Source organism: Ekhidna sp. (assembly GCF_965227465.1).
GTDB lineage: Bacteria > Bacteroidota > Bacteroidia > Cytophagales > Cyclobacteriaceae > Ekhidna.
This window is the reverse complement of record NZ_OZ245746.1, coordinates 4170505-4228175: the sequence shown is the minus strand read 5'-3', so window position 1 is coordinate 4228175 and position 57671 is coordinate 4170505. Positions and strand designations below refer to the sequence as shown.

Annotated in this window: 48 protein-coding genes (2 of these 48 only partly in view); 12 read left to right on the top strand and 36 right to left on the bottom strand. The window is 39.8% G+C overall.

The genetic code is table 11. The annotated features are described in order from the left end of the window. Together gltB and ACO05G_RS18625 are read left to right on the top strand one after the other, a co-directional pair. Positions 1–921 carry the final stretch of a glutamate synthase large subunit gene (gene gltB, locus ACO05G_RS18630; protein ID WP_421765725.1) on the top strand. Its footprint begins 3519 nt before the window's first position, so 921 of the gene's 4440 nt are visible here — the last part of the coding sequence; its start codon lies beyond the left edge, outside the window; its stop codon occupies positions 919–921. Positions 922–931: 10 nt separating this feature from the next. After that, positions 932–2335 carry a glutamate synthase subunit beta gene (locus tag ACO05G_RS18625; protein ID WP_421764096.1) on the top strand — a complete coding sequence of 468 codons (1404 nt, stop codon included), beginning with the start codon at positions 932–934 and terminating at the stop codon, positions 2333–2335. Positions 2336–2354: 19 nt separating this feature from the next. Here ACO05G_RS18625 and ACO05G_RS18620 read toward each other — a convergent pair whose 3' ends face one another. The 6 genes from ACO05G_RS18620 to ACO05G_RS18595 all read right to left on the bottom strand — a co-directional run bounded on the left by ACO05G_RS18620 (position 2355) and on the right by ACO05G_RS18595 (position 14964). After that, the gene (locus ACO05G_RS18620; protein ID WP_348283431.1) at positions 2355–3683 is read right to left on the bottom strand and encodes an ammonium transporter; all 1329 of its coding nucleotides are present in this window, start codon (positions 3681–3683) and stop codon (positions 2355–2357) included. A 191-nt stretch (positions 3684–3874) separates the two neighbouring features. Beyond that, positions 3875–4621 carry a pseudouridine synthase gene (locus ACO05G_RS18615; protein WP_421764095.1) on the bottom strand — a complete coding sequence of 249 codons (747 nt, stop codon included), beginning with the start codon at positions 4619–4621 and terminating at the stop codon, positions 3875–3877. Positions 4622–4641: 20 nt separating this feature from the next. After that, positions 4642–5202: an SMC-Scp complex subunit ScpB gene (gene scpB, locus ACO05G_RS18610; RefSeq protein WP_421764094.1), complete on the bottom strand. Its 561-nt coding sequence runs from the start codon at positions 5200–5202 to the stop codon at positions 4642–4644. Continuing rightward, on the bottom strand, positions 5203–5580 hold the full coding sequence (locus ACO05G_RS18605) for a TraR/DksA family transcriptional regulator (protein ID WP_348283428.1): 378 nt from the start codon (positions 5578–5580) through the stop codon (positions 5203–5205). 101 nt (positions 5581–5681) lie between these two features. After that, positions 5682–12122, bottom strand: a complete 6441-nt coding sequence (locus ACO05G_RS18600; protein WP_421764093.1) for a lamin tail domain-containing protein — start codon at positions 12120–12122, stop codon at positions 5682–5684. Between the two features lie 49 nt (positions 12123–12171). Continuing rightward, positions 12172–14964, bottom strand: a complete 2793-nt coding sequence (locus tag ACO05G_RS18595) for a triple tyrosine motif-containing protein (RefSeq protein ID WP_421764092.1) — start codon at positions 14962–14964, stop codon at positions 12172–12174. Between the two features lie 202 nt (positions 14965–15166). On the opposite strand from ACO05G_RS18595, the gene ACO05G_RS18590 reads away from it, so the two are divergent. Beyond that, complete coding sequence (locus ACO05G_RS18590) at positions 15167–16159, top strand: aspartate-semialdehyde dehydrogenase (protein ID WP_421764091.1); 993 nt, start codon at positions 15167–15169, stop codon at positions 16157–16159. Beyond that, on the top strand, positions 16159–17349 hold the full coding sequence (locus tag ACO05G_RS18585; protein ID WP_421764090.1) for a THUMP-like domain-containing protein: 1191 nt from the start codon (positions 16159–16161) through the stop codon (positions 17347–17349). Before ACO05G_RS18590 ends, ACO05G_RS18585 begins: the two co-directional genes overlap by 1 nt. On the opposite strand, the gene ACO05G_RS18580 is transcribed toward ACO05G_RS18585, so the two are convergent. From ACO05G_RS18580 to ACO05G_RS18515, 14 genes are all read right to left on the bottom strand, one after another. Further along, entirely contained in the window at positions 17330–19141 is a 1812-nt protein-coding gene (locus ACO05G_RS18580; RefSeq protein WP_421764089.1) for an ATP-binding protein, read from the bottom strand. The genes ACO05G_RS18585 and ACO05G_RS18580 overlap by 20 nt on opposite strands. 45 nt (positions 19142–19186) lie before the next feature. Next, positions 19187–19840, bottom strand: a complete 654-nt coding sequence (locus ACO05G_RS18575) for a hypothetical protein (protein WP_348283422.1) — start codon at positions 19838–19840, stop codon at positions 19187–19189. A gap of 3 nt (positions 19841–19843) precedes the next feature. Beyond that, the gene (locus ACO05G_RS18570) at positions 19844–20353 is read right to left on the bottom strand and encodes a hypothetical protein (RefSeq protein ID WP_421764088.1); all 510 of its coding nucleotides are present in this window, start codon (positions 20351–20353) and stop codon (positions 19844–19846) included. Between the two features lie 24 nt (positions 20354–20377). Continuing rightward, the gene (locus ACO05G_RS18565) at positions 20378–21481 is read right to left on the bottom strand and encodes a hypothetical protein (RefSeq protein WP_421764087.1); all 1104 of its coding nucleotides are present in this window, start codon (positions 21479–21481) and stop codon (positions 20378–20380) included. After that, a complete protein-coding gene (locus ACO05G_RS18560; protein ID WP_421764086.1) occupies positions 21465–21944 on the bottom strand; it encodes a hypothetical protein in 480 nt (159 codons plus the stop codon). Before ACO05G_RS18560 ends, ACO05G_RS18565 begins: the two co-directional genes overlap by 17 nt. After that, a complete protein-coding gene (locus tag ACO05G_RS18555; protein ID WP_348283418.1) occupies positions 21934–22491 on the bottom strand; it encodes a sigma-70 family RNA polymerase sigma factor in 558 nt (185 codons plus the stop codon). The genes ACO05G_RS18560 and ACO05G_RS18555 overlap by 11 nt, the downstream gene beginning before the upstream one ends. Before the next feature lie 125 nt (positions 22492–22616). After that, positions 22617–23021 carry a hypothetical protein gene (locus tag ACO05G_RS18550; protein WP_421764085.1) on the bottom strand — a complete coding sequence of 135 codons (405 nt, stop codon included), beginning with the start codon at positions 23019–23021 and terminating at the stop codon, positions 22617–22619. A 3-nt stretch (positions 23022–23024) separates the two neighbouring features. Further along, positions 23025–24524: an o-succinylbenzoate--CoA ligase gene (gene menE / locus ACO05G_RS18545; protein WP_421764084.1), complete on the bottom strand. Its 1500-nt coding sequence runs from the start codon at positions 24522–24524 to the stop codon at positions 23025–23027. A gap of 5 nt (positions 24525–24529) precedes the next feature. Next, complete coding sequence (locus tag ACO05G_RS18540; protein WP_421764083.1) at positions 24530–25519, bottom strand: 3-oxoacyl-ACP synthase III family protein; 990 nt, start codon at positions 25517–25519, stop codon at positions 24530–24532. Position 25520: 1 nt separating this feature from the next. Then, positions 25521–26249: a beta-ketoacyl-ACP reductase gene (locus ACO05G_RS18535; protein ID WP_421764082.1), complete on the bottom strand. Its 729-nt coding sequence runs from the start codon at positions 26247–26249 to the stop codon at positions 25521–25523. A 64-nt stretch (positions 26250–26313) separates the two neighbouring features. Further along, a complete protein-coding gene (locus ACO05G_RS18530; protein ID WP_421764081.1) occupies positions 26314–28770 on the bottom strand; it encodes a TonB-dependent receptor in 2457 nt (818 codons plus the stop codon). 4 nt (positions 28771–28774) lie between these two features. Beyond that, the gene (locus ACO05G_RS18525; RefSeq protein ID WP_421764080.1) at positions 28775–29707 is read right to left on the bottom strand and encodes an alpha/beta fold hydrolase; all 933 of its coding nucleotides are present in this window, start codon (positions 29705–29707) and stop codon (positions 28775–28777) included. After that, positions 29704–31200: a sodium/pantothenate symporter gene (locus tag ACO05G_RS18520; RefSeq protein ID WP_421764079.1), complete on the bottom strand. Its 1497-nt coding sequence runs from the start codon at positions 31198–31200 to the stop codon at positions 29704–29706. The genes ACO05G_RS18525 and ACO05G_RS18520 overlap by 4 nt, the downstream gene beginning before the upstream one ends. A 187-nt stretch (positions 31201–31387) precedes the next feature. Next, positions 31388–32116, bottom strand: a complete 729-nt coding sequence (locus ACO05G_RS18515) for a LytR/AlgR family response regulator transcription factor (protein WP_421764078.1) — start codon at positions 32114–32116, stop codon at positions 31388–31390. Between the two features lie 71 nt (positions 32117–32187). On the opposite strand from ACO05G_RS18515, the gene ACO05G_RS18510 reads away from it, so the two are divergent. After that, positions 32188–34101, top strand: coding sequence for a 7TM diverse intracellular signaling domain-containing protein (locus ACO05G_RS18510; RefSeq protein WP_421764077.1), 1914 nt, complete (start codon positions 32188–32190; stop codon positions 34099–34101). Here the strand turns inward: ACO05G_RS18510 and ACO05G_RS18505 are convergent. Then, positions 34061–34696: a class I SAM-dependent methyltransferase gene (locus tag ACO05G_RS18505; RefSeq protein ID WP_421764076.1), complete on the bottom strand. Its 636-nt coding sequence runs from the start codon at positions 34694–34696 to the stop codon at positions 34061–34063. The two genes, ACO05G_RS18510 and ACO05G_RS18505, sit on opposite strands and share 41 nt — an antisense overlap. A gap of 89 nt (positions 34697–34785) precedes the next feature. Between ACO05G_RS18505 and ACO05G_RS18500 the strand changes: the two genes are divergently transcribed. The 4 genes from ACO05G_RS18500 to ACO05G_RS18485 all read left to right on the top strand — a co-directional run bounded on the left by ACO05G_RS18500 (position 34786) and on the right by ACO05G_RS18485 (position 38926). Beyond that, complete coding sequence (locus ACO05G_RS18500) at positions 34786–35181, top strand: hypothetical protein (RefSeq protein ID WP_421764075.1); 396 nt, start codon at positions 34786–34788, stop codon at positions 35179–35181. Next, on the top strand, positions 35178–37022 hold the full coding sequence (locus ACO05G_RS18495; RefSeq protein WP_421764074.1) for a tetratricopeptide repeat-containing sensor histidine kinase: 1845 nt from the start codon (positions 35178–35180) through the stop codon (positions 37020–37022). The genes ACO05G_RS18500 and ACO05G_RS18495 overlap by 4 nt, the downstream gene beginning before the upstream one ends. Further along, the gene (locus ACO05G_RS18490) at positions 37019–37651 is read left to right on the top strand and encodes a response regulator (protein WP_421764073.1); all 633 of its coding nucleotides are present in this window, start codon (positions 37019–37021) and stop codon (positions 37649–37651) included. The genes ACO05G_RS18495 and ACO05G_RS18490 overlap by 4 nt, the downstream gene beginning before the upstream one ends. A 141-nt stretch (positions 37652–37792) precedes the next feature. Continuing rightward, complete coding sequence (locus ACO05G_RS18485) at positions 37793–38926, top strand: hypothetical protein (RefSeq protein ID WP_421764072.1); 1134 nt, start codon at positions 37793–37795, stop codon at positions 38924–38926. Positions 38927–38981: 55 nt separating this feature from the next. On the opposite strand, the gene ACO05G_RS18480 is transcribed toward ACO05G_RS18485, so the two are convergent. From ACO05G_RS18480 to ACO05G_RS18435, 10 genes are all read right to left on the bottom strand, one after another. Further along, positions 38982–39770, bottom strand: coding sequence for a hypothetical protein (locus ACO05G_RS18480; RefSeq protein WP_421764071.1), 789 nt, complete (start codon positions 39768–39770; stop codon positions 38982–38984). A gap of 2 nt (positions 39771–39772) precedes the next feature. After that, positions 39773–40663 carry an ATP synthase F1 subunit gamma gene (atpG, locus tag ACO05G_RS18475; RefSeq protein WP_348283406.1) on the bottom strand — a complete coding sequence of 297 codons (891 nt, stop codon included), beginning with the start codon at positions 40661–40663 and terminating at the stop codon, positions 39773–39775. An 8-nt stretch (positions 40664–40671) separates the two neighbouring features. Beyond that, on the bottom strand, positions 40672–42252 hold the full coding sequence (gene atpA, locus ACO05G_RS18470; protein ID WP_348283405.1) for a F0F1 ATP synthase subunit alpha: 1581 nt from the start codon (positions 42250–42252) through the stop codon (positions 40672–40674). A gap of 43 nt (positions 42253–42295) precedes the next feature. Continuing rightward, on the bottom strand, positions 42296–42835 hold the full coding sequence (gene atpH / locus ACO05G_RS18465) for an ATP synthase F1 subunit delta (RefSeq protein ID WP_421764070.1): 540 nt from the start codon (positions 42833–42835) through the stop codon (positions 42296–42298). A gap of 1 nt (position 42836) precedes the next feature. Beyond that, positions 42837–43331 (bottom strand): F0F1 ATP synthase subunit B, encoded by a 495-nt coding sequence (gene atpF, locus ACO05G_RS18460; RefSeq protein WP_421764069.1) that lies wholly within the window; start codon positions 43329–43331, stop codon positions 42837–42839. Between the two features lie 87 nt (positions 43332–43418). Then, positions 43419–43625: an ATP synthase F0 subunit C gene (gene atpE, locus ACO05G_RS18455; RefSeq protein WP_348283402.1), complete on the bottom strand. Its 207-nt coding sequence runs from the start codon at positions 43623–43625 to the stop codon at positions 43419–43421. A gap of 38 nt (positions 43626–43663) precedes the next feature. Then, positions 43664–44722 carry a F0F1 ATP synthase subunit A gene (gene atpB, locus ACO05G_RS18450; RefSeq protein WP_421764068.1) on the bottom strand — a complete coding sequence of 353 codons (1059 nt, stop codon included), beginning with the start codon at positions 44720–44722 and terminating at the stop codon, positions 43664–43666. Between the two features lie 3 nt (positions 44723–44725). Then, positions 44726–45076 (bottom strand): hypothetical protein, encoded by a 351-nt coding sequence (locus ACO05G_RS18445; RefSeq protein ID WP_421764067.1) that lies wholly within the window; start codon positions 45074–45076, stop codon positions 44726–44728. 195 nt (positions 45077–45271) lie between these two features. Beyond that, entirely contained in the window at positions 45272–45688 is a 417-nt protein-coding gene (locus ACO05G_RS18440; RefSeq protein WP_348283399.1) for a polymer-forming cytoskeletal protein, read from the bottom strand. Between the two features lie 10 nt (positions 45689–45698). Beyond that, positions 45699–46565, bottom strand: coding sequence for a M23 family metallopeptidase (locus ACO05G_RS18435; RefSeq protein ID WP_348283398.1), 867 nt, complete (start codon positions 46563–46565; stop codon positions 45699–45701). A gap of 100 nt (positions 46566–46665) precedes the next feature. On the opposite strand from ACO05G_RS18435, the gene ACO05G_RS18430 reads away from it, so the two are divergent. From ACO05G_RS18430 to uvrC, 3 genes are read left to right on the top strand one after another with little or no spacing between them, the layout of a single operon-like run. Continuing rightward, positions 46666–49209 carry a tetratricopeptide repeat protein gene (locus ACO05G_RS18430; protein ID WP_421764066.1) on the top strand — a complete coding sequence of 848 codons (2544 nt, stop codon included), beginning with the start codon at positions 46666–46668 and terminating at the stop codon, positions 49207–49209. Beyond that, the gene (locus ACO05G_RS18425; protein ID WP_421764065.1) at positions 49209–51476 is read left to right on the top strand and encodes a penicillin-binding protein 1A; all 2268 of its coding nucleotides are present in this window, start codon (positions 49209–49211) and stop codon (positions 51474–51476) included. The genes ACO05G_RS18430 and ACO05G_RS18425 overlap by 1 nt, the downstream gene beginning before the upstream one ends. Further along, complete coding sequence (gene uvrC / locus ACO05G_RS18420) at positions 51477–53276, top strand: excinuclease ABC subunit UvrC (RefSeq protein WP_421764064.1); 1800 nt, start codon at positions 51477–51479, stop codon at positions 53274–53276. A gap of 31 nt (positions 53277–53307) precedes the next feature. Here uvrC and ACO05G_RS18415 read toward each other — a convergent pair whose 3' ends face one another. The 5 genes in view from ACO05G_RS18415 to ACO05G_RS18395 are tightly spaced (at most 43 nt apart) and all read right to left on the bottom strand, a layout consistent with a single transcriptional unit that may run on beyond the window. Further along, positions 53308–53895 carry an FISUMP domain-containing protein gene (locus tag ACO05G_RS18415; protein ID WP_421764063.1) on the bottom strand — a complete coding sequence of 196 codons (588 nt, stop codon included), beginning with the start codon at positions 53893–53895 and terminating at the stop codon, positions 53308–53310. A 33-nt stretch (positions 53896–53928) separates the two neighbouring features. Further along, entirely contained in the window at positions 53929–54789 is an 861-nt protein-coding gene (gene gldN, locus ACO05G_RS18410) for a gliding motility protein GldN (RefSeq protein ID WP_421764062.1), read from the bottom strand. A gap of 22 nt (positions 54790–54811) precedes the next feature. Further along, positions 54812–56443, bottom strand: a complete 1632-nt coding sequence (gene gldM, locus ACO05G_RS18405; protein WP_421764061.1) for a gliding motility protein GldM — start codon at positions 56441–56443, stop codon at positions 54812–54814. A gap of 20 nt (positions 56444–56463) precedes the next feature. After that, the gene (gene gldL / locus ACO05G_RS18400; RefSeq protein ID WP_348283391.1) at positions 56464–57276 is read right to left on the bottom strand and encodes a gliding motility protein GldL; all 813 of its coding nucleotides are present in this window, start codon (positions 57274–57276) and stop codon (positions 56464–56466) included. 43 nt (positions 57277–57319) lie between these two features. Then, positions 57320–57671 carry the final stretch of an SUMF1/EgtB/PvdO family nonheme iron enzyme gene (locus tag ACO05G_RS18395; RefSeq protein ID WP_348283390.1) on the bottom strand. 683 nt of this gene lie beyond the right edge of the window, so the window shows 352 of its 1035 coding nt (coding positions 684–1035); its start codon lies off the right edge, out of view; it ends in the stop codon at positions 57320–57322.

The following is a 57671-nucleotide window of genomic DNA, read 5'->3' as shown; positions in this document are numbered from 1 at the left end:
CAAAACAAAAACCTTGATGCACGAGGAATCGATATTTCACCAATATTACATTATGAAGAAGTAAATGATACACGGTATAATTCTAGAAAACAACAGCCTATCACGGATGATGTAATTGATCATCGTATATGGAGAGATGTGAAAGAGGAAGTAGAAAATGGAGAGGTTGCTTCTTATGATTACGAAATCAAAAACACTGACCGTTCAACTGGTGCTATCATTTCAAGCATTATTTCAAAATCACATGGAAAAGCTGGTCTGCCCGAGGATCAGATCAAGCTAAAGTTCAACGGATCAGCTGGCCAGAGTTTTGGAGCTTTCCTTGCAAAGGGTATAAAGTTTACCTTGGAAGGAGACGCCAATGATTATGTGGGCAAGGGTCTTTCAGGAGGTCGAATCATTATTCATCCTAAACGAAACGTAAAGTTCAGAGCCAGGCATAATACCATCATTGGAAATGTGGCACTGTACGGGGCAAGTAGCGGTGAAGCTTACATCAATGGAATAGCAGGTGAACGTTTTGCCGTAAGGAATTCCGGTGCAGTAGCAGTAGTCGAAGGACTTGGAGATCATGGTTGTGAATACATGACAGGAGGAACCGTGCTTGTATTAGGCAAGACAGGTAAAAACTTTGCAGCTGGCATGAGCGGAGGAATTGCCTATGTTTTAGACTCTGGTGGCACCCTAAAAGAAAACACCAATATGGAAATGGTCATTTTCGATGCAATCGATAGTGAAGATGTTAATCGTGTGCGAGCATTAATTATTAATCATTTGCGACATACCTCTAGCAGCGTTGCACAGGAAATTCTACTAGACTGGAATCGCTACATCAATCATTTGGTTAAGGTGATCCCTATGAAATACAAAAGCATTCTTGATGAGGCAAAGGCAGAGATGCCAATGACTCCAATCTATTAACAAGGAGAATATGGGAAAAGCAACAGGATTTTTAGAATACAATAGGGAGCTTCCTGAAAAAATGGATGTAGCTGAGCGGGTGCAAGAATACAAAGAGTTGTACCTTCCTTTCGCTGAAGAAAAAACCAATGAACAGGCTGCAAGGTGTATGGATTGTGGGGTTCCGTTCTGTCATTCAGGCTGCCCATTAGGAAACAAAATCCCGGACTTCAACGATGCAGTGTATCATCAGGATTGGGAAGAAGCTTACACCATCTTGAAGTCAACGAATAATTTTCCTGAATTTACCGGTAGAATTTGCCCTGCGCCCTGCGAAGGATCATGTGTACTTGGAATCAATCACCCACCAGTGGCGATTGAACATATTGAAAAAAGCATTGCCGAAAAAGGATTTGAACTGGGTCTGGAGAAACCCAGAATTCCAGGCGTAAGAACTGAACATAAAATTGCTGTGATTGGATCAGGCCCTGCCGGTCTGGCGGCCGCTGACCTACTAAACCAGGCAGGTCATCTGGTCACTGTTTTTGAGCGTGACTCAAAGCCAGGTGGGTTACTAAGGTTCGGAATACCTGATTTTAAGTTAGAAAAGTGGGTAGTAGAACGAAGAGTTGACTTGCTAACGGAAGAAGGTATTCTGTTTAAAACAGATACAGAGATTGGAGTAGATATTAAGGCCAATGAGTTAGACAAGCAATTTGATGCGATTGTCCTATGCGGCGGAAGCACAATCCCAAGGGATCTTAAAATAAAAGGAAGAAAGCTGGATGGAATTCATTTTGCCATGGACTTTCTATCACAACAAAACCGGGAAGTATCTAATCTTTCACAAATAGATAAGCAACGAATTTTTGCAACTGATAAAAATGTCATCGTAATCGGGGGAGGAGATACAGGTTCCGACTGTGTAGGTACCAGCAATCGTCAAGGAGCCAAGTCGATCACTCAGATTGAGATCATGGTCAAGCCTCCCCTAGAACGAGCAAAGTCTAACCCATGGCCGGAATGGCCAATGATCTTACGAACATCTACTTCACATGAAGAAGGATGTGAACGTGAATGGGCCTTGATGACCAAAGAATTCATTGGATCTAAGGGTAAACTCACGGGCTTGAAAGTGGTTGAAGTAGCTTTCAAGGAGGGTAAAATGGTTGAAAGAGAAGGCTCTGAGCATGTTCTTCCATGTGAGCTGGCTCTGATCGCTGCTGGGTTTTTACATCCGCAAAAAGAAGGATTACTCGAACAGTTAAAGATTGAGCAGGACGATCGAGGAAATGTGAACACAACAAACTTTAAGACCTCTTCAAAAAAGGTATTTGCAGCTGGTGATATGCGTAGAGGGCAGTCTTTGGTGGTTTGGGCGATTGCAGAGGGTAGAAAAGCAGCAGAGGCTGTTGATGCTTACCTCAAAGGCTAAACACCAACAGTTCCGCAGGTCAGGAGGCTAGGTCAGTTACAATTTCTTTTTCAATAGCCATATGTTGTTCGCCATGATAGCCAATATCCATTCCTTCTAGTTCAAGATCCTTGGTAATTCGACCACCCTTTGTAAATAAAGCCACTATTTTAAATACCAAGAACGTGCCTAAAGCTGAATACACTATGGTGGCAGCTACTGACTTTAGCTGAATCCAAAACTGATCAGGATTTCCATAAAACACCCCGGAAGAAGATGGATCAATTGCAGGGTTTGCCAATAGTCCGGTTAGTAATGCACCGGCAATTCCGACCATTCCATGCATTCCGAAAGCATCCAGTGTATCATCATGACCAAAATATTCCTTCAACTTCACAACACCTATATATCCTACTACACTACCAACTGCTCCGATAATCAATGCGCCAGGAACCCCGACAAATCCAGCTGCAGGGGTTATGCATACCAAGCCGGAAATTACACCTGATGCTACTCCGATAAGAGTCGGTTTCTTAATGATCAACAGCTCTATTAGAAGCCAGGTAAGTCCACCGACGCAAGCGGCAATGTTTGTTACAAGGACAGCATTAGCGGCTGACGCGTTGGCCCCATACGCACTCCCGCCGTTAAACCCAAACCAGCCAAACCATAAAAGTGCTGACCCCAAAATCATGAATTTAATGGATGATGGCTTGCGCTCTTCGTGGAGATTCATGCGCCTACCCACTAGAAGTGCTAAGATTAAACCGGAAACCCCAGCATTGATATGAATAACTGTGCCTCCTGCAAAGTCTAAGTCACCATGAAGAAACCCCTCGGAACCCCACACCCAATGACAAACAGGTGCATAAACAACCACAATCCACAAAATGGAAAACCACATCCAACTAGAAAAGCGGATGCGTTCGATTACTGAACCACTCACTATTGCTAAAGCAATTGAAGCAAATGTCCCTTGAAATGCAACATCTAGTAGTCTTGGAATATTGGCACCTGCCACCAAATCATTGACATTAATTCCTGAAAGAAATAAATAATCTAATCCACCAATAAAATCATTTCCAGAAGCAAATGATAAAGAGTACCCAATAACTACCCACACAATCGTACCTATTATGAATGCAACGTAGCTCATTCCAACTGTATTCAATACACTTTTACTTTGGGTTAGCCCTCCATAAAACAATGCAAGTCCTGCGGGAGTCATCAACATTACAAGGGCCGTTGACATTAACATCCAGGCCGTATTTCCAGTATCTATAGAAGCATCTTCTTGAGCAAAAGAGAGGATGGGAATAGCTATTAAGGTAAAAATTGAGGCAATTTTTCTTCCATTTGCATGTTTCATGATAATTATGGTTTAAAATCCAACCATAAATTTAATCATTTGCAATTTTTATAAATATATGCGCATGTTTTTTATAGGTAAATCGATAATAATTTACATATCATCTAATATTGAGAATTAAATTCAGGTGATTTTACAAAATAGCGAATTAAAGAAGAGTGTTATTGTAAAATTTACAATGATGAATCAGGTCATTTAATACCCTTCAATCCCATAACCTCCTTTGGGCTAAGGTGGCGATATTTTCCTCTCGGTAAATTTTTCTTAGTTAGCGATGCGAACATGACTCTGTCAAGCTTTTTAACAGTATAACCAAGGTGTTCAAAGATTCTTCTGACAATCCTATTGCGCCCAATGTGAATTTCTACTCCAAGGGTTTTATTATCCTCACCTAAAATAGCCATCTCATTAACAGTGGCTGGACCATCATCCAGTTTAACACCTTTGAGTATGGCTTCAAAATGCTCACTTTCAATAGGTTTCTCCAACTCCACCTGATAAATCTTTTTGACTTTATGTGATGGATGAGTGAGTTTTTTTGCCGTCTCTCCGTCATTGGTGAAAAGCAATAAGCCTGTGGTTTCCTTGTCTAATCGACCAACGGGATAAATTCGTTCATCACATGCCTTGTCAACCAATTCCATGACGGTGCGCTTTGCGTGAGGATCTTTGGTAGTTGTGACAAATCCTCTGGGTTTATTTAGCAACACATATTGATGTGTTTCAGACTTTAACTTCTGCCCTTTGTATTCAACGCTATCCGTCTTCTTTACCTTGTAGCCCATCTCGGTGATCACCTTACCGTTCACCTTTATTCTTCCTGCTGCGATTAAATTATCAGCTTCTCTTCGAGAACAAACTCCTGCATTTGCAACGAACCTGTTTAACCGTATCTCCGCAGGTTTTTGGATCTCCTTTTTGTTGGGTCTTTTCATCATTTAGTCAGTTTTAACTGACTTTATTCTTTCTCTTCTCCAATGGAATTTTCTTCCGTGGTAAAGTCTTTCGGTGTGGGGAGTTCTTTCAAATCATTTATTCCAAAATAATCCATGAACTTTTGGCTTGTACCATAGAGCAAAGGCCTACCAACTCCTTCGGATTTGCCTTTTATTTCAACTAGTTCTTTCTCTAGCAACTTTTGAATAGAATAATCACAGCTCACCCCTCTGATCTGTTCAGCCTCACTTTTGGTAATAGGCTGCTTATAAGCGATGATAGAGAGTGTTTCCAACGCTGAATTGGATAAACGTTTTTTTGATTGTTGTTTTAGTAAAATACCAATGCTTGCCTGATAGGCCGGCTTAGTCAAAAATTGATACCCACCTCCGGATTTAACCAGTTCCATCGCAAAATCATCCGACTGAAATTTAGTTTCGATCGTTACTAACCCCGACTGAATATCTGCAACGGGAACATCAGCGTCGAACATCTCCTTCAGACAGTCTTGAATTTCATCTTCAGCGATAGGTTTTGGTGAACAGAACACCAAAGCTTGTATGTGATTAGCCAGGTAATCCATTTAAGACTGCCTATTCAGCTTAGCATCAATGCTTTGTGTCGTATGCGGCACTGCCATCAGTCTCTCTTTTGAGATCAATTTGCCCGTATCCACACAAATACCATAAGTTCCGTTCTTGATTCGAACTAATGCATTTTCCAGATTATTGATGAATTTTTGCTGACGACCCGCAAGTTGACTCAGCTGTTCTTTCTCTGCTGTATCTGCACCATCCTCCAAGGTTTTTACAGATGAAAAGCTATCGCCGCTATCATCAGATTCACGAGTTAGTGAACCTTTTAGCGTATTTAATTCCTCCTTCGCCTTAGCTAATTTTTGAAGAATGAGCTCCTCGAATTCTTTAAGTTCTTCGTCAGAATATCTTGTTTTTTCGCTCATAGTAGGTGAGTTTATTAATCTTATAACGTAAAATCATGCGAAAATACTCAGCTTATAGCACAAAAAATAATGGGATTAATCCAAAATATTCTTTTTTTAGTCTAAAAATCACGTCCAACCACGACGCTTTCTTTAACTATTTCCGAGTTTCCACTATTATCATATATTTCAAATATGATTAAATAGTAACCCATTCGTGCAATCTGCCCATCATCTGTATCTCCATCCCATCGCAAAAATCCTGACGTTGACAAAAGTACTCCTTGTGCCAGATTCTTGATTAACCTTCCGTTCTGATCATAGATATTGACATTGGCAAATTGACCTGGATTTTCTAATTCATAATTTATGGTAGTAAAATCTCTGCCAGAACCTGCATTTCCGGGAATAAAGACCTCAGGGTTTGCTTTTACTTTCCCTTTGGGAGCTTTGCTAGCTAACGATTGAGAATTTGCATACCCAGGTGTTGCAAATCCTTCTATACTGGATGCTGATCTCCAATTATCTGCTGTATTCGGAATTTCAAATGAAACACGCTCCAGAGAAACTCCGTCCGCGCTCTCTAATAATCCATAGTGAAAATCTTCATTGTAATTAAAAGATTCTACTACCTCTGCATTTTCATTGAGTAATAACACAGCTCCTTCGCTATTAGGATACGATGGCATAGATATAACTTCAATAAAATTCTCAGATTCTCCCTTTGGATAATTGGCCAACAACTGATCTGAATTAGTTGTAAAAGCAAGGTATTGCCCGGGATTGATAATCAACTCTTCATCTGTAATGAGCTTGGGATTTGAGACCTCACCCTCATCTAATGTTGCTAGTTGCCAGTCTTTCAAACTGATGTAGTTGTCCGAATCATTAAATATTTCAACAAAATCATTTCCATTGGATCGAGGATTAAAAAGGATTTCACTAAGTTTTATTTCTTCAGCCTCAGCTCTAATTGGTAGGGTGAATTCAACGGCGGTTTCCGGTGAAGAATTACCTGAACAATCCTGAATCCCAGAGACAACTAATGTATAAATGGTATTTTCAATTAATAATTCTTCTAATGCGAGCGTTAGTCTATTTGGAAAGAATGGATCAAAGTATGTATCAGCTACTCCAATTGAAGAAATCTCAAAAACTCCGATATCTTCAGATATCGGATGTATTTTCTCATTGAATATAATTCTTACAGAATCTGAGTCAAAGGCAATCACTTCAATGATTTCCGGACTAAAATTATCAGGGAAGCTTTCTGAGATGGAATTCGGCATACCTGGGGTGCCGCCATTACTATTTTGTGAACTGCTCCAATTGTTCTCCTCTAAACATGGATTGTTCAGATCTTTCATTTCCAGGGTATACCCACCCTCAACCTTATCTAAATCATGCCAGTCCGGATCGTATTTCAGTGAGAAAATTAAATTACCAGAATTCGTTAATAACAATTGCTCCCCTGAATTATTCAATGAAGGAAAGCCGGAAATTCCTATAACGTTTCCTTCAAATTCTGAGGCCGCAGCAGTAGATGTCAAAACATAAAATTCGCCAGGGTTTAGCATTGTGAATGGTAATTCTACACTCTCTGAAGCATCTGACAAGAATACATTTTCCGTGGTAAGTATGGCTCCCGTTGCGTTATAAATCTCAATGAATTCCCTGGCTGGTAGTGATTGCTGGGGTTCAGGATCGAACATGATCTCAGTAATTATTACTTCATTAAAAGCTGGTGATCGCCCAGACCCGAAAAGAATAGTAGTCTCTTCAATAACATTTCCAGCACAATCCGAAATGCCTGAAATTGTCAATTCATAAATAACACCTGCTGCCGGTCCATTGCTAAATGAAATCGATACTGATTTAGGAAACTCCCCACTCGGCATGATTTCGCCTATTGAAAGCCCATTATCGACATTATAGGTTCCATTAACCAAACTCAGCGAATCCATAACTTCGGAAAAGGTGATAGATAGATTTGTGTTAAAACTATATGCCTGAATTTGTGGAGCTACCACATCTGGTGAATCATCAAAAACTGAATTTTGAGAGTCTGGAGTACCCCCAGATGAATCTACAGACGCTACGTAACTGTCTACTGATAGACATGGATCATTTGGGTTAATTAATTCCTTAGATACTCCAGAAATACTTCCTTCATAAAAAATTGAATGGATTTCTTGTCCAGTACTATCGGAAAGCATAATTCTATCTTCATCATTCGACAGACTTAAACTTGATGTACCAATCACATTGTCAAATCCACCAAATTGCTCAAGTTCAGAATCATCAACAACCAGGACATACTGGCTTGGAGGCAACACATAATTCATTAATGGCGATCCATCCAAAGTCCAGTTCAATAGACTTATATTTTTATCTGACCTATTATAAAGCTCTACAAATTCCGCTTCTGGCAGACCTATTGATGGAATAGGATCAGCCAAAAACTCATTGATCACTACATCTCCTGCTACAGCCACCTCCGTCTCTATGTATTCAAACTCGATCGTCCCATCAACTACCCCATTACCCGAGAGGTCTTCCACTCCATTCACCGTCAGCGTGCGAGTCTCCCCTGAGGGTAGCGCACTCACCGTCAGGTGTACCAATTGATTATCACTGGCATCTCGTGTAGCTGTGCTTACAGTGATCCCGCCATCTATGCTGTAATTAGCTGTCGTCTCTGCACTCGTCTCTTCCAGCAACTCATCGAAGCTTACATCCAGTTCCGTCGAAGAGATCACACTGATCGAACTAATGGCTGGTGGAGTTGTATCAGGCGTGTCATCAAAAATGGAGTTTTGCTCCCCAGGTGTGCCTCCGTTAGCGTCCGTGCTCAATCCATAGTTGTTCTCCGAGTAATCTGGTCCATTCGGGTTGATCAACTCGCTTGAGATGCCACTCGAGGAACTCGTATAGGCCGTCTCATGGATGACAGTTGTTGATGCATTTGATATAATGATGCTGTCTCCGGCGTTGTTTAGCGATGGGAAGTTGTTGATCTCTAACACATCTCCATAGCTGCTAAACAGTGCCCCATTATCCGTTTCTGTCAGGATCAAAAAGGAATCAGGCCGCAGGATGTAACTGCCAAATGGTGATGAGCTGCCCGCAGCATCACTTACGGTCCAGCCACTCAGGTCTATAAACTTCGTAGAGCGGTTGTACAACTCTACGTACTCCGCATTCGGTATCGTGCTGGTCGCACTCGGTGAGGCCAAAAACTCATTGATCACTACATCTCCTGCTACAGCCACCTCCGTCTCTATGTATTCAAACTCGATCGTCCCATCAACTACCCCATTGCCCGAGAGGTCTTCCACTCCATTCACCGTCAGCGTGCGAGTCTCCCCTGAGGGTAGCGCACTCACCGTCAGGTGTACCAATTGATTATCACTGGCATCTCGTGTAGCTGTGCTTACAGTGATCCCGCCATCTATGCTGTAATTAGCTGTCGTCTCTGCACTCGTCTCTTCCAGCAACTCATCGAAGCTTACATCCAGTTCCGTCGAAGAGATCACACTGATCGAACTAATGGCTGGTGGAGTTGTATCAGGCGTGTCATCAAAAATGGAGTTTTGCTCCCCAGGTGTGCCTCCGTTAGCGTCCGTGCTCAATCCATAGTTGTTCTCCGAGTAATCTGGTCCATTCGGGTTGATCAACTCGCTTGAGATGCCACTCGAGGAACTCGTATAGGCCGTCTCATGGATGACAGTTGTTGATGCATTTGATATAATGATGCTGTCTCCGGCGTTGTTTAGCGATGGGAAGTTGTTGATCTCTAACACATCTCCATAGCTGCTAAACAGTGCCCCATTATCCGTTTCTGTCAGGATCAAAAAGGAATCAGGCCGCAGGATGTAACTGCCAAATGGTGATGAGCTGCCCGCAGCATCACTTACGGTCCAGCCACTCAGGTCTATAAACTTCGTAGAGCGGTTGTACAACTCTACGTACTCCGCATTCGGTATCGTGCTGGTCGCACTCGGTGAGGCCAAAAACTCATTGATCACTACATCTCCTGCTACAGCCACCTCCGTCTCTATGTATTCAAACTCGATCGTCCCATCAACTACCCCATTGCCCGAGAGGTCTTCCACTCCATTCACCGTCAGCGTGCGAGTCTCCCCTGAGGGTAGCGCACTCACCGTCAGGTGTACCAATTGATTATCACTGGCATCTCGTGTAGCTGTGCTTACAGTGATCCCGCCATCTATGCTGTAATTAGCTGTCGTCTCTGCACTCGTCTCTTCCAGCAACTCATCGAAGCTTACATCCAGTTCCGTCGAAGAGATCACACTGATCGAACTAATGGCTGGTGGAGTTGTATCAGGCGTGTCATCAAAAATGGAGTTTTGCTCCCCAGGTGTGCCTCCGTTAGCGTCCGTGCTCAATCCATAGTTGTTCTCCGAGTAATCTGGTCCATTCGGGTTGATCAACTCGCTTGAGATGCCACTCGAGGAACTCGTATAGGCCGTCTCATGGATGATCGTTGTTGAACCATTTGATATAATGATGCTGTCTCCGGCGTTGTTTAGCGATGGGAAGTTGTTGATCTCTAACACATCTCCATAGCTGCTAAACAGTGCCCCATTATCCGTTTCTGTCAGGATCAAAAAGGAATCAGGCCGCAGGATGTAACTGCCAAATGGTGATGAGCTGCCCGCAGCATCACTTACGGTCCAGCCACTCAGGTCTATAAACTTCGTAGAGCGGTTGTACAACTCTACGTACTCCGCATTCGGTATCGTGCTGGTCGCACTCGGTGAGGCCAAAAACTCATTGATCACTACATCTCCTGCTACAGCCACCTCCGTCTCTATGTATTCAAACTCGATCGTCCCATCAACTACCCCATTGCCCGAGAGGTCTTCCACTCCATTCACCGTCAGCGTGCGAGTCTCCCCTGAGGGTAGCGCACTCACCGTCAGGTGTACCAATTGATTATCACTGGCATCTCGTGTAGCTGTGCTTACAGTGATCCCGCCATCTATGCTGTAATTAGCTGTCGTCTCTGCACTCGTCTCTTCCAGCAACTCATCGAAGCTTACATCCAGTTCCGTCGAAGAGATCACACTGATCGAACTAATGGCTGGTGGAGTTGTATCAGGCGTGTCATCAAAAATGGAGTTTTGCTCCCCAGGTGTGCCTCCGTTAGCGTCCGTGCTCAATCCATAGTTGTTCTCCGAGTAATCTGGTCCATTCGGGTTGATCAACTCGCTTGAGATGCCACTCGAGGAACTCGTGTAAGCCGTCTCATGGATGACAGTTGTTGATGCATTTGATATAATGATGCTGTCTCCGGCGTTGTTTAGCGATGGGAAGCTCCCTACCTCTAATACGTCTCCAAATGTTTCAAATAATGATCCATCACCTGATTTAGTTAGAATGATAAATTCTCCAGGTTCTAAGGTATCGGCACTAAAGGTTGACGATGATCCAGCTTGATCACTTAATGTCCAATCTTCCAGGCTTATAAATTTTGAAGATCTATTAAAAAGCTCAACAAATTCGGCGTTTGGGATTGTACTTGAAGCGCTTGGTGAAGCGAGAAACTCATTAATTACCACATCGAATTCTATAGCCTCCTCAAGTACCAGGTAATCAAACATTTCCTGGCTATCAGTATCAATCGCATTACCATTTTCATCCTCAACATTGTTTATCGTAATTGTGTAGGTTGTTCCATTTTCTAATGCAGATGTAGATAGATGGACTAGCGAATTATCACCCCCGTCCAAGGAGGCACTTGCCACAGAAACTGAACCGTCAATGGTATAATTGACTGCATTTTCTGCTATTGTTACATCAACGTTTTCGTCAAACTGCACATCTACCTCTGTCTCCGATATTGCAACTACTGATTGAATTGTTGGTGGCGTTGTATCATTTGGCCCTGTCCCCGTAACATTAAAATCATCGAAGAAAAAATTTGTCGCCCGAGTAGACGTATAGTCACACATTACTCCAAAGTATTCAGAAGTAGTATAGGTAATGTCGGTCGTGGTTCCCTCTGAAGTATATGTGCTCCCACCAGTATTGTCTATCAACAATTCCCAATTGCCACTATTATCTCGCGTTACCCTTACCGAAATAACTGAATTACTTACCTGTGTGACGTCATCTGTTCCATCAATTAAAGGAGTTCCAGAGTTAGTTGAGAATAAACTGATGTCATCATCGGTACCTCCAACTCTTAAATAATATCCGCTTACAGAACCTTCAAGATCAGCAATATCTGAGACCAGAAAAATGAACATTTGATTGGAGCTGGATAATCCGGTGCTTGTTAGTCCAACAAAACCTACTTTAAACTCCCAGGTCGCATCACTAATAGCTATTGAGGGTAGGCTTAGATAAGACTCATTGTTGGATGCTGGAGAAGAATTATTAAGCCTTAATTGATTCGACCCATCTATGGTAAACTCAGAGTCGTCACCGCTCCAAGTGGGGTTTGATGTGAAGTCCCCATCAGTAAAATCATCTGTAACCTGACCAACCAACGCACCACCTATGCCGAGTAAAAAAAGAAAAATGAATCCTTTCATAATTTCGGATCTTATCAAATGTAAATGTAGCAGATTGAAAGTGAAGGTCTTAAAGTTTAGTTGTAGCAGTAGTCCCGGATATTTTGAGGCCCCCGTCCAAAATCATTTTTCTTAAAAACCATTCTAATGGAAACACCATTACAGCAATTCCCACATCAAATAAGAACTCCATCACTGGTGTACTTTCAAAGGAAATAAATGTATTTATCACCGCTTGCAAAAACTGAATGATGATTACCAATGTCAAGATACTTAGTCCATGTTTAATAAATCGGTTGGTTGCTTTGGACTCATTTAATCTTGAAGAAATACCGATCATCATGGCAAGAATAAGCGCTTGAATTGCATAGAACCATGGCTGTTGCCAATACGGAGTTGCAACAGTAAATTCTATTAAAGTTGCTTCGTCAATTTGATCTAATGCATCTCGAACTCTTACCTTAAGTTCATAATCTCCCGGTGGCAAAAAGCTATAGTCTATCAAATTCGCGTGCGTCCAATTGGACCACTCTGTATTCAGACCTTCCAATTTGTATTGATATTCCGGATTTAATAGTCCCACGTAATCAGGTTTTAATAGCTCAACAGTAAGCGTATTTTGATCATGTGAAAGCTGAATTTTTTGATTCACCTTCATCTCTCCACTAGTCGTAACTAACCTTTTTACAAAAATTGAATATGATTTATGCAATTCAGGAATCTGACCAGCGGCATATGCCAGCAGTTGATTGTCATCTGTTATTAACCAATACCTGTCTAGTTTCTCGTCGTAGTTGATGTATTTGAGATTTGGAAAAACCCCCAAATATTGAAACTCATTAATGCTTCCATCTGGTAAGAGAAGGTGCCATATTTTTCCATTATATAACCAAACTCTACTTTTTTCATTGTGTAAATGATGATGAGGGCTTCCTAATTCTTCCTCAAGCTCCCTGTCCTTTAAAATTCTATCCTTTTCCCTGTCCAGCTTGAAAAAGCCTTGAGAATTAATGAAATATAATGCGTCTGCATGTTCCCATATACTTAATTCATCATAGAACTTATTATTGATTTCATAGCTGTGCTCAATCTCAAAACCTTCATTGGTTATTAAGCCTTGATATATGTGTGAGGTTCCAGCTAGCCAAATATGGTTCTTATGATCCATATAGACATTCAGAATAATATCCTCAAACCCCTGGCTCGAAATCTCTGTCCATATATCATTAATAAGCTCAAAGTATTTTAAATCACCTCTTTCTGTACTTATTATCAGTTGATTACTTTCCGGAATTAAGTATGCGTACTTGATTGCTTCGTTGATAACCAGTTGAGCAGAATTACGAGTGATTTCATAAATCCCCGTATGACTAGTAGCTAAGATTCTATCCTTTGTTTCAAGTAATTGCTTGAACTTACCGTCTGTTCCCGGGACGTGATGAAATTGATAGCTTACTCCTGTTACTACTTTTTCAACCCTCCTTATATATTGTGCTTTTGGAGATGTTTTTGTTGGTGTGGTAGGACCCGAATCTTGCTTAGCTATGAATTTTTTCTTTTTAGCTCCATCATTTTTTCCAGAATCATTTGCCCTATCCTTTTTCTTAAAGAGTCCACTTAAAAAGCCTTTCTTTTTTCTTTTTTTCTTCTTACTTGTTTCTTCCTCATCAGATTCTTCATTTTGACCTTTCTCTAGCTCTTTTTCCTGAGGCTGTGAGTTGGGTTTCATTTTAGCCGATACTGGTTTTGAATTTTTAGTGTTTACTTTTTCGATGTAAACCCTGCTTCTGTAAGATGTGTCTTGAGAAAAATAGTAAACACCCAAACTAGTGTTTATCCACAAATCGTCATGAATACGCTGAACCTCGATAAGGTTTCCTTCCAAACCGGGAAAATTAGTGTAGCTATAAGCGGGAAACATCGGAGCAATTCGAGTTAGACCAAATTCATGAGCAACCCAAACGCCCTGATTATTATCTGCATATAGGTCATGGATTTCATTATCAGGTAGCCCTGAATGATAATCAGTTACTTCAAAATATGATGAATCTTCAACATGTAGGAAGAATACACCGGATTCAAGGGTAGAACATGCAACTAAAGAATCGTTTATCCATTCTAAATCTGTAATAACAACATCCGCTTCCTGCAGTCGATCGTAATGATGATGCGGTTTAATTTGCCTGTTCTTCTTTTGATACAGACCTCCATCTAAATCAACCGCAAATTCATTTTCCCCATTTGGCGAGGCACTGATTAACCCCCATTGCTTTGACTCATTCGAAAGTGTGTCAACCACTCCACCTTTAGCGCTAATTACTAATTCATCGTATGTATTAATAAATAATGTGTCCTCATACACATAACCATTTAGAAAATCGCCACTTATAAGTTTTCTGTATTCACCCTTTGATAGGGCGTATTCAAAAAGATTATTATCACTCAGGAAATAGATATAATCCTTTGTCGCAAAGGTTTGTAAAAAATGATCCGATAAGGAATCACTAGATAAAATAGGGATATACTTATAAGAATTATTTAAATAATCCAATTTTCCAAACCCGCCGAGACATCCGACATAGACGGTGTTGTCCTCTGAAACAGCCAAAGAGAGTGCAGAAGAGTTAGTTCTGTAAAAATCCCACTCTACCCCATCATACTTAAGAACGCCAAATCTATTTGCGATGCAAATGATCCCGTTTTTATCCGCCTTTATCTCAAAATTAATGTTGTCAATCTCTGAATGTTTCGGAGAATGGTGAGATAAAATAAAATCACCTGTTTGCGCTATACTGAGCATACTTATGAATGAAGTTGCAAAGAATATAAGGGCCTTGAATAGCTGATTAAAAATAATCTTCATAATGTATTGCGATTAAATTTTAGTAGTTCCTATGTTAGCTATCCAGCAGAAAAATTTCACCCTTTTGGGACTCTTCTGCCTGGGTAATGTTTGCATACAGAGTGGGAGATTTTAGGTATTGAATCCCCTTGTCTTTACCATTGTCGATATATAAAATTAGTAGTTTTGCTGTAGAAAAATTAGAATCTTACTTAAGTACAATATGAAGGTTGCAGTGGTTGGAGCAAGTGGTCTTGTCGGACAAAAAATGCTTCAGATAATGTCGGAAAGGTCTTTCCCCTTGAATGAGCTATTACCCGTAGCATCAGAAAGGTCAGTCGGTAAAACCATCTCCTATAACGGCAAAGAATATAAGATCATTTCGATGGAAGATGCCATTGCGGCAAAACCAGACATTGCGCTTTTCTCTGCCGGTGGATCTGTATCCCTTGAATATGCACCTAAGTTTGCTGAAACAGGCACAGTAGTGATCGATAACTCCTCGGCCTGGAGGATGGATGTAAGTAAGAAGTTGATTGTACCAGAAGTTAATGGTAATGTATTGAGAATAGATGATCGCATCATTGCTAACCCTAATTGTTCCACCATACAAATGGTAGTGGCATTGAAACCCTTACATGATGCTTTTAAGATAAAACGAATAGTAGTTTCTACCTATCAGTCAGTTACCGGCTCAGGTAAAGGGGCTGTTGACCAACTTGAAGGTGAGCGAGCTGGCAGAGACGTTAAAAAAGTGTATCCTCACAAAATAGATATGAACGCTCTACCACACATAGATGTATTTCAGGAAAACGGCTATACCAAAGAAGAAATGAAGATGATTAAGGAAACCATTAAAATAATGGGTGATGATTCTATCAAGGTAACTTCTACCTGTGTCCGAATTCCGACCGTAGGTGGTCATTCGGAGGCGGTAAATGTTGAATTTGAAAATGAATATTCTCTAGAGCAGGTATACACTATTTTATCGAAAGCTTCAGGAGTTACAGTAGTTGATGATCCTACAAATAATCAATACCCCATGCCATTGAACGCCCATGATAAAGATGATGTTTTTGTAGGTAGGATAAGACGCGATGAAACTCAACCTAAAACCTTAAACATGTGGATCGTTTCGGATAATTTAAGAAAGGGTGCAGCCACAAATACCATTCAGATAGCTGAATATATGCTGGAGCATAGTCTGGTTTATTAATGAATAACATTGATTTACTTCAAAGCGATGAGGTTAAGCGTTTTATAAAAGAAAATGTTGAGACAGATCCATCTGGATTGCTCCTAAACCCACCCAAGAATTTTAAGAATCACATCAAGGAAATTGTAAATCAGATTATTGCCAGAAAAAAAGCCAAAGGTAAGCTGGATGATTGGGCAACAAATTTTGAGTTGGTTATGCCAGCTCCACTTTCTATTGAGCAGGCATCTTCTCAAACCACCTGTACTTACAAACAAAATCTGATATCAGGGGATTATCTGGTGGATCTAACCGGGGGCATGGGTATTGATTGTCTTGCTTTATCATCCTCCTTTAATAGGACCATCTATGTCGAGCAAGATCCAGCATTATGTGAAATATTTAGATATAACTCCCTTGTCTTAGATTACGCGGTGGAAATCAAAAATATGGAGGCGTTAGATTATATAAATTCGGCGATTTGTAATCCGAATAAAACCACATTTTACCTGGATCCTGCTCGCAGGGATAGTGATCAAAAAAGGGTATTCAGGATTGAGGATTGTTCGCCAAACCTTACGGAGCTTTTACCTGCCCTTAGAGAAAAAGCTAACCACGTTTTAGTGAAATATTCTCCTTTCCTGGACATAAAAGGCATCTTAAATACAATCCCAAATGTGAAAGAAGTTCACATTGTTTCTGTAAAAAATGATTGTAAAGAGTTGCTTCTTTTGATTGATTTTAATTTCACCGGCATCTCGCAAATAACTTGCGTAAACTTAAAAAGCGAGCAACATATATACTCGTTTTCATTTGAGGAAGAGGCGCTCAGCCAAGCAAGAGTTGGTGAAATATCGAGCTACATTTTTGAGCCTAATGCCTCAGTAATGAAGGCAGGAGCTTTTAATAAAATTTGCGCAGATTATGATCTGATAAAGCTGGGAGAAAACACACATCTATATAGTGAAAATCGTCTTGTTGATTCATTTCCAGGTAAGACCTTTGAAGTCATTTCAAACGCTAATGAAACCTCAATTAAGGAATTTGCTACAAATGGAAAAATAAATGTGATAACAAGAAATTACCCGCTTAGCACTACAGAATTAAAGAAAAAATTAAAATTACGAGACGGAGGAGACTATTTCTTAGTCGCATTTAAAGACTTAAATAACAAAGCGAAAATGGTAATTGCTAAATTGATTCATCCTTAAAAATCACTCGAAAGACTGAACCTTTCCCGAGCTCACTTTCCGCTTCAATTTCACCACCCAAACCTTTAACGAAATCGTAACATAAGGCCAAGCCTAATCCATTTCCTTTTTCTCCAGCTGTGCCATCAGTTGTGGTTAATCCTCCTGTAAATAAGCTCTCCAGAACTGTATCCCTCATACCAACACCCTCGTCTATAATTTCTACAACCTTCGTTTTTTTACCTTTCGCACAATTCACTAGTACACTTGAGTTTTTGTGTGAAAACTTTATTGCATTTACTATTAAATTCCTAAGAAGAATTCTTACAATTCCCGGATCAGAGTTTAGATAAAAATCTTTTGCACACTCAAAATCCAACTTAATTTGTTTTTCATCAAGGCGATCCCTGAGCTCCTCTTCTAGTCGTTCTAAAATCTTATGTAGTGAAAATTGTTCTTTAATAAAGTTCTCCCCTTCCATTTGACCTTCTGCCCATAGAAACACGTTATTAAGAAGATTCATCAGATTTGAAGTCTTCTCTTTCACTTCTGGTAGCAGTGGTTCTATCTCCTCCTTACTGATAAGCTTTTCATTAAACATTTCAATGACTGATGATACAGACTGAATTGGAGATTTGAGATCATGAGATACAATTGCAAATATCTTAGCTTTAAAAGCATTTAGTTTTTCAAGTTTTCGTTTTCTTGAACCCAACTCTCTAACTACCAGCACAATTATCGCAATTAGAACAGCGGCTATAACAAGTGCAACGACAAGCCCCTGAATGATTAGTTGACGTTGTTCAGCCAGCTGCTTATTGATGGTGTTTTTAGATTCCAAAACACGCATTTGAAATAATCTTTGATAGTAAGATAGAAGCTCTAATTCATTAATCATCGCAATATTCTGAACGCTATCCATATATCGTTCATGAAGCAATTCCTTTTCGTAGGCTTCCTTGAATTGATTTAAATCACCGTAGCACCGAGATAATGTTCTACTCGCAATAAAAATAAGCTCCTTCACATTGCTTTCTTTGGACATAGTAAAAGCTTTTTGAGCGTGCTCAAGCGCCTTTTCCTTTCTGCCCAATTTTCTATCCAATTCTGCTTGTAGTTGATTGGCCCGAATAATCCCTCTTTTACTTTCAAACTTAGTTGCATTTGCAAATGTGAGCTGAAGAAGAGAGTCTGCTTTCTCCAGGTTGCCTTCTTTAAAACTTAACTCGGCTTGATTAAAAAAGAAGATGGAATGCAAATGCACGAATTGCGGATTTAAATACTTAGACGCAGCAATTAAATAATGCCTGGATGAGTCGTAATAACTTAGATCTAAAAAAGCTTTTCCAATATTATTATTGATCGCAAATAGTCTGAAATTGTCCTTTAACTTTTTTTGAATTTCTAATTCAGACTTATAATATCCTATGGCATCAAGACCTAATCCGGACGAAGCATATACATTGCCAATGTTCCCCAGGTTCTTAGCCATTATTGATTCAAACCCGTTTTGCTCTGACATTTGCAGAGAAGCTTGGATTTTTTCGAGTGCAATCATTTGATTTCCTAAGGACCAGTGAGCACTTCCAATTCGATTGAGTGTCAGTGCAATTAAGGAATCACTTTTAGCGTCATTAGCTAATTTATTGGCTTCCAGAGCAAATTCCAGGCTCTGTTGTGGTTTATCGTACAATAGTGAATCGCAGTTTGCTATGAGTTCAGAGATTTTCTCTTCAACGCTAGCTGACTGAGCATTTGAGATCAGTACTCCAAACAGGAGCATTATCCATAAGATGTGATTGGTGAGTTTCACTAAGAGAAGATAATAGGTTTTTAATTCTTGCCAAAGATAGGCAACTCAAAACCTTCCGAAGCGGAAACTCAGAATTGCAGTAGTGCCAGAAATATCATCATCTTCCACATTATCTAATTCTAAACCGGAAACATAGCGATAAGTCGCTCCAGCACCTAGTCGGAAGTATTTCGTTATATTGAATTCAACTTCTATACCGGGTTCTGCGACAAAAAAGACAGAATTTTCAACGGTAAATTCAGAGTCAGCAGGATTATTCATAAAGAAATCTTTATCAACTACCTCTAATGACCCGGCACCTAAAATAATTGGGAAGCTTATGTGAACAAGCTCTTTTGGTGCAATCGTCCCTCCTATAATAATCCCTCCGTAACCTCCATGTAAATGAAGCTTCTTTGGGTTAACATCGCCGGGAACCAGACCTTCGAATTCCACATTGGTGACAATCCCATAGCCAGCTACCCCAAAAAGATAGCGGCGATTAATAATAAATCCGCCATAAGCACCAACTAAAAGTGCCCGCTCATCTTTTAAATCACTAATTTTTAAATCCAGCGCACCAAAGGCATTGAGATCATTCTGTTTACTCAATAGCGACTTTACCTCTTCATCTTGTGGATTATTTGTATCCATATATCGTTGACCTAACACGGAGGAAGAAAGGCACATAATCAGCGTTATATGAATAAGCTTTCTCATTACTTAAAAAACATATTTAAATGAGATTGCTGCATCCCAAAATTTTGCTTTGGTATGTCGCATACCTATAAAATTGAAATATGGTTTCACATCAAAACCAAATGTAGCCGGAACCTCCAACCACCTGTATTCGATACCAAGGCTGGCATCTACACCCATCGTAATATAACTTTTTGCTTCGTAGATAAATGCATCCCCTTCTGCATTGGACAATGTCTTAGATAAATCATCAAACTTCTCATACCCGATATGCCCACCTATTCCATAATGAAGATAAAATCGATCATTGAATGAAAACTCCATCGGCTGATGAAAAAGGTACTGAGCAGTATACTGCATCCCCTCATTTCTTCCGCTCAGTATCATTTCTACCGCCTCATCTTCATTAATAAATTTCTTAAACGTGAGGCCAGATGTATGGCCTAATCGAATTCCGCCAGATTTTTCATATAGCTGCTGAGCTGACAAACTAAAGGAAGTCAGCAGGAATAAAACTAGAATTACATTTTTCATGGGATTCCGGTGGTGACGGTGCATCTAATCTTTATCTACGAAAATAGGAGTTTCTTTTATGGCAACTATCAATTCTCCACCATCGGCTTCAATAATAAGCTGACTATGTCGAGTGTTGGTATTTCCAACAAAACCGGAAAGAGAAATCTTTTCTTCATCCGGAAATTGTTCCTTTTGCATAGTTAGCATGCTATTAGGGAGGATCATTCTATCTTCCGGCGCTTTAATGTATGTTTTTATATAAGATGCCTGATTAAGAATCAAATTGATGTCAGTGGACTTGCCAGTAATATCAATGCTGTTGAAATCTTTGACAATTCGACTCAGGTAAATATCTCCGTAACTAAAATCAAGGCGTGCAGAGCCTTTTAGTAAGTCAGCTGACAGGTTTGTAAACGACCCTTCACACATTACCTCGTTAACTTCCTCCAAATAAATTTTATCGTTTCTGGAGTTTAGTTGGATTCGTCCCATCTTATCAACTCTTATCTCCGAACTACCGCTTTCAATATTCAAATCTTTTGCTTCGTCAATACTTATTTCGGATCCTCTCAATGTAAATATCCCATCTGTAATTTTTCCAAATGAGGATTTGCCAAAACTGTGTTTCAAATTCAATGATTTTGAAAAATCATTTGCTTTTATATCTCCATGAGAGACATTTAGATCAACCTTTCCTTCCAGATTAGTCAAGTAAACATCTCCATATTTATTTTCAACACTAAGCATAACATCCTTTGGCAGCCATACTTCGTAATCAACTTTAAGTTTATTACTTCCCATTACTCCGCCAACCTCGTTCATTACACTTCCAAAAAAACCACCACCACTACTTACTTCGGTCACAGCCGAAATAACACTTCCGATTTTTCGGAATCTTATGTCTACACGTGACATGGATTTCGCTACTACGGAAGAGTTCTTTCCTTCTGCCCGCACTACTACCTCAAAGCGAACAGAGTCCAGATCCCATGTCCGAATTATGACTTCTCCATATTTGCTAACAATCTCAACCTTTGCGTTCTCTGATACTGCAAACGAACGATTAAAATCTCGTTCTTGTCGCACTTGAGACAACAGCGGTAAGGCCAGAAGCAGAAGCATCAATATGTTAAAGTATTTCTTCACTAGTTTCCTTTTCCAATTCACTTAGAATTTCCTCCAATATTTGAAGTTTAAGCTGATAATTTTCCATCATTGCTGTTATCACCTCTTCATTGTCAACATTATCATTCAAATCTGCTTTCAATTCTGCGAAGGCAGCATCCATTTCAGCAACGTCATTTAGAATACGATCATCATTTAGCTTACCTTTTATCAGCGTGATCTTATAGTTTATCTCACTATCATAGAACCTCTCTAATTCAGCAATTTCGCCATTTACAGGTGTTTCAGGATTCATAAAAAAGATGGTGCACCCAATGATCGCAGCAAAGCACGCAGCAATACCGGAAATTTTCCACGGGTCATTTTTACCTTTACTGGGTCCAATTTTATTGGAAATACTTTTCCATTCTCCATCTGAATCAAATGGATAAAGTTCGAAATCGTCTTTCGAACCCTCTACATAATCTTTAAGATTATCCCGCATTTTGACTCCTTTCTTCTATTAATAATTTTCTAATTCGTGCCTTAGCTTTACAATATTGTGCTTTAGATGCTGACTCTGTCACTCCTAAAATCTGGCCAATTTCCTTATGGTCATACCCCTCAAACAGGTACAAATTCAGAACCGTCTTACATCCTTCTGGCAACAAATCAATCACTGACATGATTTGTGATGCCTGAAACTCTGTATATTCAAAATCATCTTCCTCTTCCTCTACAAAATCAGCATTTTCTTCCAGCTGGGCAGTATCCAATTTCTTTTTCCGAATGGCATTAATACAATTATTAATCACAATTCGCTTAATCCATGAGCTAAAGGTGTTCACTTCCCTTAGAGAAGGTAACTTCTGGAATGCATCAATAAACGACTCCTGAAGCAGATCTTTCGCTTCCTCTTCATCACCCATCATCCGTCGGCAAATATTATACATCGCCTTAGCATAGAGTCCGTATAGCGACGACATGGCCGCCTGGTCTCCCTGCTGACTCTGAATAATCAGGTGCTTATGGATGGTGTGTGTGGTGCTCACGATCTATTTAAAGACAATACCTTTTTATAAAGGTTTCTCAATGGCAGAAAAAATATGTTGGTTTTCCTACAAACTTAGGTGATATACGCTTTATCTATGAGCAAGGTTGATTTGGCTTGTAAGGCCTATATGGTCCTGAGCCACTCTTTAGCATCTTCCAGAGTTTCAAAGTGTTGAGTGGTGAATTCACCACCTGTTCGGGAGTTTTCAATTTTTTTGATGGAAATTTTGTTCAGCGCATTATCCCCAACAATGACAGCAGATGTGCGGAAGCCCTTTGCGTAAGCCATCGGATACCACTCCTGGGCGAGCCAGGCCTGGTTTTCTTTACTGACCACAGATGCATTTCGATTATCAGCAATCACCATGCTCGCATTATTCTCAACCAATAAGTCCAAAGCGAAATTGCAGGCGTCCTGAAAATCCTCTGGTTTAGAAAAGCCATTCCAAACCAGACGAATACAATTTAGGTCCTGCTCAAGATAGATTTTGCAGTGGCTTTTATCATACTTTAAGGAAGATGTTGACATAAGCTATGTATTTACAAATGATTTCAATTTTTTTCTGTCAATCTTGCCACTTTCAGTCTTGGGAATCTCATCTACAAGTTCCAGGTGTTTGGGGATTTTGAATTTAGCCAATTTCCCGGCACAAAAATCAAGTATATCGTCTTGAGTCAACGAAGCTGAACTTCCCACAACTATCGCCTTGCCTACCTCACCCCATCGGTCATCGGGAACCCCAATTACGGCCACTTCATGAATAGAAGGATGTGTCTGAAGTAATTTTTCCACTTCAGCCGGATACACATTTTCTCCACCAGAGATAAACATGTTTTTTATTCGATCTTTTACATAAAAATATCCTTCCACATCCCGAACGAGAATATCTCCAGTTCGGAACCATCCATCTGTAAAGGCCTCTTTGCTCGCCTCCTCATTGTTCCAATACCCGGGAGTCACCACCGGGCCGTTGAGCCAGAGCTCACCTTCTTCTTCACCTTTCGCTTCCGTGCCATCTTGCTTCATTAGTTTCACATCCACGAAAAAATTAGGTGTACCAATAGATCCAATTTTTCTCATGGCATCATCATGATGAAGGGAATAAATATTCGGACCGACTTCCGTTAGTCCAAAACCCTGACGGATAGGGACGCCCTTCGACTCCCACAACTCAATCAGTGGTAAAGGCATTGCCTCTCCACCCACGATGAAATAGCGAACAGACTCCAGACTCACTTCATTAAGCGACTCATCATCAGCCATCATCTTGAGCATAGTAGGAACACCCATAAATAGTGTGGCCTCCTCGTCTTCTAATAAATTCAGCACGGTAGCCGCATCAAATTTTCGTAGCAGGGTGAATGATCCTCCCTGAAGTAGAAAAGGCATTAGCAAAACGTTCCACCCTCCAGTGTGAAAAGGTGGCATACAGATGACTGTATGATCCCGAGAGGTTATATCCAGTCTTATTTGCGTATTTATCGCATTCCAAAAAGCCATTTTATAGGAATAGATCGCTCCTTTTGGAAAGCCCGTGGTACCCGAAGTATAAATAATGAAAAGTGGATCATCATCCTTAATGTCATTAGCATTAAACTCTTCATCGCCTAAAACTTTAGAGAGCTCAGAGAAAAGATTCTGCATGTCCCAGCTAATGGATGGCTGATGTTCCAACTCATCAGGATGGATCAATGAGCTAAACTTTTCTTCCGAGATCACCATTTTTGGCTCACAATTGTTGACCATGTAGCAAACCTCCCTTGACGACAATCGATAGTTTAACGGAACTATGATAAACCCCAACTTCATGGCCGCACCCAAAAGAACAATGTATTCCAATCTAAACTCAGACAATACCGCTACCCGATCACCTGGCTGAACACCTTCCGTCTGTAATCGTTTCGCCAGGTAATTAGAAAGATTGTTGAGCTGACGATACGTAAGGCTATCGCCGGTTTCAGCATCCGAAACGGCCACTTTTATGGGAGCATATTCAGCCCACCGCTCTATCCAATCTTTTCGAAAGCTCATAGATATTAAAATCTAAATGCAGCACTGGCAAATGCTAGTCCACCACCAGAACCGATAAAGTAAATCAAATCTCCTTTTTTTACTTTCCCGAGTTGGACAGCCTCATCCAACGCCATTGGAATACATGCTGATCCGGTGTAGCCATATTCATGCATCACCGTATGCGCCTTATCTCTATCCAGTCCCAACTTGTCAAGTGTCGCCCAAATGCTATTGATATTGATCTGGGTAAACATGAACTGATCTACATCTTCCACGTTTGTTCCAGATCTTTTTGCGAGCTCATTGGCCATGTCTGACCAAACATCAGGGTTCAATTCACTTGGAAAGCGCTTGACGAATTTTAAGAGGTGATCTTTATTTTCGACCACCTCCTTAGTTATTAGTTGAAACGTACCTCCAGCATAGATGCCCATCCAGTCACAATATTCTCCCTTGGTTCGTAGCTCGCTGGCCTGGTAGCCAGTTCCAGTTTCTTCAGTAGCTGATAGTATCACTGCCCCTGCTCCGTCAGCAAACAGATTGCAGGTTTTCTTGTCAAGTTTATTCAGATACTTACTCATTGCGTAAGCCCCGATGACCATCACCTTGTTGTAGTTTTCGTCTGCTTTGATGTACTTCACAGCCGTATCCAGGCCGATGACAAATCCAGCACAAGCCGAATTGAGATCAAAAGTTCCGGCATTTTTCATACCCATTTTGTGCTGAACCTTGGATGCGGTAGAGGGAGAGATGTATTCAGGTGTGTCTGTGCAAACAATCAGCAAGTCGATATCTTCAGGTTTTAATCCTGCACGGTCTAAATTGACCTTAGCAGCCTCAATGCAGAGGTCGGCTGTGGACTCATCCTCATCACACCATCGGCGGTTTCTAATATGCACGTTGGCTTCCAGCCATTCCGAAACATTTTCCCCTAAAATTTCATCAAAATAGGTGTTGGGGATAATGTTTTTTGGAACATACATCCCGGTTGAAATGATTCTGGCGTTTCTCATATTATACTGTCATTCCTCCATCCACACTAATTGTTGCTCCATTGATATAGCCAGCCTCTTCTGATGCTAAAAAGCAATACGCATTGGCTATATCTTCCGGCTTACCTAAAGTTCCGGTGGGCACTTTTGATTTCATCATGTCAATGACATTGTCCGGCATGTCCATCACCATATCTGTGGCAATAAACCCCGGCGCTACAGCATTGGCTGTAACTCCTTTTCTGCCAAGCTCTCGAGCCCACACCTTCGTTAATCCAATAACTCCGGCCTTTGTGGCTACATAGTTGGATTGACCAAAATTTCCATAGATACCCACTACGGATGACGTATTTACAATTCGCCCATAGCCCGCTTCTGTCATGTGTGACTGAATGTGTTTTCCACAATTGAAAACACCCGTGAGATTCACATCAATGACCTGTTGCCATTGGTCAGGTGTCATTTTTTTCAATGTAGCATCTCTTGTAATTCCGGCATTATTAATGAGAATGTCAATTTTACCATGTTTTTCAATGACCGCTTCTGTAGCTTTTCCAACTGCTTCATAATCTGCAGTATTCACTTTCTGAAACGCTCCGTCAATCTCGCTGGCCAACTGATTGCCCGCCTCTTCATTCAGATCCCAAATAATCACTTTGGCTCCTTCAGCAGCAAACTTTTGACAGGTCGCTTTTCCTATACCATTTGATCCGCCTGTAACGATGGCCACTCTATTTTCTAGTCTTTTCATTTAATCAGTATTAAAAGGCCGATAACTAGATGCTACCGGCCTCTATTTTGCACAACTCTACTACTTATTTTCCCGGAAGGTCAAGTTTTAATTCTATGCTGTATAGTCTTCCAATGAATGGAGACGCAGTGAACTCTCGGTATTCACTATCAAAAAGATTTGTAACAGCAATCGAACTAGTGAATGTATCCGTAATTCTATATCCGAATCCTAAATCAACGTTTACAAAACCAGCTAAAGGACCGTAGTTATACGAATCTGTACTTCTTGCGTCTTCTACAATAGGTGTACCTCTGTAGGTTAAATCTTGTGTTGCTGCAGCAATTTGGAAACTGGAGAAATAGTCGTATTCCTCTACCCATCTTACAAATACATTTCCAAAGATTTTATCCTTGTTGTAGTTGATTCCAAAGCTGGCCTTGTTCTTTGGAGCATTCACAAGTAGATCGAGTTTATTTACTGTTCCATCTCCATTGAAGTCATTCTCAAGCTTATCTTCATCTATTGGATAATCGAAGTAGGAGTAATTGAAATCTAGTGTAATGCGCTGATTAACCAAATAGTTTAAGCCAATGTCGAAACCATAGGTGTTGAACTTACCAAAGTTTACATAGGTAGCAACCAAACCACCATAAACACCATATGCAGACTGAACGTCTTCAATTGGTGTATCTCCTCTATGTGTTGTTACGCCAACTACTGTTACTGGACTCAAGAAGTTCTCAGAAATATTGTAATAAGCATTCACGTCAGCATAAAGCTTCTTTGAGCCAATGCTCCCTTTATAGCCAACTTCATACGTCTGAAGTTTTTCAATGCTCTGCTTTTCAACTTTGGATCCATCTGTCAAGGTGAATCCTTCTGCATTTCCAAGGATCAAGCCTCCAAACAGGTCTCCATACATGTTTAGAATTGTTGGTGCGGCAACTCCCTGACCATATGTAATACGGAATGTCCCGCTTTCTACTGTTTTGGTCAACCCCACCTTAGGTACGAAGTTGAAACCATACACGTCATGATTATCTGCCCTCAAAGCAACTGTCCCTTTGAATCCACTTCCAAACGCGTATTGACCCTGACCATACCATCCGATTTGATCAACAGTTATGAAATCATCCTCATTTTCATCAAGTAGATAGGTTCCGTGTGAATTAGCCATGTCCCGCTGAAACTGAACGCCAGTCACAAAGTTGAAGGCTCCCCAGTTATTGTTATACTGTACTTCACCATTCCATCTTTTGGAATCGTCTATAAAACGAGCTCCTGATTGTAGTGATGCATCTGCTGCTTCTGCCTCTGAGGCTCCTCCATCTCGTGATGCCCAGTATGCCTTGGTTCTGTCATCCAGGGAATGAGTATCTCTGGTATCACTCAAGCTTAAATATGCTTGTGCAAAAATTCTCGGTGAAACATACCGTAGATGAAATGTCTGAATTTTCCAGTCGATAATTTCATTTCGCCCTACATTGGTTGGAGAAAGGTATGTGCTGTTACTTGCATCGTATGAAAAGATCAGGTCAGAATCATCATTCAAGGTATAATAAAGGCCTAAACCCCCTTTGATAAATTCGAATTCATTATCTAAATCATATTCCTCATAACCTTCTTTGATGCCATCAGGACCTCCATTTCCACTATTATCAGTTCTGTCTATATACACAGAGTCAGCAAACTGAAACTCCTCACCTCGGGTATATTCAAAATTCAGTTTGAAAGCAAATTTGTCGTTCAGGATTTGCGCGTGTCGCAATCTACTTGTGAATACATTTTGGTTCCCTGCACCAAGTGCTACGGTAGTTCCCTCAGAGGCTCGAGGATCTTTAGTGATAATATTCACTAAACCATTGTGAGCATTAGGTCCATACAGCGCTGAGTTTGGCCCCAGGATTACCTCCACTCTATCAATATCTTCTTTAATTTGAGGACTTAATGGTCCAAAAGGCAGACCAGTAGCAACCAGACTAGAAAATCGACCATCGGTCACCTGAGCATTTTTAGCATTGAAGTTGCTATTGAAGCCTCGAACATTAATCCCGGTTCCAACCACACCTGAACGGATATAATCAACTCCCTTCAATCTGGATAGCAATTCGCCAGTATTAAATGAACCCCAGTTTTCCAGGTCTTTGCTTGAAATAATCTCGATAGTAGCAGGTGTCTCAGTAATTTTTTCCGGCTGACGACTTCCTGAAATTACAACCTCTTCACCAAATACAGTTCCTTCTTCCAGTTGAAAATCTACAGTGACAGCTGATCCACTGACTGATACAGACTGTTCAATGGCCTGAAATCCTACATAGCTGGCAACCACCACATACGTGCCATTTGCCAATCCTTTGATCTCAAACTTTCCGCTTGGGTCAGTAACATCGCCATTTGTAGTTCCTTTTATCACTACATTGGCTCCAATGAGTGCTTCGCCAGTCTCACTGTCCGTGACAGTACCGGTAATGCTTCCTCCCTGAGCAAATATGCTCGCAGAAAGCAGCGTTAAAACGAGGGTTAAGTACAGGTTTTTCATAACTTTAGTTTGTTAGCATTTGTTTAACAGCTCGATTGAAGCCCGCCGGATTATCCATTTGTAACATGTGTCCGGCAGCTTCAATCATTTTAATTTTAACATTAGGTATTTTATTTCCCACTTCAGCCACTTGCTGGGTGGCCATTCCTGCATGCAGGTATCTATTAGGTATCAAAAAATCTTTCTCGCCAAAGAGTACATAGGTTGGAACCTTGATCTGGTCCAGCTCCACAAAAACGGGATGAGATAGCATCCCTTTGACTCCCATCTCTCTTACTTTGGCATAATCCTTAAACCATGGAGCTTCTTTGGCTTTGATCCGATCCTGAATCATTTCCTCAGCTAAAGGCGGCATATTCACAAAGTTGATCTTGTAGGCAGCTCGTATTTGGTCTTCTGTGTGGCTCATCAAAACTGCAGCACTTGAAAATTGCGCTAGCGTTGCAGCCTCTTCTTCCGTAAATGTTTCAAAACCTGCCGGAGCAGCTAGTATCAATCGACCCAGCCATTGCGGATTCTCTAGCGCCGTTACTATACTGACCTGCCCACCCATGGAATGGCCCATCAGAATTACATTATCTAGCTCCAATGATTTCACAAAAGCATCAAGTGAGCGAGCGAAAAAGTCCATGTAATCTTCTTCATCAAAAGGCCTCAAAGTAGACTGACCGTATCCTGGTAAATCCAGCGCTATACATCGATATTCATCGCTTAATCCTTCAATTGTTGGGTACCAATTTTTTATATAACCACCCAGCCCATGCACCATCACAATTACAGGTGCATCCTTTGCTCCTTCATCCAGGTAGGCGATCTCAATGTCATCGAAAATGGTGACCTTCTTTATGTCATATTTATAGGTAGGCATGAATTCATCATTTTGAGCGAAAGTGAATTGTGCAAAAACCAGGGTCGATATCGTGATCAGGTTCTTCATGCGATTGAAACTTTTTCTCGTCTTGATTTCGCATAAGTATGTAATATCAGAGCTATGGCGAGCGAACCTAAAATGGCAAGTGTGGAAGCGATGGCCGGGTTTCTTACTTCTTCCTGCATGTACGGCGTAAGCCTGCCGTAATAAACTGAAAAATGAATAATTATGGCAGATACTGAACTCAAAAATGGCACATGCACCGGCACTTGCTTTAGAAAAGTTCCAAAAAGAACGGGCACAAAAGCAGCAGAGAAATAGGCATAGACACCATTTTGCGCAAAAATTCCGACACTCAAATCAGGAGAAACCAGTTGTTGCCAGCTGAATCCAAAAGAAACAACTGCTAAGAATATGATTGTGAGTCGATTCAGGATGACCGGCTGAATTCTCGGCTCACCAAATATGGGACGAATAACATCTTGTGTGATTGTTGTGCTTAGGCTTTGGATCAAGCCTTCTAAAGTAGAAAGACCCGCTGATATCAGTCCCATGACCACAATGATTCCAATACCGGCGGTAAATTTTTTCACAACATAAGCTGAAAGTACCCCATCGAGGCTGAGCAGGCTGCCATCATCTGTGAGATTCGGAAACTCCAGTCGGGCATAGAGACCTGCAAAAACCACGAGGAAGAAGAGGAATTCAACAATTACACCTGCGATCAGGTAAGTATTTACCTGATTATCATTTTTTAACAGAAGCGATTTAGTGATGATATGTGGCTGACATACAATCGCTATCCCAACCACAACCTGACAAAAAATTATTTCAAAATAGTCCCTGAATAATGGACTTTGCGGATTTGTCCCATCTGCAAGGGCAGGGTCAATTGCTTTAAGTTTTGCTAAAAATCCTGAGATACCATCGGAGAAATGTTCGTAACCGGAAGTAAGCAAAATGATAGCAACCACGATCATCAGAGAGGCCTGAATCATGTTGGTGTATACCATGGAGTTTGCTCCACCAAACATCATGTATCCAAACACAAATACCACCACCGAAATCAAAATATAGATTTCTTCTATATTCAATGCTTTTGATAAGAGTTTGCTCAGGCCAACACATATCAGCACGATAAATGTGATGAGTAACAAGGATACGAAACCAAAAAAGAGTGCGTAGGTTTTATTTTCATATCTGCTACCAATCCACTGAGCCATGGTTAGCGCTTTTACTGAAGTTCCTACCTTCCGAAACCCTTTGGTAATCACTATCAATGATACCAGTGATGAAATGGACAGCACTAATCCGAATGAAAGAAATCCGCTGATTCCGTAGTAGGCAATAAATCCTGGATTGATGATGAATGTTGCTGCACTGGTCATAGAAGCCGCAAGTGCCAGCCCAACTGCTATCGGGGAAAAAGCAATATTACCTAGTGCGTAATCTGAGATGTTTTTAGTCTGAATGGCTCCTCTAATAACAAAGAACAGAATCAGCGCCATGTAGGCGATTACTGCTATCCAAACATATTCAGTAAAACTTGCTGAAGCCATATTTTCACTTAATCCAGCTACCAATTTTTACTTATTCAGGCGCTTTGGCAACTGAACTCAGGTGAAAGAAGGTTTTTTTAAGGTGAACAGAACCTTTGTCGTGGTGAAGGAAAAATCCGCAATAAATCGCCGGATTTTTAAATAAAAGTCAATATACACTTCTGACAAAGTGTTGAAATTTAAAATTTCATATTATCGAAAGGCGCTTCATGAGGTCCTCACGGTAGGTTTTTCCAATAGGAATGCTCTTATCAGCAATTTGTATGTAATTATCCTCTATCGCCTGTATGTGCTCTACATTCACAATGTAGGAGCGGTGCACACGCATAAATCTGGATGCCGGGAGTTTTTCCTCAAGGGTTTTTAAAGAATAGCTCAGGATGTAGCTATTTTGACTGGTCATCAGGATGGAGTAAATATCATTGGCCTCAATGTATCTGGTATCCTCAAACTTTAACTTTTCCAATCGGTTTTTCACTTTCACAAAAAGATGAGACTCACTGACTACTGTGTCCTCTTTTTGGTTTCCGGCAGCCAAATGATGTCGGTGCAGGGCGATTTCAATGGCTGAAACCAACTCATCATCATCAAAAGGTTTGATCAAGTACCCATCCGGATTGGTCAGTTTTGCTCGTTCAAGCGTTGCATGGTCTCTGTCAGAAGTAAGGTATAATACCGGAGTATTCGTTTTACTTTTAATCAGTGAAGTAACTTCTATCCCATCCATCAATCCTGCCAGATTGATGTCCATGATGACAATATCAGTGGGTTGTTTGCTCAGCGACTGGAGCAATTCTTCACCGGATTCTCTGATACCTAATATCTCATAGCCGCGCTCCTCAAGTGTAATTCTCAAGTTCTTTGCGACAACAAAATCATCTTCGGCTATGAGTACTTTAGTTTTCCCCTCTGACATTCTTCAAAAGTAAACGCAAATTCGTAACTAAATCAGTCACGATTATATTGCAGGTCAATTATTTCATTCTGATGGGGCGAGCTTGTACGTATATTTTTCTATTTACTGCGGTTTTTATACTCCAGGCCCAAGCCCTTTTTCTCGATAGTCTATTGCAACAACCAGCAGACTCTAATGAGTTTTTAAATAAAGAATGGTATTGGACAAAAATTGATCTAAATCCTGAGAATCGATACGTGGAATTACCAAACTGGAGCCATGTGGTAGCTTATGGAGATGATGGTATTCACAGCACAGGTACAATGATTCCAGGTATTAATAAAAGCTATTTCTCTTTCAAGAATATCATCCATACAACAAGTGATTCCTTATTGGTAAAACTCAAAGGAGATCATCCGCTTTTTGAATTGGAGGTGGCTTCTGTCAATCAATTCACACCTGACCAATGGAGGTTTCAAGAACGCCAAAGATTTATTGCGCATGGATTGTTTTTTGGTATCCTGATCGTAATGGCCCTTTACAACCTTATGATCTACATGGCTGTAAAGGATCAAAGCTATCTGTGGTACGTGCTTTCCATTGTAGGTTTTGCTTTGTATATGGCCTTTTATTACGGATTTACATTCGAGCACTTTTGGCCGTCAAGACCCCACTGGAATGCTTATGTCTTTGCCTTGATCATACCGCTCACGAACATCAGCAGAATATTGTTTACCAAGACTTATCTTCATACTGATCAATATGTTCCCCGATGGAATACTTTCTTTACCATTCTGCTTCTACTCTATTTAACACCCATAGTGATGTGGCTAATAAGCTGGCTGGAAATAAAAGACTGGCTCGTGGAAACCAATCATGTAATTGGATTTCTTGGAGCAGTCACCATGTCAGCCATTACCATCGCTAGTGTGATCGTCTACTTGAGGGGTTATAAGCCAGCTCTTTGGTTTTTGGTTGCTTTTGCGCTATTCAATATTGGAGGTATCCTGTTCATTTTCCGGGAGCTTCACTATTTACCGGACAATTTTTTAACCCGCTATATCATCCAGATTGGAGCGGTTGCACAGGTGGTTTTGTTTTCACTAGGTCTTTCTGATAGACTTAACCGAACAAGAAAGATGTTGGCACTGGAAACGATTGAGAAAGAAAAAATCGCTCGTGAAAAGGAAATGGAGAAAAAGCAACTGGCTGAAAAACAAAAAGATGAGCTTGAACGACAAGTAAAAGAACGAACGAAGGAATTGGAAGAAACGCTCAACCAGCTCAAACTTTCTGAGAGTGATTTACGAGAGCTGAATCAGATCAAATCGAAGCTCTTCTCCATTATTTCCCATGAGCTGAAGAGTCCACTTACTACTGTCGATTCATATCTCAACCTTTTCATCAATCATTATAATAAGCTGTCGCCTGATGAAATTTCTGAACTCAGCGATAAGACCCGCTTTTCACTTCAAAACCTGATATTGTTGATGGATAACTTACTCCTTTGGTCGCAGCTCCAGCAGGATAGTTTGACTTTCAATCCTACCAATGTAGACCTTAGAAAGGCGCTTGATAAGTCATTGAAGTTGTTTACACCTCTCCTTGAACAGAAGAAAATTAAAATTGAAATTGAAGCCGGAGTGGATGAAACCATATTGAATGCAGATAAGGACATGCTAGAGTTTGTGGTTAGAAACCTTATTCACAATTCGATCAAATTCACTCCTAAAAATGGGAAGATCAAGATTGTGGCAGAACATGGTATTGATCTCACAAGAGTATCGATCATTGATACCGGAATCGGGATGACCAATGAAATGATCCAGAAGATTTTGGATAAGGAGGAAGGGTTTACCCGAACAGGTACAGAGCAGGAAAAAGGTTCAGGAATCGGTCTTCTGATGTGCAAGGACTTTATTGAAAAAAACCGGGGTAAATTGGAAATTAGTGCCAAACAGGGAACTACTGTTTCCTTTTGCCTACCTGGTAGTAAAGTGCACTGAAAATACCTTTCTTATAAAAAGAGATTTGGCTTTCCTTAAAGCCATTTTCCTTTAAAAGGGTTCTAATATCAAGCAGTTTATTCGTCTCAAGCTTAGAAAATAGCTTAAAGAATATCAGCATTGCTTTAAGTAAGAATGGGTTAATGATATTTCTCTCAAAATCTGTAATAATCAGCTTTCCATCTGGTTTAAGTCGTCCATGAATCTTTGTAATAACTTTCATCAACCCCTGGATTTCAAAACAGTCCAGAAAAAATGGACAAATGATCGCATCATATTTATCCTGTAGTGCGTAAACGAGAAAGTCAGCGTGAATGAAAGAAACAGGAGAATAGCAGCTACGTTTTTTAGCTCTTCGAATCATGGAAGAGGCTAAGTCTAAAAAAACAACATTCTTACAATGAGGTATTTTTTCAAGAATTTTTCCAGTTCCTCCTCCTATAATTAAAACTGTATCCTCTTTTTTGATAGTGTCTACAAATTTCTCCTGAGAGCTTAAAAGGGCTTTTTCAAAGACAATTCTACCCAACATGTCATACAATGGAGCAATTAAGTTGAAGTTATTGGTTTGAGCCTTTGGCGAAGAAAATGTCATAGAAGGATTATTTTATTTAATACCTCTTTTGGGGTATTCAAAACTGGCATTATCTTCATCCCTTTGAAAAAATTTAAAACCTAAAAGTAATGTCAGAACAAACCTTAACATCACCATTATCTATTAATGTAAAAAGTATAGTGCAAAATTTAACCCCAGGTACCGATCAATCACCAACGTTGGTGCCTCCTGGAATGAATTATTACATACCAATCGGCACGATACAAGCTGATCAAAACGACCAAGTAAAAATTAACTGTGAAGATTCAAGCGGAAGTACAGAAATTATTGCCGTAAGACTTGAGTGGGAAAGTGGTGATCACATTGGAGTCAGTAAAGCGTCCAAAAAGGGCTCCATATTTACAATTGATGCAAGCACTGTTGGAGAGGAGTCATTTTATGCAGTGTTTAGTTTCAACTCAAATGGAAGTAATGTCTACTTCAAGATTGATCCAGAACTTAAAGTTCAACAGGGAGGGGGATGATAAGAGTAAGTTTAGTGACAATTTTATTTGCCTCCCTTAACTTTCTATGTGCCCAAAATCAAAGTAGGGTTGATAGTCTAAAAAGCATAATCAAGGAGACCGATATTGATGATGAAATACGAATTGATGCCTTACATTCAATTATTCAATTATCTTCAGATCCTAATGAGGTAATTAAATATTCCGACTCGTTATTATATTTTAGAGACTTAAGAAACTCGAGAATTATAGATGCTTATACAGCAAAAGGTGTAGCATACCGCATGCAAGGAGAGCTTAAAACAGCTCTCCTAAATCTATTTAAAAGTGCTGAACTGGCCAATGAAAATGATCTCGATGATCTCGCAGCAGAAGCATACCTAGAAATTGGAATAACGTATAGACAAAATTCAGACTTTACGAATGCCCTCGTTTATCAAAACAAAGCAATTGACATTTTCAGAAAACTAAACAAGAAACAGGAGCTGGCCATTAATCTACTTAATACGGGTTATGCATACTACTCAATGCAGTTATATGACACAGCTCTCCTCTATTACAATGAAGCAGCACCATTGTTTGACACTGTTGGCCTTACCATTGGTAAGGCCTATTCGATAGGTAACAGGGCGCTCGTGTTATGGAAGACCGGTAAGATAGAAAAGGCTGAAAAAGATTTACTCACTGCCATCGATATGTTGAAACCCCTAGGTGACCAATTTGGAATGGCGGACTATCACAATCAACTGGGTAACCTTTACCTGGAACAGGGGAGAATTCCTCAGGCAATTGATCATCTCAACAGGGGGCTTAGGATGGCTAAAGAAATGGACCTTAAGGAGCAAATTAGGGACGCATCTTTGCTGCTTTCCAGACTTTATTCATCTAATGATGAGTATGAAAAAGCTCTTCAAAATCATCAGCAATATGTAGCATACAAAGACAGTATTGAAAATTCCGAGCAGACCAAAAAAATGGCAGATCTACGCACAGACTTTGAGGTAAATCTCCGCGAAAAAGAAATTGATTCACTTGAAAAAGAAAAGCAACTGCAGCAAACTTATATCATTATAGCCATCACATTATTGCTCCTTGCCTTAATAATCCTTTTATACTTTCGTCAACGGTTCAAGAATACCAAACTCCTAGCAGCAGCAGATAGAACGAAGCATGATGTGAGGGTAAAAGACTTGCTAAAGTCCCAGGAAACGAAAGCGCTACAGGCTATGGTGCAAGGAAAGGAAGACGAACGGAAACACCTGGCTAAAGAAATACACAATCATCTGGGCAGCCTGCTTGCAACTGTAAAAGTGAACCTCAATGGAATGGAAATACAGGATCCTATCAAGCAACAAAAAATCGTCAATCTGGTAGACAGAGCTTGTCAGGATGTTAGAAACATTTCTCACGAACTGAACATGGGAGTTTCCGAAAACTTCGGACTAGTCCCGGCGCTGAAAGAATTGGTTGATCACCTAAAGCAATCAAATGAATTAAAGATTGAACTGACAACCTCAATAAATAAGGTCCACATCGAGTCTCAGAATGAGATTTTAGTTTATCGCATTGTACAAGAATTGGTTAGCAACGTGCTCAAACATGCGAACGCAACCAAGCTTTCAATTTCACTGACAGGATTTGAAGATGAAGGAATAGTCAATATCCTGGTTCAGGATAATGGAAAAGGTTTCAATTCTAAGGCACTTATTAAGGATTCTAAAGGCATTGGGTTGGATAGCCTTGAGGAAATGGTAGAGAAAATGGATGGAGAAATGAGCATCGATAGCGACATGCGCTCAGGAACCACCGTAAGCATTGATTTGCCAGTGATTAAAACAGAATTAAGCATAGAAGAACCATGATTAAGGTAATGATAGTAGATGATCATGATCTGTTTGCTGAAGGCATGCAATCCATGTTCAAACCGCAGGACGGAATAGAGATAGTTAGCTATACGAAGAATGGCAATCAGGTTCCATCATTATTAGCAGAGGAAATGGTAGACGTGATCTTAATGGATATTAGTATGCCGATTCTGGACGGGATTGAAACCATGTCTTTGGTGAAATCAAAAGGATACGATGTTCCGATCTTAATGCTCACAATGTTTCAAACCATGAGACAGGTCAAAGCTGCTTTAGAAAAAGGAGCGCAAGGATACATTTTAAAGGATGCATCCAAAGAAGAACTCGTTCAAGCCATTAAGGATACCAGCCTGCGCAAAAATTATTTCCATGCGAAAATTACCGATCAGGTATTCGATTACTTCCGTGGAAAAACCACCAAAAGCCAGGAGACTCAAGAGCTTTCAGAACGTGAGATTGAAATTATTTCATGCCTTGCAGAAGGTAAGAATACGAAAGCCATAGCCAGTACTTTGTTTATCAGTGAACATACTGTAAAAACTCATAGAAGAAATATCATGCAGAAACTGCATGTAAAAACTTCTGCCGAGCTAATCAAACTGGCGGTAGATCGAGATCTTATTTAGTTTCTGAAAGCATGTGATCTACCTCTTTAGAGGCGCTGATACCCCGATTGGGGTATTTCTTTTTATACCCTTTCCCAGTGACCAATTCGAGGTTTTAACCACGGAATTTTACGTCATAATTAGTTACTAACAATTACCATTATGACAAACAAATTATTCAAAATTAGTACGCTGCTTTTCTGGGCATTAGCAGCAAGTATCTTTTACAGTTGTACACCAGAAGAAACGCCTCAACCTGAAGGTGAGCCTGGTTTTGTAAGAGTATCATTGGTCGATCTATCTGTTGAAGAAATTAACAGTAGAACAGAAAATTTTGCTCCGGTTTTTGACCTGAGTGATTTCGGGATGATTATCTATCAAAAAGGAACCTCTAACATCATCCGTCAATATGCAGTGGGAGCAATCCCTACAACGGAAATCGAATTGATGGACGGTGAGTATACTGCAGTTTTAGATAATGAGATGAGTAATGACATCACGATTGGTCATTATATTGGAAGCCAGGATTTTGTAGTTGAACCTCAGCAACTAACCAATGTTGATGTCACTGTTACTTTTCAAGAGGTATATTTTACATTCACCCTCCTTGAGAATTTCTATATTACTCATAAGATCGAAGTAACGGATCCTAATGGGCTGGTAGTCACTGTTGATGACGCTAATCCTTACCCTGAGCTTTATTTACCAACATTAGGTTCTCAACAGGAGTATGTGTTCTCTGTAATCAATAAAACATCAGGAGCGAGTATTGGAACGGCCAGAGTAGTATCCGATATATCGGCCAAAGGCTACAACCTATCTGTGGTACCTCTTGCTGGAAGTAGCTTATTCACATTCACTGTAGATCCAATTATAATAGAGGATAAAGACTTTGGACTTAATCCAACCGAAATCGTTGGTTTCACCGGAGATTTTGATGGTACAAATTGGACTTCTACAAATAACGGATCTGCAACATCATACAACTTCACTCCTTCCGCTCTTTCATTCGATTGTCCTAGTGGTGGTGGTGGATTTGTGTCAGAAATCACCATTCCTGCAGATGGAACGATGGAGTTTGATTGGGAAATTATCATTCGCACCGCTGGTCAATATGGAGATCGATTCTCTTATATGATCAACGGAGTTAGAACGGATCTTTCTACAGCAGGGAATGCCTCTGGAACTGAAAGCATAATTGTAAATCAAGGAGATGTCTTTGCTTTCTTACCATGGGGAACTACACAATCTTCAAGCTACTATGGTTCGGTTACAAACTTTGTCTTCACTTATTAAGAACTCTTCCATGGCCACCGCCGCTTAAAAGAGTGCCCGTTCTGGGCACTTTTTTTTATATCCACTCAAAAACTATTGGCAATAAAAATACACCATCCCCAATTGCTCTATATAGATAATTCCTTCTGAATCTTTTCGAGAGGTGAATCAATGACGCATAAATAGTGAATCCGACAATAAAATAAATATGAGTAATCTCAAATGATAGAAGTGATAGCGCTAATCCGAGAGATACTAAAGTAAACATCAGTTTCTCCAGCTTGTCGGCCTCCATTTGAGTTGCAATAGACCGGAAACCTTCTCTTAAATCTTCCTCTTTCTCAAACCAGCTAAAAATGATCAAATTGAGAAATGTTAATTGAAATAGGAGAAGGAATAAAATCAAGTCAAATGTCCCACTCAACACAATTGGGACCAACAAAACGCCGGCTGAGTAAACAAGAGCAACATACAACTCCTTAAATAACAGTCGAGATAATTTACGTTGTATAAGCAGATAAAGTATTGAAAAGGTCGAGAGTAATATGCCGCCAACAAGAACAGTTATTGGAACAAAGAAAATAAGTGGTGCACTTATTAATAGCACAACAGCTGATGCTACAATTAGCATCTTTTTATACTTTCTATGAAATACATATCGTTCGCGAGCAGAATTTGGTGAATTTTCAGCATCTCTCAGATGATCAAATGTATAAATAAGCCATACTGCAGCGCCTAGCAATACAAATACCTCCCAGCCCGGATTTACTCGAAATTGGACACAAAAAAATCGGAGTAGAATCACTACTCCGATTACAATGTCTAAAGATAAGATTTGGGCTAATCTATATACTCGAAAGAACATTATTAGCCTTGAGCCAATGCCTCAGCACCGCCTACGATCTCAAGGATTTCCTTCGTGATCGCGGCTTGTCGAGTTCGGTTGTAGGTCAATCGAAGCTCTTTTAACAGATCATCGGCATTCTCCGTAGCTTTATCCATGGCTGTCATTCTTGCGCCATGCTCTGAGGCGTTAGATTCAAGCAACGTTTTATAAAACTGGATTTTCAAAGACTTAGGTACAAGCTCATCAAAGATAAAATCCCGTGAAGGCTCATAGATATAGTCAACCGATGAGAAGTCTTCTTCAACGCTCTCGGTTTCCAATTCTTGGATGGGAAGAAATTGCTCTTTACGGACAATCTGGGTGGCGACATTCTTAAACTCATTATATACGATATCAACACGATCGTATTTCCCGTTTAAGAAACCTTCCATTACCATTTCGGCAGCCTCTTTTGCTTCAGCAAAATTTAGCTGAGCCATAAGGTGCGAGTAGGTATCGATTACCTTATACTTTCTTTTCTTAAAATACTCGAATGACTTTTTACCAATAGGTAGAATTTCCAAATTCCCAGCTGCTTCAACATGACTGTACTTTTCAGCAATAAGTGATTTAGCACCTTTAAATACGCTGCTATTAAAAGCCCCGCAAAGTCCTCTGTCTGAAGAGATAGCAACGATCAAAACTCGTTCGATCGACTTTTCTTCCGCATAAGGGTTATCACTTGAGTCAGTCTCACCTGCTGAAACGTTCTGAATAATTTCAGAAAGCTTCTGAGAATATGGCCTCATTTGAATGATACGATCCTGAGCTCTTCTCAACTTAGCTGCCGCCACCATTTTCATAGCTTTGGTAATCTGCTGAGTTGAAACAACTGACTGAATCCTACCTTTTACTTCCTTCAGATTGGCCATCTATCTAATTATTTTTTATATCTAGAAGCAATGTCCTTAGCGATTTCTTCTGTTTTTGCAACAGCATTTTCGCTCAGTTTACCAGCTTTAAAGTCTGCTAAAGCATCCTTACCAGTTGATCTCATTGCATTAATAAATTCAGTTTGAAATTCCTTCGCTTTATTCACAGGAACCGGATCCAGGAATCCTTTCGTAGATGCAAAGATGATAGCAACTTGTTCTTCAACCGGAATCGGTGAGAATTGAGGTTGCTTAAGTATCTCCTGATTTTTTCTACCTCTATCAATTGTACGTTGAGTAGCGGCATCCAAGTCAGAACCAAACTTCGCGAAAGCTTCAAGTTCACGGAACTGAGCCTGATCCAGTTTCAATGTACCAGAAACCTTTTTCATTGATTTGATCTGCGCATTACCCCCAACTCGAGATACGGAGATACCTACGTTAATTGCAGGTCGGATTCCTGAGTTAAATAAGTTAGTCTCCAGGAAGATCTGACCATCGGTAATCGAGATTACGTTCGTAGGAATGTAAGCAGATACGTCACCCGCTTGTGTTTCAATGATCGGAAGAGCAGTCAGTGATCCGCCACCTTTAACTTTTCCTTTCAAGGAAGGAGGAAGGTCATTCATTTGACTCGCAATAGAGTCATCATTGATCACCTTGGCTGCACGCTCCAAAAGTCTTGAGTGAAGGTAGAATACATCACCGGGGTATGCTTCACGTCCCGGAGGTCTTCTCAATAGTAGAGATACTTCTCTATATGAAACCGCTTGCTTTGAAAGGTCATCGTAAACAACCAAAGCAGGACGTCCGGTATCTCTGAAGTACTCTCCAATAGCTGCTCCAGTCATTGGAGCATAAAATTGCATAGGAGCTGGATCAGAAGCAGAGGCACTTACCACAACTGTGTAATCCATTGCTCCTGCCTTTTCAAGCTGAGCCACGATTCCCGCCACTGTAGATGCTTTCTGTCCGATAGCAACGTAAATACAGAATACAGGCTCTCCTTTATCGTAAAATTCTTTTTGGTTAATGATCGTATCGATCACAACAGCAGTCTTACCTGTCTGTCTGTCTCCAATTACTAACTCACGTTGACCTCTTCCAACTGGGATCATTGAATCAATTGACACAATACCTGTTTGAAGTGGCTCGCTCACCGGCTCACGAAAAATTACTCCGGGAGCTTTTCTTTCAAGGGGCATTTCGAAAGTTTCGCCGGAAATTGCTCCTTTGCCATCGATAGGCATACCAAGAGTATCCACCACTCTACCGCACATACCATCGCCTACCTTAATAGAGGCGATCTTACCCGTTCTTTTAACGGTATCCCCTTCATTTATACCACTTGATTTTCCAAGAAGCACAGCTCCTACATTATCTTCCTCAAGGTTCAATACAAGTGCATTTAACCCATTTTCAAATTCTAAAAGCTCTCCAGCTTGAGCGTTGGACAATCCGTAGATTCTGGCTACACCATCACCTACCTGTAGTACGGTACCTACTTCTTCAAGCTCAGCCTGCGTCTTATGACCAGAAAGCTGCTCTCTTAAAATTGCTGAAACCTCATCAGGTCTTACTTGTGCCATAATTTTATTTGTTTATCCCGCAACGTGCGAAATTTTATGTTATTTATTTTTTTGAAAATTTCAGTTTTAATTCTTTCAATTGACCACTTACACTATCATCAAGCTGACGATCGCCAAGTCTAAGAATGTATCCTCCTACAATTTCAGGATCTACTTTCTCTGTCAAAAGTGGCTCCTTACCAGAAATTTCTTTTGCTAACTTCTCAAATGCTTTCCTCATATCAGTGTCCAGCTCAATGCTAGTAGTTACCGATACCTCAGCCAATCCTTTCTTTATGTTATATAGGTGAAGAAATTCTTCAGCAATGGCTTCAAGAAGATTCTCTCTGCTCTTTCGCGTTAATAACTCAAAAGTCTGGAGCGTAAGATCATTCACTTTTCCTGAAAAAATCTTTTTAAGAATCTCTGCTTTCTTAAGATGAGGAATAATCGGGCTTTTAAGCATTAAAGAAAAATCTTTGTTTTCCTCGCAAACTGATATAAAGGATTCCATATCAGCTTTTACATTATCAAGCACATTCTTCTCCACTGCCAACTCGAGAATTGGGGTAGCATACCGAACCGCTATTCTTCCTGTTGACATCTTAATTAACTTTTACGTCCTTAATAAATTTAGCGACTAATGCTTTTTGCGACTTATCATCAGAAAGATTCTCTCGAAGTACTTTTTCGGCAATTTCTAGAGATAAAGAGGCCACTAATTCTTTTACTTCCGTCAGAGCTGCCTTTTTCTCGACATCAATTGCCTCCCTGGCGTCCTGAATCATTTTGGATGTGATATCAGATGTTTCAGCTTTTGCATGATCTACAATGCGACCTGACTCTTCTCTCGCTTCCTTTAAAATGGCATCTCTCTCGATTCGGGCTTCTTGAAGAAGGTATTCATTGTCCGCCTGGATTTGCTTCATTTCCTCCTTCGCATGCTCTGCCGCACGAAGCGAATCTTCGATTTGAAACTCACGCGTTTTAAGAGCGCTAAGAATAGGCCTCCATACGAATGCTCGTAAGATAAACAGTACGATTAGGAAAACGATCAATTGCCATATGATCAAACCAATGTCTGGTGTTACTAGTGCCACGGTATATATATTTTAATAGTAAATGTCTTTCAATTAAAACCTGGCCATGCCACCTAATGTGGTCATAGCCAAGTCTTTTAGGAATTTTTATGCTCCCTGGTTTACAGCCAAAAGTCCAACTACAACACCGAATAAAGCTGCACCCTCAATAAGGGCTGCTGCAATAATCATTGCTGTTTGGATTTTACCAGCTGCTTCTGGTTGTCTAGCAATACTTTCAGTAGCTCCTTTACCGATCAAACCGATTCCAAGACCTGCTCCTAATACTGCTAAACCTGCTCCAATTGCTCCCATGATAAATTATTTATAGTTTAAAAATTGGTTTCAAAAAATTAATGATGCTCCTCTACCGCTTGACCGAAGTACAATGCGGAAAGAAGTGTAAACACATATGCCTGCAACACGGCCACAAAAAGCTCCAGCATATTCATCACTGTTGCGAAAAGCGCACCTACGACTCCCACTGATAAGCTTTGGAATACAAATGCCAGACTTATGATACTTAAAATCAAAATATGACCTGCCGTGATGTTTGCGAACAATCGAATCATCAATGAAAATGGCTTGGTGAAAATCCCGATGATCTCAACCGGCCACAATATCAAATACATGAAAATCTTACCAAGCCAAGGCATGGATTTTCCCAAAGGATCTACAATGTGTAGCCAATATGTTTTTCTTCCTGAAAAAAGTGTAAAAAACAGCGTCAATAATGCCAGCACTAATGTCACTGAAATGTTCCCCGTCAAGTTAGCCGCTCCTGGCAATAGTCCCAGTAAGTTTCCGAACCAGATAAAAAAGAATACCGTAAGAAGATACGGCATAAACTTCTCGTATTTCTTCCCGATGTTATCCTTAGCAATATCATCTCTGATAAAAACGATGATCGGCTCAAAAAATGACTGAATCCCTTTTGGTGCTTTTCCGGCATTCTTCTTATATCCTCTCGCAACCGCAGAAAAGACCAGTATTAAAATGATCGCATCAATAAAAAGGAATAAAACATTTTTGGTAATAGAGATATCAAATACATTTCCTCCATTTTCTAAGGTGATATGATCATGGTCCATGATGTAGCCATTATACGGCACTACTTCCTCGTGATCATAAAAGTTTGCGGACGAGAAAATATCCAGACCTTTTTCTTCAGAGTAGACGATAACTGGGAGGTAAACTGTTAACCCGTGATAAATTTCCCACACATGAGAATCAGAGATGTGATGGTTAATCATCTCACTTGGATCAAATTGCTCCTCTCCATCCTTTTTTGAACCACCACCGGCCCATACCATACCTGGCATAACAAGTAGCATTAAAGCTAAAAACCTGTTGATTTTCAGAAAGTTAGATTGCCTTAAGATAGCGCCTATTTTCATCAGATATTTGTTCATTCCTCAATTTCGGCGCAAGTTAGTCAATGCCTCAACTATTTCAAAGATCATATATATCAAATAGAGGATAATAAACTGAACGACTAAATTGAACTGATCATTTTGCGAGTAAATCAGGACCAGAATGAATACCATCGATGATAAAAGCCTGATGACGATTTTTACCATCGACATTTGCACCTTCCATTCTTTGGGAGCCCAGTGATCAATTCTGAATAACACAAAGCCTTGCGCAGTGAAAAAGAAAACCATCAGCTTAAAAGCGGGATGAAAATCAATTGACTTGGCCAACAAGTATTCAACAGAGAGCAGAGCGACCATAATGCCAATTAAGGCAACCCATTTCGATTTCATTTCAAAGACTTTAGTAGCAACCAAATGGTGCCGGTCATTGCCAAAAAAGTGGCTATTAAAATTATTACCGGACTTGATGAGAGGTAATCATCAAGATAATATCCCCCCATTATTAAGCCTAAATTCAAGATGGTCAATTCAAAAACCAAGGCGTAATGCCTCATGTAAGACCTATTCTCTTCTCCAGACTCTTTTTTAGGCTTTAAGTGCTTGTGGTTGCTCTGTTTCGTCGGGCTTTCCAATTTTAATTTCTTTGCTTTTAACGCCCATTTTGCATTTCCCATTGAAGGTTGCGCCAGACTCAACCAGTAGTTTATTGGTAATTATATCCCCATCGATTGTAGCCGTAGCTTTCAGCACCAACTGCTCAGTAACCTCAATTGTGCCTGTTATGTGTCCTGCAACTTCCGCATTTTGCGCCAATACACTTCCATCCACTTGGGAAGAATGCCCAAACGCAGCTTTTGATTTGGTTTTAATATCTCCAACCACTTTGCCTTCTACTCGAATATTTCCGAAAGTTTCAATGCTCCCGTTAACAATCGTACCCTTTCCAATTATGTTACTTGAGTTACTCAACTCTTCTACTTCCTTTTGATTCTTATTCAACATTAGCGTGATTTTATAATGCAATATACTCTTGCGGGTTCACAGGGTTGCCATTATGCCACAATTCTAAATGCAAATGAGGCCCTGAAGTAAGTTCGCCTGTATTCCCTATAGTAGCAACCACTTCCCCAGCAGCCACAAAATTACCAACGTTTTTAAATAATTCCGAATTGTGCTTGTAAACAGAAATTAAATTGCCCGGGTGCTGAATTGCTAAAATGTAGCCTCCATCCAGTGTCCATGAGGACATAATAACTACCCCATCAGCCACAGAACGAACGGGTTCGTTCTCCTGAGCGACAATGTCTATTCCATAGTGATCCTCTTTAGGATTAAATCCATCTGTAACTATCCCGTCTAGTGGGCTGAAAAGGTAAATATCTCTCAATTCATAGATGTTAGAGTTGACGGCAATTGGAAGGGCCGTGATATCAGCAAGTTCTGAACCTTCAAATTCTGCGCGAAATTGAGAGTCCAAAGGTTGGATTGATCCTGAAAGCTCAGCGGGCTGAAGGTCTGATTCCGGGCTTATTTCAACATTTTGATCAATATCTTCTCCGGCAATAATCTTTCTTATATTCTCTATGTAAATATTCTTATTACCGACCTCTTGTTCAAGTGAATCAATGGTCATGGATAACTCAAGTACTTGACGGTTGGCCTCCATTTGTGCGTGTCTCGGGTCCAGCCACTGTTCCAATGCAACTGTTACAAAGTAAATGGCAAGCGATAATACCAGCAATCCCACCCCTGCTAACAATAGAAATAACCTTGCATAATTGAAGCTAAAGGTTGTTTTCTCCGCAAAATTTTCTTCATTGCGAATAATCAATAAGTATTTGTTCGTTAACCAGTTGCTAAATGTCTTTCTTGCAGCCATAATTGCAAATTAAGGCGACAAAGGTATGCAAATGGACCTTGTTTTATCTTTACACCAAATTGAATTTTAGTTCGTTATCCATTGAACCTTTAAGACTATTTTGAAGAAAGTCGTTTCTATATGTTTAATCGTATTTCTAGCAGGTTGTTCTCCGTATAAAAACAACCCCCTTAGTAGTTCATTTCACGATTTAACTGCGCATTATAATGCATATTTCATTGCAAAGGAGAATATCAATGAAATTGAAAAATCCATATTCGAAAGCCAGCGGTGGAATTACAACAAAGTACTACCAATTTATGCTCAATTTGATTCTGTAAAATCGGCTTCCCTAAAGACTGAAATAGAAGACTGCATCCAAAAAGCTTCAATCGCTATTCAAAGACACCCCAATAGCAAATGGGAAGATGACAGCTATATTCTGGTAGGAAAGGCACGCTATTACGCAATGGAATTCCCTGATGCCATAGAAACATTTAAATACGTAAATACTCACAGTGAAGACGATAATGCAAGACACCATGCATTAGCAGAGTTAATTAGAAGTTTTACGGAATTTCAGGAATATAAAAATGCAGTTGCTGTTACCGATTATTTGGCCAAGGAGAAACTAAATAAAGAAAATCAAAAAAGACTACACCTTAACTCTGCCTATTTATACCAAAAGAAAGGAGATCAGAGTAAAATGGTGGGTAGTCTTGTAAAGGCGGAAGCACTACTCAGCTCAAGTGATAAAGCAAGAATTAATTTTATCATCGGTCAAACTTATCATGAACTTGGATTTGAAAGTGAAGCCTTCCGCTACTATAAAAATGTACTAAAAAATAATCCAAACTATGAGCTCGAATTTTATTCTAAACTGTACATGGCACAAGTTACCGAGTTGGCAAAAGAGGGGGACCTAAAAAAAATACAGAAATACTTTAAGTCTTTATTGAAAGATCCCAAAAACAAGGAATACAGAGATAAGATTTATTATGAGCTTGCTGGTTTTGAATTAAAAAACGGCAATTTAGAAGAAGCCATCATCAACTATGAATTATCCGTTAGGAATAGCACTAATAATAACAGGCAAAAAGGCTACTCTTATTTAAATCTCGGAAGGATTTACTACGATTCAATGAAGAATTTTGTTTTGGCGAAAAGTTACTATGACAGTACGGTAAACACCATGCCAAAGGATGAAGAAGGTTATCAAGAAATTAAAGAACGTCAAGAAATTCTTGTGGATTTTGTTGAGCAGATTGTCACAATCCAAAAGAATGATAGCTTATTGCATTTGGCCTCCCTTCCTGAAGATTCTGTTCTATCGATATTTACCGAGCAAATACAGGCTCAGAGAGAGACTGCCAAAGCAAAACGTAAAAGGGAGAAAGAAGCTGCAGTTAATCGGGCTAGAAACATTTCTCAAAGCTCCGGTGAAAATTTAATTGCAACAGCTAATACAGGGGCAGTTTGGTACTTCAATAACTCCAATGCTTTGAGTAGAGGAAGAGGTGATTTTTTAAAAAAATGGGGGGATCGAGCTCTAGAAGATAATTGGCGAAGAAAAAACAAAGCTCCTGTAGATGGCCCAGAAGAGGAGGTGATTTATCAAGAAGTTTCTGAGTCAACAGGGGAAGATGAGACAGAAATTTCAGTTGAAGAAGAAGCTCTGCAATTAATGGCTAAAATTCCTAGTACTGAGGAGGAAAAAATTCCACTGCTTGCGGAAATTGAAGTAGCTCTATATAACCTTGGCAACATCTACAATCTTCGGTTAGAGGAGGATGCAAACGCAGCTGAATCTTTTGAAAAGCTCCTCGATAGATTTCCTGACACGGAATATGAAGCCGAAGTACTTTATCAGCTTTATTTATTGTATAAAAACATCAATCCCCAGCTATCAAGTGAAAAAGGAGAGGTGCTTAAAAAGAAGTATCCCGAAACAGTTTATGCCAAACTAGTAGATAATCCTAATTATCGCGAAGAAAGCTTTGCAATTAGCGAGCAGCTTAAAAAACTTTATAAAAAACTGTATGGGAACTACAAAAATGGTCAATACGATGAAGTCCTTTTTTCAACTGATAGCGTACTAAATATTTATGAAGAGAGCGAATTTATTGACAATATCGCACTACTAAAAGTACTTACAGTAGGTCAAACAGAAGAGGATCATAGGTACCAGTTTGAGCTTGGCGAATTCATAAAAAAATATCCTGAAAGTGAACTCAACGCTTATGCTCAGACGCTCCTTAAAGCATCTGAGACATTTCAACAAAAACGTTATAATAGTGCCAAAGCACGATTCATTAAAGATTTTAACCAAAAACACTTGATGGTTCTTGTGTATGACATTGAATCGGATCTCACAGATCAGTTACCTGCTACCATAAACGCTTACTTGCAAGAAAAAAACTTAAATAATTTAAGGACTGGTAACCTCATTCTCAACGAAGAAAAGTCAATGCTCTTGATAAATATATTTCCAGGGAAAGGAACAGCAATCAACTTTATGTCCACTCTAAATGACGAGTTGAACCTAAAAGAGACATTTAAAGGACAAAAAATTGATGTATTTGTGATTACGGAGGATAACTTTGATATTTTCTATAGAACAAAGGATGTGTCTGCTTACCTAACATTTTTTGAAAAGAATTATTAATGAGTCAGAAATTTCTAAAATACTCGCTCCGGATTCTCTGGATATCATTCATTCTAGCAGTTATCGGAATACCGTCTACTTTTTACATGGTAAAAAATGATGCGTTTGGTTGGTTTGGAGGTTTACCCAGTCTAAGTGCTTTGGAACGTCCAGATCCAGATCTATCATCTGAATTGATAAGCGCAGATGGTGTTTCCCTTGGTAAATATTTTAGAAAAAACAGAACCCCGGTTACTTACGAAGAGCTATCTCCAGAGTTGGTAAACACACTATTAGTAACCGAGGACGTGAGGTTTAAGAACCACTCTGGGATTGACTTAAAAGGGGTTATACGCGCGGTAGTTGGCAAAATTACTTTCTCGTTTAAAGGTGGTGGTAGTACTTTGACTATGCAGCTTGCTGAAAACCTCTTTAAAACGAATACCGCAGAACAAGGTAGTTTATATAAATCAAGAACACTTGGTCAGGTGAGTACCAAGCTGAAAGAATGGATTATCGCAGTGCAATTGGAAAAATCCTACACGAAAGAAGAAATTCTAGCGATGTATTTAAACACAGTTGAATTTGGGAGTAATTCCTACGGAATTAAGGTGGCAGCAAAGACATTCTTTAATAAACTACCGTCTCAACTAACATATGAGGAATCTGCGGTGTTGGTAGGAGCGATCAATGCACCTACCAGATGGAGTCCAGTTTTAAATCCAGATAATGCTCATAGGAAACGTACAGAAGTCTTGTGGAATCTTCATAAATATGGTCTTATTGATCGAATTAGATTTGATACACTGAATAGAGATTCTATTCAACTTAATTATAAAGTTGAAAATCAAAATGAAGGACTTGCCACCTATTTTAGAACACAGGCAAAAAATTACCTTGTAAGATGGGCAAGTGAAAATGGGTACGACCTTTTCGATGATGGCCTAAAAATTTATACAACCATTGATAGTCGAATGCAACAATATGCAGAAGAGGCTTTAGCTGAGCATATGGATACACTTCAGCAAATTTTTAATGACCATTGGCAAGGTGAAAACCCTTGGATAGATAATGATAATAAAGAAATCCCCGAGTTTTTAGACAATGCCATCAAGAGAACTGATGCATACAAAAACCTAGAGACCAGGTTTGGAAAAAAATCTGATTCAATCGACTTCTATCTAAATAAGAAAAAGAAAATGACCGTCTTCTCATGGGAGGGTGAAATTGATACGACTTTTAGTACTTATGATTCCTTGAATTATTACAAAAGATTCCTCCAGGCAGGATTTATGTCAATGGATCCTAGAACTGGTTATATAAAAGCCTGGGTAGGTGGCATTAATCATCAATACTTCAAGTTTGATCATGTGCAGCAAGGGAGAAGACAGCCCGGATCAACATTTAAACCTATCGTCTACACTGCGGCTATTGATAACGGCTACTCACCATGTTTCCCTGTGGTAGATGCACCCGTTTCTTTCAGCCTACCTGGTCAGGATCCTCCGACATGGGTCCCTCAAAACTCCAATGGAAAATTTACGGGTGAGGTAATGACCATAAGACAAGCTATGGCTCAGTCAGTAAACAGTATCACAGCCTTTATGATGAACAGAATAGGACCTTCAACTGTAGTTGATTATGCGAAAAGGCTTGGCATTGAAAGCAGACTAGATGCTGTTCCTTCTTTATGTTTGGGTGCTGGAGGTGATGTATCTATCTATGAAATGGTGGGAGCATACTCGACGTTTGTAAATAAAGGGACTTTTATCAAACCTTTCTTCATTTCAAGAATAGAGGACAAGAATGGAAATGTGATTCAACAATTTGTCCCGGATGAGCAGGAAGCAATTAATGAAGAGACTGCATACCTCATGCTACACATGCTCAAAGGAACCGTAGAAATCGGAACAGGGAGAATCTTAGATCCTGAGTTGAAAATAGACAATGAATTAGGTGCCAAGACAGGTACTACTCAAAACGCATCTGACGGCTGGTTCATCGGAGTGACGAAGGACCTAGTATCAGGAGCTTGGGTAGGTGGAGACGATCGGAGCATTAGATTTAGATATTGGACGATGGGTCAAGGTGGACGAACCGCTCTCCCTATATGGGAAAAATATATGATGAAGGTATATGCAGATGAAACACTCGGATATGAAAAAGGCTATTTCGAAAAACCGACAATACCTCTTCGAACGGTGATCGATTGTGAATTGTATGAAGAGAACTTAAATTCATCTGATACCGTAGATTATGACGTTGTTGACGAAGACGATTTTATGTAAATGCAATTCCAACGTTATTCTAATGAAGAGTACTTAAAACTGCCTCACAAGCCAGGGATATACAAATTTCTGGATCAAACAGAAACCATTATATACGTTGGTAAAGCAAAAGATCTAAGAAAGCGAGTAGCCAGTTATTTTACTAAGAAAAACTTAGATAATCGAAAGACTCAACGTTTAGTCTCAGAAATTAAGCAAATCGAATTTGTACTTGTCTCATCAGAGTTTGATGCTCTTTTATTGGAGAACAATCTTATAAAAGAGAATCAACCCAGATATAACATCCTGCTGAAGGATGACAAAAGCTTTCCAAGCATTTGCATAACAAATGAACGCTTCCCTCGAATATATTCTACGCGTAAAATTGACCATAAAAAAGGAGAGTATTTTGGTCCATATACGAGTGTTAAGGCGATGAATGGAGTGATAGATCTCATACGCAAGCTTCATAAAATAAGAACGTGTAAGTACAACCTATCTGAAGAAAATGTAAGGAAGAAGAAATTTAAAGTTTGTTTGGAATACCACATTGGAAACTGCCTTGGACCATGTGAGGGCCTACAAAAGGAAGAAGATTATCAGAAAGATATTGATGAGGCAAAGAAGATCTTAAAAGGAAAGATTGGTGTAGTAGGTAAGTCATACAAAGAAAAAATGCAAAAAGCTTCTTCAAATTTAAAATTCGAATTGGCCCAAAATTTTAAAGAAAAATTAGACCTCCTAGAAAAATTTCAGATCAAAACACTCATTGTAAACCAAAAAATTACCAATACGGATGTGTTTACAATGACTCATTCTGCTAATGATAAGTCATTATTTATTAATTACATGCGTATAGAAAATGGCTCGATAGTCAATTCAGAAACCATTGAAGCCAAGAAAAAGCTGGATGAATCAAATAGTGAGGTTCTAAGATTTTCAATGTTTGATTTGCGTAAAAAATACAAGAGCGAAAACCCATTTATCCTTACAAATGAGAAGGTTGAAGGTTGGGAAAACATAGAAATCACCGTTCCTCAAATTGGAGACAAAAAAAAGCTTATTGACTTGTCATATAAAAACGCACTTTACTATCAAAAAGAAAAGCTGACCAGAACCAATATTAAGCCAAATCAGGAAATTCTAAAAAACCTTAAAGAAGACATGAGATTGCAAAGTCTCCCAGTACATATAGAATGCTTTGATAACTCAAATATCCAAGGCACTAATCCGGTAGCATCCATGGTTTGCTTTAAAAATGGTAAGCCCTCAAAGTCTGATTATAGAAAATATAATATTAAAACAGTAGTGGGACCTGACGATTTTGCATCCATGAAAGAAATTGTAGGCAGGCGTTATGGACATTTAAAAAGAGAAAATATCGCGTATCCCAACCTAATTGTTATAGATGGTGGGAAAGGTCAATTAAGTGCAGCCTGTGAAGCGTTGAAAGAATTAAAAATCTATGGGCAAATCCCAATCATTGGAATCGCAAAAAAACTAGAGGAAATCTACTTTCCTGAAGACTCAATCCCTATTTACATTAGTAAAAAATCAACCTCACTTAAGCTAATCCAGCAGCTACGTGATGAAGCCCACAGGTTTGCAATAACCTTTCACAGACAAAAGAGAAGCAAACAATCAATTACTTCCGCACTTGATGGAATCACAGGGATTGGTCCAAAAACAAGAGATGAATTAATGCGGGAGTTTGGAAGCATTGAAAGGCTAAAGCAATCTTCTGAAAATGACTTGGTTAACCTGATAGGTAAAACCAGAGCTTTCCAGATTTTTGAAGCCATAAAAAAAGGAGATCTATGATCTCCTTTTTCAATTTATTGAGTATTTGTTACTACTCGTAATCCTTCACGCATCGGCAACTATTTCTATGCCAGTCACCTATTACGCTGTGAAATATTTCTTTTGATCCCTTTTGAACAGAGATTAAACCAGAAGTGTTATCAGACTTCTTTTCAGCGTCCCAATAATTACCACTTATCCCTATGTTCTTAAATACACGGCCTGGATCACCAAATCCGCCTAGAGCCAAATCTATGCCACTTTCACCACCTTTTTGTAGGGCGATACCGGCATCATGAATACCTCCATATGTTTGAAATAATAGATTCCATTCACCTATAGTCGGGACATGCCATCCATCTGGACAAGCTTCTTTTGCTGCTTTAAATGTGTATAATCGTCCAAATGCCTCGCAATACGCTGGTTCATTTTTATAGCAAAATGATTCAGGTACTTCATAAGATAGATTCTGAGCCATCCATGTTCTCTTTACTGAAACTCCTCCTTCAAGTAAAATATCGATGGTAACAATTTTATAAACTTTTCCATCTCTTGGATCAGTTAATTCTCCAAATTCCTGCGAACTTGCGCTTAAACCGCCTATTATTAACAGCGAGGAGAGTAAATTTCTAATGTTCATTTTCCGGTGGATTAGGGTTAGGTTCAATTCATATTAGTATTCCCACAGCTCAGACTCGTACTCCATAAGGTCGTACTCATACTTCTGTTGAATAACAATCACGCTCATTGGATCACTTGCCATTTGATCAGCATAAATCTGACGTATATCCAAATCTTGAGCGTTCGATACTTTTACAATTGGAGCTCTAAACATTCGCAATTCAAATGCATCACTCATGTTCATGTGCTGCCCAGGGTTTTGGTTATTATAGTAGATTGCTTTATCCGCATAAGGCCCTCTAAACAATGCAACCACATCATCATATCTAAAATGGGCTACTTGTTTTTCAAAGCCAGCAGGATTGTATAATGATCCAGCTTCTCTAGGAAGTGCAAGACTCAATGATCGAATGTAATTATACATTCGTGATCTATTACGATCAAAAATTACATCTTCTCGCAGATATAGAACAGAGAATAAATCTGGTGGAATAGCTTCCTGTCTAGCCTCTTCTCCCTGAGCATCAGTTGCCTCATCTGCACCAGAGTCATCACCAAATGAATCAAATCCTCCAGAATTAAAGCCTCCTCCAACAAATGGATTCTCTTCTCTCTCTACTGAAATATTAGAGACAAAAATGATGTCGGGCATGAAATTGATACATGAATCAGACCTGTAAGGCGTCAATAAACCTTCATCCACTGCTTCAACTATCAGCCTGGAAATCTCACCATTTAGCGAGAAGAAAGGTACATTCTGCTTCTCTTTCATATTCATCCTCCGCCACACGGTCTTTCGAAACATAACTTGTGTTTCATCAACCTCCGGTTTTACCAAAGGCGCTAGTTCTTCTTGTGCATAAGAAAAAGAAAGAGCAAGACCAAAAACGATTAAATAACCTATTTTTTTCATAACACTTTTTTATCTGACAAGTTTATTTCAACGATATGTTGATAAAGCGTTGGAACTTCTGGAAGTCCTCAATCTGCTTTCTAAAATTTTGTCTTTGTACTTTTTTAATTTCGATCACTAATTGATCGCCTTTTCTGCCTCCCATACTTCGAAGATTAATTCTTTCACCTGCTCTAACAGAACCCCTTCCGAGCCCTCCACTCACAAGCGTTACCTCAGCTTCGGCTACTCTAAACTTCGCATCATTTGGGAGAAATTGCGCAAAACTTTCATCTGGTATCGCTCTAAGTATTAATTCAGGAGTTCTTGAAGGAATACCTTCTTTCATATTTACTTCTCCTGCACTAGTGAAAACTTTAATATCAGGTGCCGGGATGCCTCTAACACTAAATTCCCTCGAGCCAATAACATTTCCACCTGATGATACGGTCAAAGTTACTTTTTGTGCTCTAGGAACGACGGTTACCTGGCCTGTTTGCGATCCTTTTATTGCATCGCCTCCTTTGGCAGAAAAACTTGGATTGTAAGAAGTGCCTAACGCAGGAACCTGTACATCCAGCGCATTACCACAATTGTAATAAAGTGCGTTAACAGATTGAGATTGAATCTGAATAACAGGACGTACAACATAATACTCAATAGTATCAGTAAATGTGGTATCCGTACCACCTCCCTGAGGAACGGTTATTGAAGCGATGATTTCTTTTCTGGCGTTCCCACTCTTATCGTAGCTACCCGGAGTAGCTGTAAATTCTACTTTACCCACTCCTCCAACTACTGGAGCTTCTTCACCATTATAGGTCATGACTAATTTATCATTTAACCCGGAAGCAGAAGCAGCAATAAACATGTCAGCTTTATATTTAGTACCAGCTGCTACATATTTAGACTCTGGCATAATAACTGGCTTTATTTGATCAAAGGTAATGTCTTTAAGACCTACTCTTTTCACCAAGAAATCCAAAGCAGAAGTTTCAAATGCTAAAACATTTGCTTGAAACTCACTAACAGTAGCTAAACCGGCATGTGTTGGAGAATTCTCAAATGCAAGCTGTGACCATTTTTTACCTTTTTGATTTTCATCTTTACTGTAAATAGGATCCTCTTCTGCATCTAGCGCGATCTTATGATATTGCTTCAGCTTAGCATCATCTGCTCCATTCTTTTTAAGAAGCTCCTGAATGTAGTCAGCAAACCCATTCAATTTTTGCTTCATTTCAGTACCATTTCCTTCACCACCTTCTTCAACAGGCATCATGTAATTACCAACCTTATCATAATCTGTTTTGCCAGTGATGAATCGTCTATCTCCTTTGTGACCTTCCAAATAGCCACCAGTAATTTCAACGAATTTTTCTTTGTACTCTTCCATGTCAGCAAGAATCTTCGTTGTTTCGGCTCTTAATGCTTCTGCATCTGAAACTACTTTCATATCATCAGCTCGGTTACCCTTATCTTTTGCGGCAGATTTCATCCCAGTAATGGTCCGGGCATTTCGTTCGGACGTTTCGGCATTTGCCCGTTCCAAACTTTCATTGATAAAGGCGAATTTGTCTAAGACTGTCGAGCTAACGTTTAATGCTAACAATGCTGTTAGCACCAAGTACATCATACCGATCATTTTCTGCCGTGGGGTTTCTTTTCCTCCTGCCATAATTCAATCGTTTTTAAGGGTTATTGTTGACTACCTCGCATTGCGGTAAGCATATTACCGTATACTTTATTAAGAGCAGAAATGTTCGATGTTAATTTATTAAGCTCAGCTTGAAATGCAGAAGTTTCCTTACCTGCATCAGCCATACTTTCTAAAGCACCACTAATATTTGAGTAAAATTTGTTCAGTGCCTTCGTGTGACTCTGCGCATCTTTTAACTCCATTTCATAAACGGCATTCAGAGCACCAAGGCTCTTTGTTACGTTTTGAACCTGACTGTGATATTCCTTCGTGTCTTTCGTCGCTTCAGCCATTCCAGACATTGCTTGCATTGCTGATGCGTAAGACTTATTCATTTCTTGCAGTGATCCTGATGCTTTTTTAACATTATTGGCATAGTCGTTAGTTGCTACTGCAGCATCACTAAGATTAGACATTTTCTTTGCAGATTCTGCCATATTTCTCATGCCATCGCCTAAGCTCCTTATTAACTCAGGACCAACTTTAGCATCAGCGAGCATTTTATCCATTTGAGCAGAAGCACCAGTTGCTTGAGGAACTGCTTTTCTTGGAGCAGAGGCTGGGCCATCATAATCATCTGCTAATTCCGGATAAACTTTTGCCCAATCCGGCTCAGCATGCTTTGGCTCAAATGCACTTAAAAAGAAAATAACTGCTTCAGTGGTCAGACCTACCCCTAACATAAGGGCTGCTCCTGGCATGTGAAGAATTTTAAACATCGCTCCCACGATTACAACCGCAGCTCCTATTCCATAAATCTTAGGCATTATTGTGGAATAGAGTAGCTCCTGAAATCCGCCTTTTTTGCTCATTGTAATAATATTTAGGTTAGTAATTTATTCTTTATTGATTTTATTAAAATTCGTATCCTGATGATCTTCCAAGATACGTCATAGCACATCTAAATCCGATAGAGGCCCTGGTAGTGTCTTGATGCTCGAATGATCTTGTTCCTGTTTCAAGGTAGTAAGCAATATCTTTCCAAGATCCACCTCGAATTACTTTGAAAGGAACATTTTCATCGAAATAAGTTGGGTTCAAATCCCAGGTAAGTGGCATTGCAGATGGGTTATATGCATCTTCACACCATTCTGCCACATTGCCGGCCATATCATACAAGCCGTATTCATTGGCAAAATAAGTTCCTATTGGAGATGTATACGCATATCCATCATCAAAATAATTTCCTCTACCCGGCTTGAAGTTA

Bases quoted from the DNA above. Each gene is read 5' to 3' on its own strand.
- ACO05G_RS18560 (WP_421764086.1), bottom strand. From the start codon at position 21,944: ATGCGGGATAATCTTAAAGATTATGTAGAGGGTTCGAAAGACGATTTC.
- ACO05G_RS18575 (WP_348283422.1), bottom strand. From the start codon at position 19,840: ATGAGAAAGCTTATTCATATAACGCTGATTATGTGCCTTTCTTCCTCC.
- gldL (WP_348283391.1), bottom strand. From the start codon at position 57,276: ATGAGCAAAAAAGGCGGATTTCAGGAGCTACTCTATTCCACAATAATG.
- ACO05G_RS18590 (WP_421764091.1), top strand. From the start codon at position 15,167: ATGAAGGTTGCAGTGGTTGGAGCAAGTGGTCTTGTCGGACAAAAAATG.
- ACO05G_RS18615 (WP_421764095.1), bottom strand. From the start codon at position 4,621: ATGATGAAAAGACCCAACAAAAAGGAGATCCAAAAACCTGCGGAGATA.
- scpB (WP_421764094.1), bottom strand. From the start codon at position 5,202: ATGGATTACCTGGCTAATCACATACAAGCTTTGGTGTTCTGTTCACCA.
- ACO05G_RS18415 (WP_421764063.1), bottom strand. From the start codon at position 53,895: ATGAACATTAGAAATTTACTCTCCTCGCTGTTAATAATAGGCGGTTTA.
- ACO05G_RS18570 (WP_421764088.1), bottom strand. From the start codon at position 20,353: ATGAAAAATGTAATTCTAGTTTTATTCCTGCTGACTTCCTTTAGTTTG.
- ACO05G_RS18485 (WP_421764072.1), top strand. From the start codon at position 37,793: ATGACAAACAAATTATTCAAAATTAGTACGCTGCTTTTCTGGGCATTA.
- ACO05G_RS18425 (WP_421764065.1), top strand. From the start codon at position 49,209: ATGAGTCAGAAATTTCTAAAATACTCGCTCCGGATTCTCTGGATATCA.
- ACO05G_RS18490 (WP_421764073.1), top strand. From the start codon at position 37,019: ATGATTAAGGTAATGATAGTAGATGATCATGATCTGTTTGCTGAAGGC.
- ACO05G_RS18480 (WP_421764071.1), bottom strand. From the start codon at position 39,770: ATGTTCTTTCGAGTATATAGATTAGCCCAAATCTTATCTTTAGACATT.
- ACO05G_RS18600 (WP_421764093.1), bottom strand. From the start codon at position 12,122: ATGAAAGGATTCATTTTTCTTTTTTTACTCGGCATAGGTGGTGCGTTG.
- ACO05G_RS18530 (WP_421764081.1), bottom strand. From the start codon at position 28,770: ATGAAAAACCTGTACTTAACCCTCGTTTTAACGCTGCTTTCTGCGAGC.
- ACO05G_RS18525 (WP_421764080.1), bottom strand. From the start codon at position 29,707: ATGAAGAACCTGATCACGATATCGACCCTGGTTTTTGCACAATTCACT.
- atpB (WP_421764068.1), bottom strand. From the start codon at position 44,722: ATGAACAAATATCTGATGAAAATAGGCGCTATCTTAAGGCAATCTAAC.
- ACO05G_RS18495 (WP_421764074.1), top strand. From the start codon at position 35,178: ATGATAAGAGTAAGTTTAGTGACAATTTTATTTGCCTCCCTTAACTTT.
- ACO05G_RS18510 (WP_421764077.1), top strand. From the start codon at position 32,188: ATGGGGCGAGCTTGTACGTATATTTTTCTATTTACTGCGGTTTTTATA.
- ACO05G_RS18620 (WP_348283431.1), bottom strand. From the start codon at position 3,683: ATGAAACATGCAAATGGAAGAAAAATTGCCTCAATTTTTACCTTAATA.
- ACO05G_RS18445 (WP_421764067.1), bottom strand. From the start codon at position 45,076: ATGAAATCGAAATGGGTTGCCTTAATTGGCATTATGGTCGCTCTGCTC.
- atpG (WP_348283406.1), bottom strand. From the start codon at position 40,663: ATGGCCAATCTGAAGGAAGTAAAAGGTAGGATTCAGTCAGTTGTTTCA.
- ACO05G_RS18585 (WP_421764090.1), top strand. From the start codon at position 16,159: ATGAATAACATTGATTTACTTCAAAGCGATGAGGTTAAGCGTTTTATA.
- ACO05G_RS18435 (WP_348283398.1), bottom strand. From the start codon at position 46,565: ATGGCTGCAAGAAAGACATTTAGCAACTGGTTAACGAACAAATACTTA.
- ACO05G_RS18535 (WP_421764082.1), bottom strand. From the start codon at position 26,249: ATGAAAAGACTAGAAAATAGAGTGGCCATCGTTACAGGCGGATCAAAT.
- ACO05G_RS18625 (WP_421764096.1), top strand. From the start codon at position 932: ATGGGAAAAGCAACAGGATTTTTAGAATACAATAGGGAGCTTCCTGAA.
- ACO05G_RS18500 (WP_421764075.1), top strand. From the start codon at position 34,786: ATGTCAGAACAAACCTTAACATCACCATTATCTATTAATGTAAAAAGT.
- atpE (WP_348283402.1), bottom strand. From the start codon at position 43,625: ATGGGAGCAATTGGAGCAGGTTTAGCAGTATTAGGAGCAGGTCTTGGA.
- ACO05G_RS18540 (WP_421764083.1), bottom strand. From the start codon at position 25,519: ATGAGAAACGCCAGAATCATTTCAACCGGGATGTATGTTCCAAAAAAC.
- ACO05G_RS18520 (WP_421764079.1), bottom strand. From the start codon at position 31,200: ATGGCTTCAGCAAGTTTTACTGAATATGTTTGGATAGCAGTAATCGCC.
- gldM (WP_421764061.1), bottom strand. From the start codon at position 56,443: ATGGCAGGAGGAAAAGAAACCCCACGGCAGAAAATGATCGGTATGATG.
- menE (WP_421764084.1), bottom strand. From the start codon at position 24,524: ATGAGCTTTCGAAAAGATTGGATAGAGCGGTGGGCTGAATATGCTCCC.
- gldN (WP_421764062.1), bottom strand. From the start codon at position 54,789: ATGAAAAAAATAGGTTATTTAATCGTTTTTGGTCTTGCTCTTTCTTTT.
- atpH (WP_421764070.1), bottom strand. From the start codon at position 42,835: ATGTCAACAGGAAGAATAGCGGTTCGGTATGCTACCCCAATTCTCGAG.
- ACO05G_RS18605 (WP_348283428.1), bottom strand. From the start codon at position 5,580: ATGAGCGAAAAAACAAGATATTCTGACGAAGAACTTAAAGAATTCGAG.
- ACO05G_RS18440 (WP_348283399.1), bottom strand. From the start codon at position 45,688: ATGTTGAATAAGAATCAAAAGGAAGTAGAAGAGTTGAGTAACTCAAGT.
- ACO05G_RS18505 (WP_421764076.1), bottom strand. From the start codon at position 34,696: ATGACATTTTCTTCGCCAAAGGCTCAAACCAATAACTTCAACTTAATT.
- ACO05G_RS18595 (WP_421764092.1), bottom strand. From the start codon at position 14,964: ATGAAGATTATTTTTAATCAGCTATTCAAGGCCCTTATATTCTTTGCA.
- ACO05G_RS18515 (WP_421764078.1), bottom strand. From the start codon at position 32,116: ATGTCAGAGGGGAAAACTAAAGTACTCATAGCCGAAGATGATTTTGTT.
- uvrC (WP_421764064.1), top strand. From the start codon at position 51,477: ATGCAATTCCAACGTTATTCTAATGAAGAGTACTTAAAACTGCCTCAC.
- atpA (WP_348283405.1), bottom strand. From the start codon at position 42,252: ATGGCACAAGTAAGACCTGATGAGGTTTCAGCAATTTTAAGAGAGCAG.
- ACO05G_RS18550 (WP_421764085.1), bottom strand. From the start codon at position 23,021: ATGTCAACATCTTCCTTAAAGTATGATAAAAGCCACTGCAAAATCTAT.